Below are 57,671 nucleotides of genomic sequence, written 5' to 3' on the forward strand. Positions count from 1 at the left end.
TCGAAGGCAAGCTCGTCGGTGATGGGGCGCAGGATGCTGATGTCGAACTCCGTCGATCCGATCGGCGCCGGCGGCGGATAGCTACCCACTTGGTCCTTCAGTCCGTTGATGTAGTCGATTGTCGCCCGCTCGGTCGGATTGAGCGTCGGCAGGATGGCTTCGCGCACCGCCGGCGACATCGGGACACCACGTTCAACCCCGAGCAACTTGCCAGCCTCCACGTCATTGACGAAGAAATTGATGAATTTGACGGCTTCCTCGGCGCGCTCGGTCGTGGCGCCGATGCTCCAGATGAGAGCCGGGCGATAGTAGTGGCCGGACGGTCCGCCTTTCGTCTCGCGCGGCAGCATGCTGATGCCCAACTTGCCTTTCATCAGCAGTTGGTAGCCGACCATCTGGTTCGAATAGGCCATGCCCATGGCGGAGTTGCCAAGTGCCAGGCAGTTCGTGTCGATCGTGTTCTGGTCGATTGTCTGGATATCGGCGCCGACGGTGCCGCCACGCTTGCGCAGGTCTTCCCAGTAGGCGAACCATTCCTTGGCGTCCTCGACGCCGAAGCCGAGACCGTTTTCGTTGTAGAGGCTGCTACCGCGCTGTCTCAGCCAGGCATCGAACACATAGCTGTAGCGTGCGCCGTAAGGGCCGCCCCAAAAGGTCTTCTTGCCGGCCGCCTTGGTCATCTCGACGGCGATGTCGGCATATTCCTTCCAGGTCGTATCCTGTCCGGGCGGCGTGATGCCGGCCTTGGCAAATACGTCGGCGTCGTAGAACAGCGAGAACGAATTGAGGCCGAGACCGACACCCCAAAGCTTGCCGTCCACTGTCGTCAAATTCAGCATGTCCTTGCCGAAGGTGTCGACTTGCAGAGACGATGGAATGAAGGGATCGAGCGCGAGGCACGCGCCACGCTTCGAATAGTCGGAAATCGTCCGTGGTTCGAGCTGGAAGATGTCGGCGATCGAGCGCCCGGCCATCTGGGTGGAGACCTTGGTCCAGTAGGCGTCGCCATTCAGGGACTCGCCGACGATCGCTGTTCCCGGGTTCTTCTCCTGATAGAGCTTGGCGACCGCAATCGTGCGCTTGGCGCGATCGTTCGAGCCCCACCACATGGCACGCAGCTTCGCGTCGCCTGCCGCAAAGGCCAGCCGCCCGCCGCCCGCGCCGAACGCGAGACCAGTGGCTGCGCCCGCCGAGCCGAGTATGAATGAACGTCGGTTGATGAGCATAGACATTCCTCCCTGTTGTTACAGCCCCGCTCACGCTCCTCCTGCGCAAGTCGAGGCGGACCATGAAGCGAAGAATTATGCAAAATAAACAAAAATGCAAGAATTTATCTTTTTTATTGCAAATTTGCATAATTTGCATAATGTTTGCGGCATGATCGAAGAACCCTCCAGAAAATTTCGCCAAGCAGACATCGCCACGCGCGCAGGCGTTTCGGTTTCGACAGTCTCACGTGTGCTGGCCAACGAGCCTGGCATCAGCGACGACGTTCGGCGCCAGATTCTCAAGGTGGCATCGGAACTCGGCTATCCGCTCAAGACCGGAAACCAAGCGGGGCCGGGCGTACTGGCGTTGATTGCCAGTGACGGCGTCACAGGAGGCCTCAGTGTCTTCTACGAAGGCATCGTCGAAGGGCTGCGCTCGAACGCCGCGGAATGCGGCATCCCGTTCGACATCAGGCTGGTGCGCGAGGACCGGGCAACGACCGAGGCAGTTCGGGACCTGATGGCGGCGGCCGGAGCAAAAGGACTGTTCCTGGTCGGTATCGATCCCGCAGACACGCTGTGCGCCTGGCTGGAGGAAAGCCGCACGCCCGTCGTTCTCGTCAATGGCACCGATCCCTTCATGCGCTTTGACGGCGTCTCGCCTGCGAATTTCTTTGGTGCCTATGCGGCAACAAACCGTCTTCTGGCGTCCGGACATCGCTGCATCCTGCATCTGACCGGCTCCCATCGGCACACGCTGCGCGAACGAGCCCGCGGTTTCGAGGCGGCGATCGGCGCAACCAACGGCGCAACCGGCCGCGTCATCCGGCTCTCCTTCCATACGAGCGCGATTGCCGAAGCCCGGGCCGCGACAATCGCCGCACTCGCGGAAGACCCGGATGTCAGCGCCGCCTTCTGCATGAACGATTTCATCGCGGTCGGGGTGCTCGAAGCCGTGACTGAGAGCGGCCGCCGCGTGCCGGAGGATTTCGCAATCGTCGGATTCGACGATCTTCCGTGCGCCAGGATGACCGATCCGCCGCTTGCAACCATGCGTGTCGACCGCGTGGCCATCGGCCGCGAAGCCGTCGGACTAATGCTGGCGCGCTTTCGCGAACGGGACGCTCCCGCCCGCCATGTCTGCCACGCCGTCGTTCCGGTGCGGGGCGGATCACTTCCAGATGAACCTGAGACCATAGTGCCATGATCTTTGATCCCGCCAGTAGAAACCCGCTCGCCGGTAACCCTCTCGCAAGCCGCAGCGACATGCAGCGCGCCCTCACTGATCTGTTCGATCCGCTCCTGCCGTACTTTTCCACCGGTAACGCCCGCGTCCGCCTCGACGCATCTGCCGGACATTTCGACCGGGCGGCAGCCGATCTGGAGGGGTTTGCACGGCCTCTCTGGGGGCTCGCCCCCTTCGCGGCGGGCGGCGGCGACTTCCCATTCTGGCACCGTTATACTGAAGGCATCTCCAACGGCACCGATCCGAAACATCCGGAATACTGGGGCACAGTCAATGGCCGCGACCAGCGTATGGTCGAGCTCGCAGCCCTGGGTTTCGCGCTTGCTCTCGTCCCGGAGAAGCTCTGGGATCCGCTCTCCCCCAGCGCGAAGGACAATCTCGTCGCCTATCTGAAGCACGCACGCCGCTTCGATTATGCTGACAACAACTGGAAGTTCTTCCGTGTTCTCGTTGACATCGCCCTCGACCGACTCGGCATCGATTATGATCGCAGCCTGACGGAAACCTATCTTGACGAACTCGACGGGTTCTACATCGCCGATGGCTGGTACAGGGATGGCAACGTCCGGCGCATCGACCACTACGTGCCCTTCGCCATTCACTTCTACGGGCTGATCTATTCGCGGCTGGTCGATGACGATCGCGCGAAGAGCTATCGCGAGCGGGCGGCGCTCTTCGCCGGCGATTTCCGTCATTGGTTCGCCGAGGACGGGGCGACCATCGCGTTTGGCCGCAGCCTCACCTATCGCTTCGCCTGCGCCGGCTTCTGGTCGGCCCTCGCTTTTGCCGACGTCGAAGCCCTGCCCTGGGGGGAAATCAAGGGTCTCTGCCTCAGGCACCTGCGCTGGTGGGCCGACAAACCGATGGCCCACAGCGACGGGGTGCTGTCGATCGGCTACGGCTATCCCAACCTCCTGATGTCGGAAAGCTACAACTCCGCCGGCTCTCCCTATTGGGCCTTCAAGGCTTTCCTGGCGCTCGCTGTCGGCGAGACACACCTGTTCTGGACGAGTGAAGAGAAGCCGTTTTCGCCCGCCCGACAGCCAGTCTCCCTCCGTCACCCCGGCATGGTCGTCATCCACGGCAAAGGCGATGTCGTGGCGCTTTCCTCAGGCCAGGAAAACCTCCAGCAACGCTTCGGCACGGAGAAATACGCCAAGTTCGCCTATTCCGCACGCTATGGCTTCAGCGTCGAATGCGACGAGCGCGGTTTCCGGAGCGGCGCCTTCGATTCCACCCTCGCCTTCAGCGATGACGGCCTGCACTATCGGGTCCGCGAGACGAACGAGGAAGTAAAGCTGGCGGGTAACATGCTGTTCTCGCGATGGTCTCCCTCGCCGGACGTCACGGTCGAGACCTGGCTGATGCCGGCGGGTCCCTGGCACATCCGCGTTCATCGCATCGTAACCCCCCGGCCGCTCGAAACAGTCGAAGGCGGCTTTGCCATCGCCAGGCGTGACTTCGAGGTGGATACGCTGTCGTCTGCAGCGGGCGCCGCCCATGCGATCGGCGAGGAGGACTTCACCGGCATTCTCGACCTCGGTTCGACCATTGCCCGCGACGGCATCGCCTACAAGGCACCGCCGAACACCAATCTGATCGTCGCAAAGACCCTCGTGCCGCAATTGCGCGGTACTATCCCCGCAGGAGAGACCATACTTCGTACCGCCGTGCTGGCAGCCCGCGACACGACCACCATAACCGGTGACTGGCTGAAGCCGCCGTCCGCGCCTTTCCTCGACGAGCTTGTCGCGCTGACCGCAAACGCCGTTGTCGTCAGTGCCATGGATGCGCCGGGGCAGATCCCATGAAGCGCCCTGCAATCGCCCTTGCCATGTTGCCGGAGCGCACGCAGCACGTTCTTCCGCCGGAGCTATTAGCCCGGCTTGATCAACTCGGCGTTCTGCTTGATCCCACGCCTATGACAACATTCACGGGCGACAGGGCAAGGCGCCTGCTCGCCGAAACGGAAATTCTCGTCACCGGCTGGGGTGCTCCGCTTTTCGATGCCAACGCCCTTGCCTCCACCCCCAATCTGCGCCTCGTCGCCCATGCCGCAGGCACGGTCAAGGGCATTGTCGGTCCATGGGTCTTCGATGGCGGCGTGCGGGTCACGCACGCGGCGCAGGCGAATGCGCTCCCGGTTGCCGAATTCACCCTCGCTGCCATCATCTTCGCCGGCAAGAGTGTCTTTCGGTTCCGCGATCTCTATGTCGCCCACCGCGACCGAACGCTCACCCATCCGTTACAGGCCGAGCCGATCGGCAACTATCGCCGCGTCGTCGGCATTGTCGGTGCCTCTCGCATCGGTCGCCGCGTCATCGAGCTGTTGCGACCCTTCGACTACGAGATCCTCCTCTACGACCCGATGGTCACCGAAGGCGAGGCAGGCGATCTCCGGGTCGAGAAGGTCGATCTCGATACCCTCTTCAGACGAGCGGACATCGTTTCGCTGCACGCGCCCTCACTCCCGCAGACCCGCCACATGGTTGATGCGCGACGCCTCTCGCTGATGAAGGACGGCGGGACGCTGATCAATACGGCGCGCGGTGCGCTGATCGATGAAGATGCATTGCTCGCCGCGCTGAAGACAGGCGTGATCGACGCTGTCATTGACGTGACGGATCCTGAAATTCCCGGACGCTCCTCGCCTTTCTATGACCTGCCGAACGTCTTCCTGACGCCGCATATCGCCGGCGCTATCGGAATGGAGCGCGCCCGGCTCGGAGAGACGGTGATTGACGAGATCGCTCGCTTCATCGACGGCAGGCCGCTGCGCTACGAGGTACGCGCGCAGGATCTGGAGCGCATGGCATGAGCGGATTCGAGCCGGCACTCTGTACCGTTACCTTCCGCTCCCTTGCCCCGGTGCAGATCATCCGGCTGGCAGCCGAGGCAAATCTTGCCGCCATCGAATGGGCCGGCGACGTGCATGTCATGCCCGGAGACGATAAAACGGCACGAACCGTCGGCGGATTGAGCAGCGCGGCGGGCCTTGCCACCTCCTTCGGCTCCTATGTGTCGCCGCCATTGGACGACATTATTGCGTTCGCAAAGGCGCTCGAAACGACGGTCGCGCTGGGTGCCTCGAACATTCGAATCTGGCCCGGCACCCGCCAGCGCGATTCCGCGGACTATAGCCAAGCCGAGCGACGGGCAGCCGCAGAATCGATCCGTGAAATGGCTTCGGAAGCCGCACGCGCGGGCGTTGCGGTCTCGCTCGAATATCATCCTCAGTCGCTCACCGACACCACCGATTCCGCCGAGCGCCTGATCGATTCGATCGGCCATGACAACGTCTATCTCTATTGGCAGCCCCGCCCCGGCCTCCCGATCGAGGAAGCGTTGGCCGAGATCGCGCGGATTGGCCGGCATGTCTCTCACGTCCACGTTTTTGCCTGGGACCGCGAGCGCAACCGCTTGCCCCTGGAGACCGCCAGCGACTACTGGCGCTCGGTGATCGCTGCGCTGCCCGCATCACGGTGGAAGGGACGACGCTTCGCCATGCTGGAATTCGTCCCGGGGGACGAGCAGACCGCCTTTTTTAAGGACGCCACGACGCTGCATCGAATTCTCAGTGCGCGAGAAGACTAAATGCCGTAAGGCACCGCACCCTCACGCAACAAACGATCACACCGCCTTCAGCACGCGCCCGCTCTGCTCGCTGAAAAGTTCCGGCATCAGGTCGGCAAGCCGGACGCCCGAGCCGCTGCTTGCACTGGAGAGCGCGGCTATTCCGCAGAGTACCGACATGGCGCCGGCGCGCGATCCGGCCCGCTGGCCGAGCGGATCGGCGGCGCCGGGCTTGAAGATCATGTTACGCATCCGGTCGTCGCCGCCGTAATGGCCTCCGGAGGAATGCGGAACGGTGATCCGCTCGACCGCGCGGTTGCCCTCTTCAAAGCTGCGGACCAGCAAGATCTCGTCTGCTGCCGGCGTTTCCCAGGGCTGCGCCTCGAACTGGCGTAGCTCTATGCGTCCCCTCGTACCGTTGAAGGCGATGTGGTGACCTTCGATCGGCTGGAACGTATTCAGCGAATAGGAGACGTGGACGCCGCTGCGGTAGCGGATCGTCGCAACCATCGTGTCCGGAATGTCGATGTCTTCCCGGAAGACGCAACCATCACGAAAATAGCCGTCGATTGCCGATGGCTCCTCGTAGAGCGCGTCGAGGAAGGGATTGGCACCGAGGTCGAGATAGAAATCGCACTCGGCCTTGTGCGGACAGAGCTTGCAGCGCGGGCCGCGGAACGGCCCCTTGCGGCCATACATCTGCAGGTCGCCGAAGGCGCTGATCGCCTCGGGATCGCTGCCGAGATACCAATTGAGCAAATCGAAATGATGCGTTGCCTTGTGCACGAACAGGCTGCCGGAATGTTTCGTATAGGCATGCCAGCGGCGGAAATAGTCGGCACCGTGCGCGGTGTCGAGATACCAGTGAAAGTCGACCGATGTCACCCGTCCGATTTCACCGGCATCGAGCAGCGACTTGATCCGCGCAGCCGTCGGCGCGAAGCGATAATTGAAGGAAACATCGACCCGCCGGCCGGTCCGCTTTTCCGCCTCGGTGATGCGGCGGATCTTGTCTACGGTCGTTGTCATCGGTTTCTCGGTGATAACGTCGGCGCCGGACTCAAGCGCACGGACCACGATGTCGTCATGGGTATCGTCCGGCGTGCACACGATCACGAGGTCGGGCATTGTATCCCGTAACATGGCCTCGAGGTCGGTGTAGATCGGCGCGGCACTTCCGATGATTGCACGCGCCCGCTCGGCGCGAAGCGGATTGCGGTCGACGACCGCCACCAGTTCGACGTGATCCGACCAGCCGGCAAGGAGGTCCCGCCCCCACATCGTGGTACCGCGATTGCCCGTTCCGACCAATGCAAAGCGACGTCTCTGTTCCATGATAGCCTCGTGTTGACATGCTTTAGGAGATTGGTTGCCGCTCAGCGTCAAACGCCCAACATGTAAAGGTAACATACATGTTAGTGGTCAGAATCGAGGAATGTCAAGAACAGAACCGGATTTTACGAAAGCATCTTGTCATTTTTGTATCCGAGTTTCGGCTCATCAGCAGCGCAACCGGAACCGCTCGACGCAAGTCGCGACCACCTCGTCCGCGGGACACTTCCACCAGTTTCCGGCGGAAAATATCTCGACCTCCTGACGGCCGCTGAAACCCGCCTTCTCGATCAGGCGTCGGATGGCCGGTAGGTCAATGACCCCGTCACCCATCATGCCGCGATCGGTCAGCATGTCGGCGGTCGGCACCAGCCAATCGCAGATATGGTGTGCGAGGATCGCCTTCATCCGCCCCGCGCGGGCAATTTGGTTGGCGAGATCCGGATCCCACCAGACGTGATAGACGTCGATCGCGACGCCGACGCCATCGCCGAGCCTCTCGCAGATGTCGAGCGCGTGGCCAAGCGTGTTCACGCAGGCGCGGTCAGCCGCATACATCGGATGCAGTGGTTCGATGGCGAGCGGCATGTTCGCCTGGCGCGCATGCGGCAACACCGCCGCGATACCGTCCGCCACCATTCTGTGCGCCTCGCCGAGATCGCGCGATCCCTTCGGCAAACCGCCGACGACCAGCACCAGGCAATCAGCGCCGAGCGCGGCGGCCTCGTCGATGGCCCGGCGATTGTCGTCGAGCGCCTTGTCCTGCTCCGCCCCGGTCGCCGCCGGAAAGAAGCCGCCGCGGCAGAGGCCGGTCAGGTGGAGGCCGTTGGACTTGACGATCGAGACCGCCTCCTTCAGCCCCACCGTGGCCACCTGATCGCGCCATGGCGCAATCGACGTGACACCGTGCTTCAGGCAGACGTCCACGGCCTCAGCGAAGCCGCACTGCTCGCGAATGGTTGCAAGATTGATGGATAAACCCTCGACCGGCATGCTCGTTTTCCTCCCGAGATTTCCGTTATGATCGTGTCATCGCCGACCAGTCCGGTTCGACTGACGAACCGAGGCCCCTTGCGGCCAGCGCCGACGCGAACGCGACGCGCCCACCCCGGATGGCGAGCCGAGCGCGGCCGTTCGACATGTGATAGAGGTCGCCGTGATCGTTCAGATACGCTGCCTGCTCCTCCTGAGGCGCGCCCACCATCCCGTCGACATAATGATAGCCGTTGCGCTCGACATGCGTCGCGCCGATGAGTGCCGCAAGCACGAGATCCTGCTGCAGCGCCAGCCCTGCCTGGGTCGTCAGGTCCTCCGCCGACATGAAGTAGCGATCGGTTCTTTCCTCGCTGTTCCACCTGGCAATGCGGGCACTGTTGAGGAGCGAGCGATAGAAGCCCTTGCAGGACTTGGTCGAAATGCCCGCGTAGCCGAGCGCCTTCGCCTCGACGAAGGAACCGATATCGGCATCCGACTCGTCGATCTCCAGCGGGATGCGGCAGGAAATGTCCGCAACCGATCGCGACAGCGCCTCGGCGCGGGCGATCGGCTGCTCAAAGAACAGGATCGAGCTGCGTAGCCGGGCGAGGCGCGGTTCGGCCGCAATCCGGTCCAGCAGGTCCGCGACGGCCTCGCTGCCCTCGAATTGTTCGTTGCCATCGAGCGTCGCCACGCAGCTCTCGGTCGCCGCATCGAGCACTTCGGCAATCCGGATCAACCGTCCAGTATCCTCTGCCGGGCGGCCGGAGACCTTGATCTTGAAATGGCGATGGCCATAGACGGCGATGACGTCCTGAAGCGTCTGCGGCAGGCCGTCGCCGATACGCGCGCCCTCGGCGATATCGGCCGCGGTCAGCGCATCGGCGAGACCGATCGTGTGACGCACGGCCATCGTCGCGGCAGGGGCGAGACTTGCGAAGTAGCCGTTCAGATCGAAGCCTCGCAGGTCGGGTGCTGTCGCCGCGTCGATGCCCAGACGGTTGAACCGGACTGCCTCGGCGACACTCAGCCCATCGAGGCGGCAGACCGCATCGATGAGGGCACGATCGATGAGCGCCAGCCCGTAGGATGCAACGAGCCCCGGCAGCCCCTGCTCCGCCGCACGGCGGTGATGCTCCCCTTCGATTGCCGCATGCAGCGCGAAAGGCGTGCCACTTCCGGCGTCGCGATAGGCGCCAATAGCAAGTCGAAGGCTCGTGCGCAGTTGTTCGACATTGTCGTCCGGCGAAAGCACGGGGCTCTTGTCGAACCATTTCGGCATCATCATTTCCGCCGCCCTGCCGATGGCGCTGCGCCCCGACCTATCGCTGATACGCACGCGGACAAAGGCCTGCGGCGCCGCCTCGACGCGCGCAGCGCCGAAGCGGAAAGGGAAGCGGAAGCGGACCGAGCGTTCGAAGACCGCCGCTTCTTCGAGCCTGATCTCCATCATACCGGTCCCCTTCGCCTTCAAACGACGCCATGCACGGCGAGAACGTGGCGCATGCGCTCTGCCGCCTGCTCCGGATCGGCAAGGACGCGAGCCCGGTCGGCGAGACGGAACAATTCGGCGAGATGCACGAGCGACCGGGCACTCTCCTGGCCGCCGATCATGGTGAAATGGTGCTGAAGGCCGTTGAGATAGGCTAGGAAGACGACGCCCGTCTTGTAGAAGCGCGTTGGCGCCTTGAATATGTGCCGGGAGAGCGGAACGGTCGGCTCGAGCAGATCGAAGAACGAGCGCTGACGGTCCGCGCCAAGCGCCGCCATGGCCGCGGAAGCGGCGGGCGCGATGGCGTCGAAGATCCCGAGCAGCGCATCGGAATGCCCCTGCTCGTCGCCGGCGATCAATTCGGCATAGTTGAAGTCGTCGCCGGTATACATGCGCACGCCCTTCGGCAGGCGTCGGCGCATCGCGATTTCCTTTTCCTTCGACAGCAGCGAGACCTTTATACCGTCAACCTTGGCCGCATGCGCCACGATCACGTCGAGGCAGGTTTCCATCGCCGTCAGATGATCGCGATTGCCCCAGTAGCCTTCGAGCGCCGGATCGAACATCTCGCCAAGCCAATGGATGATCACCGGTTCGCGCACCTGCGACAGGATGCGGGCATAGACCTTGATGTAGTCGTCAGGGCCGCGCGCGGCAGCAGCAAGGGCCCGGCTCGCCATCAGGATGATCCGGCCCCCGGCAGCCTCCACTGTCTCGATCTGCGCCTCATAGGCCCTGATGATCGTATCGAGCGTCACGTCCGGTCCCGGTGCAAGATGGTCGGTCCCGGCACCGCAGGCAATCAGGGCGCCGCTGCGACCGCGCGCTTCGGCAAGCGCGCGCCGGATCAGCTCCTGCGCCTCCGCCCAGCCAAGCCCCATGCCGCGCTGGGCGGTATCCATCGCCTCGGCGACACCCAGCCCGAGGTCCCAGAGCCGATGACGAAAGGCAAGCGTGCGCTCCCAGTCGATCGCCGGTGTCAGCCAGGGGTCATTGTCGGCCAGCGGATCGGCGACCACATGGGCTGCGGCAAAGACGACACGCGGGAACGATTTCGCCTCCCGCCGCGCAAGCGGGATCGGCGTTCCGGTAAGCGTGTAGGGTGTAATGCGGCCGCCGAGCGGCAGGTTGATCGTCACCATCGCCTAGAACTCCAATGCCGGCACGTCGAGCCAGCGGCGCTCGGCCCAGGATTTCAGTCCCAGTTCGGCAAGCTGCACGCCCCTGGCGCCCGCTTCGAGCCCATAAGGCCATGGCGCATCTTCCGCGACATGGCGCAGGAACATTTCCCACTGCACCTTGAAGCCGTTGTCGAAGACTTGCGTGTCTGGAACCTCGTCCCAGGTCTTGTAGAAGTCGATCGTCTGCGGCTGGTCCGGGTTCCACACCGGCTTCGGTGTATTCACCCGGTGCTGCGTCCAGCATTTTGTCAGTCCTGCGACCGCCGAGCCATGGGTGCCGTCGACCTGGAACGTCACCAGATCGTCGCGCCGGACCCGCACCGCCCAGGAGGAGTTGATCTGCGCGATCACGCCACCGTCGAGCTCGAACGTCGCATAGGCAGCATCATCGGTGTCGCAATTGTACGGCTGCCCACCCTCGTCGACGCGTGCCGGAATGTGGGTGGCACCAAGGCAGGACACCGCCCGGACCTCGCCGAACAGGTTGTCGAGCACGTAGCGCCAGTGGCAGAGCATGTCGAGTATGATACCGCCGCCGTCACCCTTGCGGTAGTTCCAGGACGGCCGCTGCGCCGGCACGCCCCAATCACCCTCGAACACCCAGTAGCCGAATTCGCCGCGCACCGAGAGAATCTTGCCGAAAAAGCCCGAGTCACGCAGAAGTGCCAGCTTGCGCAGGCCGGGCAGAAACAATTTGTCCTGAACGACACCGTGTTTCAGGCCGGAGGCGCGCGCTTTGCGGGCGAGCTTGATCGCGACTGCAAGATCGTCCGAGATCGGCTTTTCGCAATAGACGTGCTTGCCGGCATCGATCGCCCGGCTCAAAAGCTGCGCCCGCATCAGCGTCGTGCCGGCGTCGAAGAAGATCGTATCGTTCGGATTGGCAAGTGCTGAAGCGATATCGCTCGACCAGCGGGCGATGCCGTGCTTGCGGGCAAGCTCCTCCATCTTGGCGGCGTTGCGACCGACGATGATCGGATCGATCTCAAGGCGCTCGCCCGACTTCAGTATCAGGCCGCCCTGATCCCTGATGGCGAGAATGGAGCGTACAAGGTGTTGATTGTATCCCATGCGTCCGGTGACGCCGTGAAGAATGATCCCGAGACGTGCCATTGATTCCTCCCCTGCCATCGTCGAGCTGAAGGGGCGACTATGGCCTTTGCTTCAGCCGGTAACTAAACAGTTACTTGATGACAGAGAGACCACGCACTTGTCAACAAAAAAAATAACATGTTTGGAATTATCGGCGGATTGAGGCGAGCGTCACATGCACGATATGATGTTCCCACCGGCCGACATTCGCAGGCTCGATTAGGTCGCGCCCGAAGATCGTCGACAGCGTGTACTGATTGGAAAGATAGAAATATCCGAGCGAGGCGATCGTCAGGTAGACGTGAAGAGGATCGGCATCCTCGATGAAGGTGCCCTCGGCTTTTCCACGCTGAAGCAGGTCGGCGAGTTCGCCGATCAGATGCGAATGCAGCTCGCGCAGGCGCTTCGACTGGCGAAGCCAACGCGCCCTGTGCAGGTTCTCCGTCCCCAGCAGGCTGAGGAACTCGGGATTGTCGAGAAAATAACGCCAGGTGAATAGGGAAAGCTCGCGAATCCCGTCTTCCGGGCTCCGATTTGCAAGATCCAGCGCCCGCTCCGCCGAGCGGATATTGATGTAGGCTTGCTCGAGCACGGCGAGATAAAGCTGCTCCTTGTCCCCGAAATAATGGTAGAGCATGCGCTTGTTGGTGCCTGCTCGTTCGGCGATCGCATCAACACGGGCGCCACCCATGCCGTTGCCCGCAAATTCCACCGTTGCAGCATCCAGAATTGCCGCTCGCGTGCGCTCGGGATCGCGCTGGTTCGCGCGCTCCGACACGCCACGGCGACCACGCCCAGTTCGACCAGCCTCGCCGCTTCCATCCATCCGAGCACCCTCTCCATCGACACATTTGCAATAGCCGCACCGATCATATTGTAAAATAAATTTACAAGATAATGATAGATCGCTAAACAGGTGCTTGACACCTTCCATACTTTCCAACATAACTTGTAACCAATTAGTTATTTGTTGCAAGGGAAATCAAGGGGACTGCTGGGAGGCGGCCCCAATGAGGAGGAGGAGCAGATGACGCCACGCGTAAGCAGACGGAATTTCGTTGCGGGGGGAGCAGCGCTTCTATCGCTCGGAGCACTTGGCGCGGGCAACGCCCTCGCCCAAGACTCTCGCCTTCGGGTTCTTTGGTGGGGCTCGCAGGCCCGTGCCGACCGCACCAACAAGGTCTCGCAACTCTATCAGACCAAGAATGCCGGCACGTCGATCAACGGCGAGTTCCTCGGATGGGGCGACTACTGGCCGCGTCTTGCCACCCAGGTCGCCGGGCGCAATGCGCCGGATGTCATCCAGATGGACTATCGCTACATCGTCGAATATGCCCGCCGCGGCGCTCTGGCTCCACTGGAGGCCTATGTCCCGGCGAAACTCAAGGTCGACGACTTCGACAAGTCGCAGATCGAAGGCGGCAGCGTCGACGGACATCTCTATGGCATCAGCCTCGGCGCGAACGCTGCCGCGACCGTACTCAATGCGTCGGCCTTCGAGGAATGCGGCGTCGATTTGCCGACGCAGGCAACGACCTGGGAAGAATTCGCCCGCATGGGCGCAGAAATCACCAAGGCGGGCAAGCGCAAGGGCATGTACGGCCTGGCCGACGGCAGCGTCAACGAGCCGCTGTTTGAAAACTGGCTGCGCCAGCGCGGCAAGGCGCTCTACACCGTCGAAGGCAAGATCGCCTTCGATCTTGACGACGCCACCGCATGGTTCGACATGTGGGCGAAGTTCCGCCAGGCCGGTGTCTGCGTTCCGCCGGATGTCCAGGCGCTCGACAAGAACGATATCGAGACGAACACGGTATCGATCGGTCGCTCCGCCGCATCCTTCGCCCATTCCAACCAGTTCGTTGGCTATCAGGCGATCAACAAGGACAAGCTCAGTCTCACCAACCACATGCGCATCGAAGCGGCCTCGAAGGGCGGTCACTACCGCAAGCCGTCAATGTTCTTCTCCATCTCGGCCCAGTCGAAGGCCGTCGATCAGGCCGTCGCCTACATCGACTTTTTCGTGAAGAACCCGCAAGCCATAGAAATCCTCGGCGTCGAACGGGGCATCCCGGAATCGGCTGCCATGCGCGAGGTTGTCGCGGCGAAGCTCGATCCGCAGGGCAAGATAGCGCTCGACTATGTCGCCGGTCTCGGCGATCTCGTCGGCAAGCTGCCGCCGCCACCGCCGGCAGGTGCCGGCGAGGCAGAACTCGCCCTGCGAAGCATCGGCGAGCAGGTCGGCTTCGAGCAACTTTCGCCCGCCGACGGCGGCAAGGCGCTCGTTGACGAAATCGCGCGCATCGTCGGACGAGGCTGATCGGCATGCACAGCGTGACGCGCACCGCCACGACGGCCATTGCCGTGCACGGGCCGCGGCCAGTGGTGAAGGCTAAGGGGCGCCTTGCGCGCCTCTGGGCCGCCAACGGTCCGGGCTACATGTTCCTCCTGCCGTGGCTAATCGGCTTCTTCGGCCTGACGCTGGGGCCAGCCCTTGTCTCGCTGTACCTTTCCTTCACGAACTTCGACCTCATTCAGTCTCCGGAATGGACAGGAATGGCGAACTATGTCCGGATCGCCACCGCCGATCCGAAATTTGCCGCAGCCATGAGCGTCACACTCACGTATGTGGTGCTTTCCGTTCCCTTCAAGCTGGCTTTTGCGCTGCTGGTCGCAATCGCGCTCAATCGCGGCATCAACGGACTGACCCTCTACCGGGCGATCTTCTACCTGCCGTCACTGCTCGGCGGCAGCGTTGCCATCGCGGTTCTCTGGCGGCAGCTCTTTGCCGGCGACGGGCTGGTCAATGCAGCACTCAGCCAGTTCGGCATCGAAGGGCCAAGCTGGATCTCGCATCCGAACTATTCGATCTACACGCTGGTTGCGCTGTCGGTCTGGCAGTTCGGCTCGCCGATGATCATCTTCCTCGCCGGTCTCCGGCAAATCCCGACCGACATGTATGAAGCCGCAAGCCTCGACGGGGCCTCGAAATTCCGCCAATTCTACAAGATCACCCTGCCCCTGTTGACGCCGGTCATCTTCTTCAACGCCGTGGTACAGACGATCGACGCGTTCAAGGCTTTCACCCCGGCCTTCATCATCTCGGGCGGCACCGGCGGACCGATCAATTCGACGCTGTTCTACACGCTCTACCTCTATCAGGAGGCGTTCGGAAACTTCCGGATGGGCTACGCCTCGGCGCTTGCCTGGATCCTCGTCGTGATCATCGCGATCTTCACCGCCTTTTCTTTCCTGACATCGCGCTATTGGGTGCACTACGATGACTGACATTCCGATGACTGCCGTCACTGCTCCGCCCCCGCCGTCAACCGGACGCAGCCCCGTCGCCAGCGCGCTGATCCACGCAGCCCTGATCGCCGCATCGATCGCCATGATCTACCCGCTCCTGTGGATGGTCTCGGCGTCCGTCCGGCCGGAGGACGAGATTTTCTCCTCGACCTCACTCCTGCCGTCGTCGATCGATCTCGGCTCCTATGTCCGCGGCTGGTTCGGCCTCGACATTTCCTTCGGGCGCTTCTTCTGGAACTCGCTCGTCGTCTCGGTGCTGACCGTGATCGGCAACGTCGTCGCCTGTTCGCTCGCGGCCTACGCCTTCGCGCGGCTTCGGTTCAAGGGCCGGAACTTCTGGTTCGCGATCATGCTCGGAACGCTAATGATCCCCTATCACGTGACGCTGATCCCGCAATATGTGCTGTTCCTCAACCTCGGCTGGGTCGATACCTACCTGCCTCTGATCGTCCCGAAATTCCTGGCCTCGGACGCCTTCTTCATCTTCCTCATGGTCCAGTTCTTCCGGGGCATCCCGCGTGAGCTTGACGAGGCGGCGATGATGGACGGCTGCAGCCCCTGGCGCATCTACTGGAAGATCATGGTGCCCTTGTCGCTTCCGGTTCTGGCAACGGCCGCGATCTTCTCCTTCATCTGGACCTGGGACGATTTCTTCGGTCCGCTGATCTACCTCAACGACATGAACAACTACACGATCCAGCTTGGGCTCAGGACTTTCGTCGACTCGAGCAGCACGTCCGACTGGGGCGGCCTGTTCGCCATGTCGACGCTGTCGCTGGTGCCGGTGTTCTTCTTCTTCCTGTTCTTCCAGCGGCTGCTCATCGAGGGCATCGCGACGACGGGCATGAAGCGGTGACACGATCAATCTGAACGCAATCAATGATCCCCCGGGGATTGACCGAAGCCATGCATGTAAGGTGTCTGTATCGATGGGTGACTTGCGTTTTGCAGCCGTTGGATTGAACCACAGCCACATCTATGGCCAGGTCAACTGCCTGCTGCGTGCCGGAGCAAAACTTGTCGGCTTCCACGACGAGGACGATCAGCTTGCTGCCGAGTTCTCCGGTGTGTACCAGGACGTACCGCGCAAGACGCTCGAAGCGATCCTCGAGGACAGGACGATCGGCCTCGTCACATCGGCGGCGATCTCCGCGCGCCGCGCCGAACTTGCGATCTCGGTCATGCGCCACGGCAAGGACGTGCTGGTTGACAAGCCCGGCATGACCTCGCTGGAGCAGCTTGCCGCAGTAAAACGCGTCCAGGCCGAAACGGGGCGGATCTTCTCGATCCTCTATTCCGAGCATTTCGAAAACAGTGCTACCGTCAAGGCTGGCGAACTCGTCGCTAAGGGCGCGATCGGCGAAGTAGTCCATACCGTCGGTCTCGGTCCGCACCGGCTGCGGCGCGATACACGGCCGGACTGGTTCTTCCGCCGCGCCGACTATGGCGGCATCCTGACAGACATCGCTTCGCACCAGTGCGAGCAGTTCCTGTTCTTCACCAATGCGAAGGACGCCCGGGTGCTGTCGGCCAGCGTTTCCAACCACGCCAACGTCGACCGGCCGGAGCTGCAGGATAGCGGCGACATCCACCTCTTGGCGGGCAAGACCACCGGCACGATCCATGTCGACTGGTTCACACCGGACGGCATGCCGAGCTGGGGCGACGGCCGTCTCTTCATCATCGGCACCGCCGGCACCATCGAGATCCGCAAGACCGTGGACCTCGCAGGCCGCGAAGGTGGCAACCACCTGTTCCTGACGGACAGGACCGGTGTGCGGCACTTCGATTGCTCGGCGCTGGAACTGCCCTTCGGCCGGCAACTCGTCGCCGATATCCGAGACCGGACGGAAACCGCAATGCCGCAGGCCCGCTGCTTCAAAGCCATGGAACTGGCGTTGACGGCGCAGGAGATGGCCGAGACCAATCAGGAAAGACAGTGAAATGAGCATCAGGACAGTCGCTGTCGTCGGTTGTGGCATTGGCAGATCGCACATCGTCGAAGGCTATCTTCCACACCCCGACAAGTTCCGCGTGGTCGCGATCTGCGACCTCGACGAAACGCGGCTGAAGCAGGTCGGCGACGAGTTCTCTATTGCCCGCCGCACGACCGCGTTCGACGAGCTGCTTGCCGACGTCACGATCGACATCATCGACATCTGCACGCCGCCGAGCATCCATCTCGGCCAGGTGGTCGCGGCCCTTCGCGCCGGAAAACATGTGATCTGCGAAAAGCCGCTCACCGGCTCGATCGCCGGCGTCGACGAGATCATCGAGGCGGAAAAGAACGCCAAGGGCGTGCTGATGCCGATCTTCCAGTATCGCTACGGAGACGGCATCGAGCAGGCAAGGCGCATCATCGACGCCGGCATCGCCGGCAAGCCCTATCTCGGCTCGGTCGAGACCTTCTGGCTGCGCATCCCGAAATACTACACCGTTCCCTGGCGCGGCAAATGGGCGACCGAGCTTGGCGGCGTCCTCGTCACCCACGCGCTGCACCAGCACGACATGCTGACCCATCTGATGGGGCCGGTCGCCAAGGTCTTCGGCCGCGTCGCAACCCGCGTTAACGACATCGAGGTCGAGGATTGCGCAACGGCGAGCCTGCTGATGCAAAGCGGCGCCCTTGTCTCGCTTTCCTGCACGCTTGGTTCGCAGGAGCAGATCAGTAGGCTGCGCCTGCATTTTGAAAACGTGACATTCGAAAGCAGCCATGATCCCTATGCGCCGGGCAAGAATCCGTGGAAGATTGTCGCAGCGAACGACACCGTGCAGGCAAGCATCGACGCGCTGCTTATCGACTGGAAGCCCGTCGCGCCGCGCTTCACAACGCAAATGAAACATTTCCACCGGTACCTCAGCGGCGAAGGTCCGCTGCCGGTGACTAGCCGTGACGCCCGGAAGGCGCTGGAGCTGGTGACGGCGATTTACCAGTCGTCCGACAGCGGTTCGGAAGTCACGTTGCCAATCACATCGGACAGTCCGAAATATGCCGACTGGCGCGCTAGAACACGCTAGCGACGCCCAGGCGATTGAACCAACTCCGCCCGAGCAATTCGGTGCGGCGTCAAAACACCGGGAACGGTCCAAGGGAGGATGTGGACGATGTCGACGAGTGTAGTCCTGGAGAAGGTTGAAAAGCGTTACGGAACGTTCGGCGTCATCCATGGCATCGACCTCAATATCGAGCCCGGAGAGTTCGTCGTTTTCGTCGGGCCATCCGGATGCGGAAAGTCGACGCTGCTGCGCATGATCGCCGGTCTCGAGGAGATCAGCGGCGGCGCCCTGCTGCTCGACCGCGAGCGCATGAACGAGGTGGCGCCAGCCAAGCGAGGGATTGCCATGGTGTTCCAGTCCTACGCGCTCTATCCGCATATGTCGGTCTACAAGAACCTGGCCTTCGGCCTTGAGACGGCGGGCTACAAGAGAGCCGAGATCGAGCCCCGCGTGCGTCGTGCCGCCGGAATTCTGCAGATCGAGAAGCTGCTTGAGCGCAAGCCGAAGCAGCTTTCGGGCGGCCAGCGTCAGCGCGTCGCCATCGGCCGGGCCATCGTGCGCGAACCGCGCATCTTTCTTTTCGACGAGCCGCTGTCCAACCTCGACGCGGAGTTGCGCGTGCAGATGCGTGTGGAAATCTCCCGCCTTCACCGCAGCCTCGGCAACACGATGATCTACGTGACCCATGACCAGGTCGAAGCCATGACCATGGCCGACAAGATCGTCGTGCTCAACGCCGGTCGCATAGAGCAGGTCGGCCCGCCTCTGGAGCTCTATAACCGCCCGGTCAACCGCTTCGTCGCCGGCTTTATCGGCAGCCCCAAGATGAATTTTCTCGATGCCCGGCTCGAGGCTTCCGATGGCGAAGGCACGATGATGAGCGTTGGCGGCAACGCCGTCCGCTTGCCGCGCCGCCTGAACGCCGGCGCCCCCGGCGACACGGTCACCTTCGGCATCCGGCCCGAGCACCTGGTGGCCGAACGCGAGGCAGGGATCGCGCTCGGCACCGTCAATGTTGATCTCGTCGAAAACCTCGGCGGTGCGACGATGCTCTATACGACGACGCCCGACGGACAGGCGCTGACGGTGGCTCTCGACGGCCAACAGGACGTGCAGCGCGGCGCCAATCTCAAGGTCTATTTCGATCCGGCCCGCTGTCACGTTTTCGCCGCCGACGGCACCGCGATCTAGTTCCAGGACTGTCGGGTGGTTGTCCGTCGGGCAGCCCCTCAGACAAGTGCACTGTCGTCGAAGCGATGAACGGCGGCGCCTGCGACAGGGCTTTGGGCAACGAAAATTCCGCTGGCGAGACTGCCGGCTGGCGCACCGGCAGGCCGCAGCGAGGTCACGATCATTGTCCTCAGCCCCGGACCTGCGAAACACGGCATCGTCGGCGCGCCAACCGGAAATGGATGGCGCTCGACGATCTCGCCGTCCGGTGAGAACCGGTTGAGTACTCCGGCCGAGACACCGGCGCTCCAGTAGAAGCCCTCGCTGTCGATGGCGGCACCATCCGGCCGGCCGGTGGCCTCGTCAGGGGTGGCAATGCGGCGGCGATCGAAGAGGAGGCCTGTCGCCGCGTCGAAACGCCACCGGTCGATCCATTGCGCGCGGGAGTCCGAATGGAAGAGAAGGCTACCCTCGGCAGTCCAGGCAAGCCCGTTGGAACATATGATACCGTCGACCTTGCGCTCCACGGCGCCCGTCGGTGTCACGCGATAGAGGGAGGCAACCGGCCGCCGGTCCGCGACCTCATGCATGGTTCCGACCCAGAAGGCGCCATCGGGACCGACCTTGCCGTCGTTGAGCCGCGTATCGATCCGTTCCGCCTCGATGCTGGCAACGATCCTGCAGGCTTTTCCGGCGTCCGGATCGAACAGGATCACAGTGTCGCGAAGTGCTGCTATCAGCAGGCCGGAGCGGGTAAGGCCGATGCTGCATACCTCGCTGTCGAAGGTCCACAAGATAGGACCGGACCCGTCGAGTCCCACCCGATAGAGAGCCTTTCCTGGAATGTCGACGAAGAAGAGGCAGTTGCGCCGATCGTCGTAGACCGGACTCTCCGCAACGCCGAACTCGTCGTCGAGAAGGCAGGTGAATGTCAATTTATCATACATGATTGATCAAAATCGCCCCAGATATCGTTTGCTCCACTCGATACGGATCACCTGCATCCAGCATATGAAAATAAAAGATATTTGTCTCCACGAAAAACGAAGGTCGGCTACTTGCAACAGATAATCTTGTAAACTAAAATTACAAATAGCTTGCAAGGGAGATTTCCATGAAAACCACGCCCGTCACCCCGGAAGACCTCGCCGCCTCGGTTCTTTCCGTGCCGCCTTTGTCGCGCGATCCGGCTGGGCTGCCGCTCGAAGGCGAAAACCGCAAGCTAGTCGACTGGCTTCATTCTGGCGGCGTCACGACCTACCTTTATGGCGGCAACGCCAATCTCTACAATTTCGGTGTCGCCGGCTTTGACGGCCTGCTCGACATGCTGGAGGCGATTGCGCCCGACGAGAGCTGGATGATCCCGTCGATCGGCGCCGATTTCGGCAAGGCGGCCGACCAGGCGGCCGTGCTTCGCGGGCGCGACTTCCCCACTGCCATGGTCCTGCCGCTCTCATTCCCGGCAACGCCGCAGGGCCTGGCCGCCGGCATCGGCAAGCTCGCCGACATCGCAGGACGGTCGCTGATCCTCTACATCAAGAACGAGGGCTACGTGTCCCCGGCCGACGTCGCCCGCCTGTTCAACGATGGCGCCATTTGCACCTTGAAATATGCGGTGGTTCGTCCAAACCCGACAGATGACTCCTATCTGCAATCGCTCCTCGATACCGTCGGGTCCGGCGCGCGCATCATCAGCGGCATCGGCGAACGTCCGGCAATCGACCATCTCGAGATGGGCCTCGGCGGCTTCACGTCAGGCTCGGTCTGCATCGCGCCGCACCTTTCGATGGCGATTCTGCGCGCCTGCAAGGCTGGCCAGACCGCCGAAGCGCGGCGCATCCGCGAAGCGTTCCTGCCGCTCGAAGATCTGCGCGACGCTCATTCGCCGATCCGCGTACTTCACGAAGCGGTTCGCCTCGCGGGCATCAGCGAAACCGGACCTATCGGCGATTTCCTGTCGAATCTCGACGGAGACGAGCGTCTTGCCGCGATATCGGCCGCGGCTTGCTTCTTGAAGACGGCCAGCGAGGCTTTCGCCGTGCCGGCATCGAAGGCCGCGGCGCGAGGTTAAGATGATCCGGTCAGAAGTCCCGGTGAGACCCAACGATACGGGCGCGCGATTCCGTGAGGTGGTAGCGCATGTAGAGGCGCGCGAGATCGCTATTCTGGCTGGAGATCGCCTGGAGGATCTTGCGGTGCTCCTCGATCACCCGCCGCCGCCGCTCGTCGGAACCTTGCCGCGTCAGGCTGAGCGCCATGCGCATCGAGCCGCTGAGAATGTCACGCAATTCCCGCAGCAGGCGGGGAAAAAGTTCGTTGCCGGCCGCGTCAGCGACAGCGAGGTGGAAGGCGAAGTCCTCCTCCCAGCCGGTATCGCCCTTGCTGAAGGCCGCCTCGAGCGCGCCAAGCGCATCGGCGATCTGGCCGAGCTGCCGCTTGTTGCGGCGCGCAGCGGCAAGCGCGGCGCATTCGGTCTCGAGCGCCAACCGCGGCTCGAAGGCCCTGAGATAGGATGCGATCTCGGCCGAGGCGGCGAAGTCCGTCAAATTCTCGGATGGCCGCGACTTGACGAAGGTGCCGATGCCCTGGCGCGAAACGACGAGGCCATCGGCCTGCAGCCGCATCAGCGCTTCGCGCACGACCGGTCGCGACACCTCGAAGTCGTGGCAGATATGAGCTTCCGACGGGAGCTTGTCACCCTCGCCCAGTCGGCCGCTGGTGATCTGCTCGAGGATCTGTCCGTAGAGCACATCGGCAAGGCGTTCGCGCCGCGCCGGCTTCAGCTTCAAAATCGCTTCGTTCAATCTGCACCCGCCTGTCTATTTTGTGGACAGGCAATTTAGACGAACCATTCGCGCATGCAAAGGAGGCATCCATGGCCGAACGCAAAAAGCCGGAAGATTTACGCAGCTTTCGCTGGTTCGGCGCCCATGATCTGCGCTCTTTCGGCCATCGTTCACGCGCCTATCAGATGGGTTACGAGCAGGCGGAATTCGCCGGAAAACCTGTCATCGCGATTATCAACACCTGGAGCGACATCAACCCCTGCCACACGCATCTGCGCACCCGGGCGGACGAGGTCAAGCGTGGCGTATGGCAGGCCGGCGGCTTCCCGATCGAGCTGCCCGCCATGTCGCTTGCGGAAACCTACGTCAAGCCGACGACCATGCTCTACCGCAATTTTCTGGCCATGGAAGTCGAGGAACTGATCCGGTCGCATCCGGTTGACGGCGTCGTGCTGCTTGCCGGTTGCGACAAGACCACGCCCGCGACGATTATGGGCGCGATCCAGGTCGACTTGCCGACAATCCTCGTTCCGGCTGGGCCAATGCTTCGCGGCAACTACCGCGGCCAGACGCTCGGTTCCGGATCCGACGTGTGGAAATACTGGGCGGAAAAAGAGGCGGGCCGCGTCAGCGAAGTGCAATGGGCAGAGATGGAACGCGGCATCGCCCGCTCCTTCGGCACCTGCATGACCATGGGTACGGCCTCGACCATGACGGCGCTCGCCGACACACTCGGCCTATGCCTGCCGGGCGCCTCCTCGATCCCGGCGCCTGACGCCGGTCATTCGCGCATGGCGGCGCTCTCGGGCCTCAGAATCGTCGATATGGTCTGGGAAGACCTGAAGCCATCCGATCTGCTCACCGAAAATGCCTTCGAAAATGCCCTCGTCGTCCACATGGCCATGGCCGGGTCGACCAATGCCATGATCCATCTGATCGCGATGGCGCGCCGGCGCGGCATCAATCTGACACTCGATGATTTCGACCGCGTGTCGGAACGGGTGCCGGTCCTCTGCAACATTCGTCCGACCGGCACCTTCCTGATGGAGGATTTCTACTATGCCGGTGGTCTGCCGGCCCTGTGGAAGCAGCTCGGGACACTGCTCAACACCGACGAGCGCACAGTATCGGGCACGCTCGGCGAGACGATCGCTCGCGCTGAGGTCCATCTCGCCGACGTCATCCGGCCACTCGATAAACCGGTCGCGGCACGCGGCGGAACGGCGATCCTCAAGGGTAACCTGTCGCCGTCAGGCTGCGTCATGAAACCCGCGGCCGCCGATCCCTCACTCCTGAAGCACCGAGGCCCTGCGCTTGTCTTCGACGACTATGATTCGATGACGAAGGCGGTCAACGACGAGGACCTCGATGTCACCCGCGACACGGTGCTGGTCCTGCGCAATGCCGGACCGGCAGGCGGCCCCGGCATGCCGGAATGGGGCATGCTGCCGATTCCGCGCAAGCTGCTGAAGCAGGGTGTGCGCGATATGGTACGCATCTCCGATGCCCGCATGAGCGGCACCAGCTACGGCGCGTGCATCCTGCACATCGCACCTGAAGCCTATGTCGGCGGGCCCTTGGCCGCCGTCCGGAATGGCGACATCATCGCGGTTGACGTCGCATCCCGGAGCCTGACGCTGGAGGTGCCCGACGAGGAGATCGCCCGCCGCCTTGCCGCCTGGACGCCGCCTGTGCGGGACTACAGCCGCGGCTACCTTAAAATGCACGCTGAAAACATCCAGCAGGCGCCCGACGGCTGCGACTTCACCTTTCTCCAGTCCGCATACAAACTGCCGGAACCGGAGATCCACTGAAGATGGCCGCATGAATTCTACGCGAGCCCGCTTCTCTGCCGCGCGGCGGTGGTCGTGCAATGGGATGGCGCTACCCAGTGCATCGCAGCGCCATCGTGATCAAGGAAATCGTGCTGCGGGCACGTTCCGCTTCGATGCCGAGTTCGAATGGGCTGCCAAGCTGATCGCCGAACGCCGCATCAACGTTCGCCCGATCCTGACCGCCCAGATACCGATGGAGCGGCCGTCGAGGCCTTCAACCTCGCAAGTGACCGCACGAAATCGATGAAGGTCCACGTGGTTTTCTGTCCCCCGACCCACAGCCGGCCCCCTACCCGGGGTGAATTAGCGGTGTCTTGCTCGCGTTGAAAGGAATCGAACTGCAGACCATGTCATTTGCCGTCAGTTGGTTCACCAAGAAGTTACTCCACGTCCGCGGCGGCATTCTGTCAATATACCGGAGACACCCTGCGCGTTCCGATAGCACCGGCCTCATTAATTCAGCCATCAAGCAGAGGTGCATCGCAGTTCATAGCACAAATCGGTCCTTCCCGGGGCAAGCCATCCACCCAACGCAGCGGACAGCTTGTTCCGAAGAAGTCCGTGCAACTCAGTTCTTGACGGTGTCTTCGAGGAAGAACCTGCCGAGCGGGTTCTGGTCGAAGTTCTCGATGTTCTTGCGCGAAACGTTGATGTAGGGGCTGTAGTAGAGATCGATCCAGTGGACGTCGTCCTTGGCCATCTTCTGGATATCGACATACATCGCCTCACGCTTGACCGGATCGAGTTCGAGGCGGGCGGCGGCCACCAGATCCTTGACCTTGTCGTTCTTGTAGCGCGTCATGTAGTTCAGGTTGGTGTCGTGACCGAGAACGAAGGTGGTCTTCTGGTCCGCGTCGAGAATGTCGTTGGTCCAGTACATAACCGAGATATCGTAATCGCCGGCCACCAGCATGTCCCAGCTCTGGCTCGGATCGACCTTCTGCAGGTTGACGGTGACACCAGCCTTCTGAAGCTGCTGCTGCAGGAGAACGGCGATCTGCTCGTCGACCTCGTTGCCGGCATTGACGATGTAGTTCAGCGACAAATCCGACGCTCCGGCCTCCGCCAGCATCGCCTTGGCCTTTTCCGGGTCATACGGGTACTGATGGTTGGCATCGTAGTGATAGAGCGAGCCCTTCGGGATATAGGAATTGGCGACTTCGCCAAGCCCGAAGGTCACGGTATCGACGATCGCCTTCTTGTCGATCGCCATGTCGAGCGCCTGGCGGACTTCCTTTTTTGCCAGCGCGCCATGCTCATGGTTGATCAGCAGATGATCTTCGCGGGTCGAGGTATCGATGTGGACCTCAAGGTTCGGATCCTTCTTCAGCTCCTCCACGCGCGAAAATGGTACAAAAATCGCTGTATCGAGCTCGCCAGCCTGAACGTTCAGCATGCGGGTGTTGTCGTCCGGCACAGAGATCCACTCGACACCGTCGAGCTTCACCCGATCGGCCTGCCAGAAATTCGGGTTCCTTTCGAGGATGACGCGGTCACCGCGACGCCATTCCTTGACGGTGAAGGCGCCGGACGATGCGGTCGGCTTTTCGGCGAAAGCTTCCTCGCCTTCGGCTTCCAGTGCCTTCTTCGACAGCACCGAAACGTTCGGCAGCGCCAATGTCGACAGGAACGGGGCGGATGGCGTCCTCAGCTTGACGACCAGCGTGCGGTCGTCGGCGGCTTCCGCCGTTTCGACGATCTTGTAGCTGTCGCTCCACAGCGAGCCTTCATTGTCGCGAATGCGCAGCAGGCTGAAGGCGGCGTCTCCGGCGGTGATCGGCGAACCGTCGGAGAATTTCGCGTCGCGGATCTTGAACGTATAGGTCAGGCCGTCATCGGACACCGTCCAGCTTTCGGCCAAGCCGGGCTCCAGCTTGGTACCGGTCTTGTCGACGCGGATCAGCACGTCGAAGACGTTGGAGAAAACCCAGTTATCGACGTTCTGCGCCGACTTGATCGGGTCGAACGTGGTCGAGTCCTCGCGGCGTCCGATGGTGAGTACCCCCGCGGCTTCGGCGATGCTTGCTCCGAATGTGACCACGGCAAGCACCGTGGCTATGCTTAAAGTCTTCCATTTGCTTTTCATGGTCACTGTTCCCTTTGTTGTTATTGCATGCTGATGAGTGATCGGCGTCGAAGGACCGGCGGCGCCTTCGGCTCGCTCCGCGGCGGCAAATCTCCTTGCGGCAATGGTTTGTCCGGGTCGATGTCGGGAATGGCGCTGATCAGCGCCGCCGTATAGGCGTGGCGCGGGCTGGCAAACACAGCGTCGCAGCGGCCTTCCTCGACGATTTCGCCGCGATACATAACGACGACCCGGTCGCAGAGATTGCGGACGATGGCGAGATCATGGGCGATGAAGAGCAGCGCCAGGTTCATCCGCGCCTTGAGATCGCGAAACAGCTCGATGATCTGCGCCTGGATGGTGACATCGAGGGCAGCCACGCATTCGTCGGCGATGATCAGCTTCGGATCAACGGCGAGCGCCCGCGCAATGCCGGCACGCTGGCACTGCCCGCCGCTCATGCTGCGTGGACGGCGGGTCGCGAATGCGCGGTCCAGTTCAACGAGATCGAGCAATTCGCCGATCCTATCCGGAATGCCCAGCGGCGGCGTGTTGCCCTGCACCGTCAGAACTTCGGCGAGCATGTCGCCGATGGTCAGGCGCGGGTTGAGGGCGTTGTAGGGATCCTGGAACACCATGGCCGCCTCGGTCCGCAGCTTTGCCAGTGTCTGACGTCTCTGTTGGGCAAGATCGGATCCCTCAAAGCTAATGTGGCCAGACGTTAGCGGCGTGAGCCCGAGAATGGCGCGGGCCAACGTACTCTTGCCGGAACCACTTTCGCCAACGATGCCGACAGTCTCGCCCGGCATGATCCGCAAGCTGACACCATTGACGGCGGCGATGTGTATTTTGCCTTTCTTGAAAAGACCCAGACCGGGCGTCGGAAAACGCACCACCAGATCGTCGATTTCCAGTAGGGGTCGTGCGGACATTTGCGGTGCGGCCTGCGTGACCGCCATCAAGCCGCCCTCCTCCGGCATCGACGGATGGCTTTTCAACAGGCTGACCGTATAGGCATGCTGCGGCTCGGCAAGAACGCGGCGTTTGGGACCGTGTTCCAGAAGCTTGCCGTTGCGCAGCACGGCGATGCTGTCGCAGGTCTGGGCGACGATGCCGAGGTCATGGGTGATCAGGATGATCGACAGACCGCGTTTGTCGCGCAAGTCCATCAGCAGACGCAGGATCTGCGCCTGGATGGTGACGTCGAGCGCCGTGGTCGGCTCGTCGGCTATCAGGATTTTCGGATTGCAGGACAGAGCCACCGCGATCATGGCACGCTGGCGCATGCCGCCGGAGAACTCGTGCGGATAACTGTCATATTGGCTCTCGGGATGAGGAAATCCGACCTGGCCGAGGATATCGACCGCAACAAGCCGTGCCTGATCGCGGCCAAAGCCCTGATGATAGCGGATACCTTCGGCGATCTGGTCGCCAATACGCATGACAGGATCGAGATGGCTGGTCGGGTTCTGGAAGATCATGCCGATCTCCACCCCGCGCACTGTACGCATCACATCTTCATCGAGCGCCGTCAGTTCCCTGCCCCCGAGCAGAATGGAGCCGCCGGTGATTGCGATCGCGGGGGACGGCAGAAGCTTGACGAGCGCGCGGCAGATCATGCTCTTGCCGGAGCCGCTTTCGCCGACCAATCCGAGGATTTCGCCCCTGGCGAGGTCGAACGAGACTGCATCGATGAGCGTGCGGGTTTCGCCGTCGATCGAAACTGTTATCGTCAGATCGCCGATGGAAAGAACCGGGCCGGTCATTCGTTCACTCCTAGCCATTCGCCGAGACCATCGCCCAGCAGGCTAAAGCCGAAGGCCAGTACGACGATGGACAGGCCGGGAAACAGCGTGATCCACCAGGCCGTGGTGATGAAGCTCTGGCCCTCGGCAACCATGACACCCCATTCGGCGACCGGCGGCTGAACGCCGAGGCCGAGATAGCTGATCGCCGCGCCATTGAGCAGCACCAGCACTGCATCAGACATGGAAAAGACAATGGAGCCGGCAACCGCATTCGGCAGGAGGTGGCGGAACATGATGCGAGCGCGGCTGAAACCAAGGCTGACGGCGGCCACCGCATAATCGCTGCTTTTCAACACCAGCATCTGCGCTCGGATCAACCGCGCATAGGAGACCCAGCCGACCAGGGCCATGGCGATATAGAAACTCGACAGTCCCGGGCCGAGGATGGCGATGATCGACAGCATCAGCACGAGAAAGGGAAAGGCGAGGACTATGTCGACCAGCCGCATGAAGACCGTATCGACGATGCCGCCGAAGAAGCCCGCGACCGTGCCGATGAAGGTACCGATGAGAAACGGAAAGATGACGCCGATGACGGCGATCTGCAGGTCGATGCGGGTGCCCCAGATGACGCGCGAGAGAATATCCCGGCCAAAATTGTCAGTGCCAAAGGGATGGGCAAGCGAGGGCATGGCGAGACGGACGGCAGCATCCTGATAGATCGGGTCATAGGGTGCGACCAACGGCGCGGCGAGAGCGACAGCCAGGAATAGTCCGAGGATTCCAGCGCCGATCGTCCATGTCATATGCCGGCCGAGAAAACGGCTCCAGGGCACGTTCATGCGGGTGGCCGTAGCAGCTGAGGTCATAGCCGGACCCTCGGATCGAGACTGACCGTGACGATGTCGGCGAGGAAATTGACCAGCACCGTGGCGCAGGCAAAGACCATGGCGACACCCTGCACCACCATGTAGTCGCGCGAGAAAATGGCCCGCACCAGCAGCTGCCCCATGCCCGGAATGGCAAAGACCGTTTCGACGACGACGGTGCCGCCGATCAGCCAGCCGATATTGACGGCGAGCAGATTGACTGTCGGCACCAGCGAATTTGGCAGGACATGCCGCCGGAAGACGATGTTTTCCGGCATGCCACGCGCTCTTGCCGCTGTCGCAAGATCGGATTTCAACGCGACGATCATCGCCGCCCTCAGGCTTCGCGTCAGCACCGCCGAGAGCGACAGCGCGATGGTCAGGCTTGGCAGGACGAGATGCGCCAGCTTGTCGCCGATCGTTTCGCCATAGCCGGACACCGGAAAGATGCCGAGCCGGACCGAAAACAGGATGATTAGCATCAGCGCCAGCCAGAAGGGCGGAAAACCGATGCCAAGTGTCGAGACGATCCGCACCGCATGGTCCGCAAGATGGCCGCTGTTGCGCGCGGCGATCGCCGACATCGGCACCGCGATCAAGATAGACAGGAGAACGCTCGTGAGGACCAGGGTCAGTGTCGGCTCGATGCGGGTGGCGATCAGCTTCAACACGTCGATCTTGTACAGGATCGACTTGCCCATCTCGCCCTTGCCGAGATTTTCGAGAAAATAGAAATATTGCAGCCACAGCGGCTCGTCGAGGCCGTATTGCGCCCGGATGCGGGCAATTGCCGTCGGTGTAGAGCGGGCGCCCAGCAGTACGCGGGCCGGATCGCCGGGAATGAGCCGTACCAGAATGAAGGTGATGATGCTGATCCCGAAAAGCACCGGCAGGAACTGCAGTGGCCGGAACAGAACGAACCTATAGCGGTGCATGCGCGTGCACCCCTTTCTGCCACCGGATCTCAGCCGCCATCGACTTTTGTGTCGTCATCACGCCGTCCCGCGTCGTGACAGGAAATCAAGCACGGCCGGATAATACGACTGCGGATTCTCGTAGAACGGCATGTGGCTCGCGTTGGCAAACACCTTTAACTCCGCATCCGGTAGACCGAGCTTCATGCGAAGCGCGCAGGCCGGCGTCAGTTCGTCGTGTTCGCCGCAGGTGATCAGAACCGGGACCGTAATTTTCGGCAGGTCCGCGACGCGATTCCAGTCCTTCAGGTTGCCGGTGTAGAGAAACTCGTTCGGACCCTGCATGGTACCGTAAGGACCCATGTTCCAGTCGTCCAGCGACCGCTTGACCGGGGCCGGCCAGACAGAGAGGCGGCAGACGTGCCGGTAGTTGAGGATGGTGATCGCCGCCAGATATTCCGGATGATCGATCGTCCCCTGCGCCTCGTGCTTCTGCATCATGGCAACCGTTTCGGAACCCAGGGCCGCGCGCAGGCGTTCAAGTTCCTGAACCAGATGCGGCATGTCGGCGACCGTATCTTCGAGGATCAGCGTTTTCAGGTTTTCCGGATAGGTCAGCGCATAGTCGATGGCAAGCCAGCCACCCCAGGAATGGCCGAGCATATGCACCTTGCCGAGGTTCAGTGCCTTGCGCACCGTCTCGGTCTCCTCGACATAACGGCCGATCGTCCAGAGGCCGGCATCCGCCGGACGGTCCGACGCGCCGGTGCCGAGTTGATCGAAGGCGACGATGCGGTACCCCTCGTCGATGAGGCAGGAATGCGCCTCGCGCAGGTAGTCGCATGGCAGCCCCGGTCCGCCGTTCAGGCAGTACACCACCTCGTCGCCGGTTCCGAAGGAATATGCGACGACCTTGAAGCCATCAACCTCGACCTCATAGCGCTCGTTAGGCTCGATCTCCCGCCACATCCCAGTCTCCGAAAAAATCGCTTGCCCATCTTTTGAGCATGGCTAATTTTTAGCGGAATATCGGTTCTGCGCCAGCTATAAGAAGTGATAGGATCGCTCCCGACAGGTTCAATCGCATATATGACTTGGAGTTCAGCTATGCTTGACGACATCGGTGAGATCAGACAGCGTTTCTCGGCGGAGGCGACGCTTGAAGGCCGCATCGATCAGGTGTTTGAAGCGATGAAACGGCTGGGTTTCGACGCACTGATCTACGACTATACGCCGGTGCCTTATGATCTTGCCGGTGACCTGATGATCCCGTCGCTGTTGAAGCTTCGCAACATTTCCAACGACATGCACGAATACTGGTGCGAACGCGGCTATTTCCGCATCGACCCCGTCCAGCAACTTGCGTTGCGCACGACGACACCCTTCTTCTGGAACTACGACAGGAATGCCGGCACGCTGATCAATCGTTTCATGAACGAGGAGACGGCGCCGGTGGCGCATTATCTGCGCGAACGCGACATGTCCTGCGGCGTGACGGTACCAGTGCACATGCCGCGCGGCGACTATGCCACCGTGACGGGCCTACGTATCGGCGACAAGCGCGATTTCGAACGGGATGCCGGCCATGCGCTTGCCGATTTTGGCCTGCTCGCCCATGTTTTCCATGAAACCGCCTATCCGGTTTTTGACCGGGACGCGCGCGCATCGACGACGATGCGGCTGACCGAACGCGAGCGGGAATGCCTGCGCTACTCCGCCGAAGGCCTCTCCGCCAAAGAGATTTCGCGGATCATCGATCGTTCGGTACCAACCGTCGTCATGCACCTCAATGCGGCGGCGAAGAAACTCGGCGCCAAGAACCGGACCCAGGCCGTGGTGCGCGCCACCCACTATCGCCTGCTCGACGACACACCCTATTACTTATGATAGCTGCCGATCCTGACGCACCCGCATTATGGTTTCCCCATCTTGAGCGAACGGATGGAGAAGAACGTGGCGACGGTGGTTGTTGAGGAAGATTTCATGCCATTTCGCGAATTCCGGACATGGTATCGCGTCAGCGGATCGCTCGATTCTCCCCTGCTGCCGCTGGTGGTCGCCCATGGTGGCCCCGGCTGCACACACGACTATGTCGATTCCTTCAAGGATATCGCAGCCCTCGATGGCCGCGCCGTCATCCATTACGACCAACTCGGCAATGGCAACTCCACGCGGCTTCCGGAGAAAGGCCCGGACTTCTGGACGGTGTCGCTGTTTCTGGAGGAACTCGACGCGCTTTTGAGCCACCTCGGCATTGCCAGCCGCTATGCCTTCCTCGGCCAGTCCTGGGGCGGCATGCTCGGCGCTGAACACGCCGTGCGCCAGCCGGAAGGGCTGAAGGCACTGGTGATCGCCAATTCGCCGGCCAATATGCACACCTGGGTGGCCGAGGCCAACCGCCTGCGCCGCGACCTGCCGCAGGCCGCGCAGGATACGCTGCTGAAGCACGAGGAAGCCGGTACCCTGACCGACCCGGACTATATCGCCGCCTCGCGGGTGTTCTACGACCGCCATGTCTGCCGTGTCGTGCCCTGGCCGCCCGAAGTGGCCCGCACCTTTGCGATTATGGATGTGGACAACACCGTCTACCGCAACATGAACGGCCCGACCGAATTCCATGTCATCGGCACGATGAAGGACTGGACCATCGAGGATCGCCTGTCACAGATCTCCGCTCCGACCCTGTTGATCTCCGGGCGTCATGACGAGGCAACCCCGGAGGTCGTTCGCCCATACGTGGAAAATGTTCCCGATTGCCGCTGGGTGGTGTTCGAAGACTCCAGCCATATGCCGCATGTCGAGGAGAAAGCCCTTTGCCTTGCGACTGTCTCGGACTTCCTCAAGCTGCATGACGAAAGTTGAATAAGTTGATAATTTCGTTTCCGGCGTACGTACAACTATCAATCAGCTCCGCGCGCGGCGACCCACGCATTGCGTCCGAACCAGATCTGCATTGGCGCGTTAATTAGGGCACCGATTTGCGGAGAACTAAAGTGAATCGCTTTCTTTTTCGAATGGCTGATTTTCTTTCTCGCCCTCCCGGCTTTTATTTCGTTATCGTGGCGATGGTTGGCAGCACCGCCCTGGTGCCTTTTGGCTTCACAAACGTCATCACCTATGCTCTGTCGGTCGCGGCAATCGTGATCACCAGCGCCGTTTTGGTCCAAGGCTATCGCGACACCGCGGCAATCCACGCCAAGCTCGACGAAATCATCGTGCCAAATGCGTGAGACCCGGAATGAAGTGGTCGGCCTCGAGCACGAACAGCCCGAGCATATCGCGGCGGCAGTCGAGCGGCTCGCACAGGAAGCTGACAAGCAAGACCCAGCCAATCGGGAGACCCCTTTATAGTGGAATTGCATATACTCGACGGCAGTATCTCTTCGGTGCGCCAGCCTATCCGCGCGGGTACCGACGTGAAGGTGCTCGGCTTCCACAAGGCGAGCGCCGATACCGCAGACAAGTTCGCGCTCCACGACAAGGACGCGCGGTAGGCAGCCAGCCCCTCGTTGGGTTGACCAACCTTCTATTGTCCGGTGACCCGGCAACAGCGCATGGTCCTCGTGGATCAAGCGAGCGTTCCGTTAATAGTGTCAGGTTTTTCAAGAACTGTGACCGCAGTTCTCATGATCGGGAAGGTCCGCCGGCCACGACCCGAACCCATCGGAAGCCTTAGGCCGCAACGGCGACGCGTTGTGTCACATGGGCTCTAACGGCTTCGCGCGCTTCGGAAGCCGACGAAAAGCTCCTGCCATCAAGCTCCATGACATCGTATTTCACTGCCATGAAGGCAAGGCATCCGTCACGCGGTATAAGAACACCAACCGGGACACCCTGGTATTCGACAACCTGCTTCATCACTGAATTCTCCGTTCAGGGCGCAATACTGATTGGCACGGATACGAGCGGACGCGGTTTGCGTCACATTCGATCTCGACAACCATGCACCTTCTGGATGGAAATGAGAGACAAGGTTCTTGTGAAAATATTCAAGATACTCTCCTCCTCATCCCGGGTCTGACCTATCGGCTAACAGGGTTTGAAAGTACATTACATGTCGGGTTTGTCAATTCGATATCAGAAGATAGTAGAATGAAATTTCAATAGTATGACATTTGGTGAGTTTTCTAGGAACTGCGTTCCTTAATGCCCTTTTGCAACGCAACATAATTCCGTGCGGCGCAATAGACCCTGCAGATGGATCAGTCTGCTGTCTGCAGTCAACGAAGCCGCAATTGGCGATCATGTGCGCCGCTTCAGGATGAGCAACGTCCTATAAGCGGAGTGGCTAATCTCGTTGCATTCGCGCTGCCGATGGTCACACATCAGGGGCCCGATGAAAGAGCGGTTGCACCCGCACGGGCGACCCGCAGCGGAGCGCCGAGACCGGGACAATTTTGTTGCGCGAGAAGATCCCAAAGGGACCGGGGAAAACCGTTCCGGACAAAGGTTGCGGCCGATCCGGACGGCCCTAATGAATCCTACGCCGGGTGCTGCAGAGAGATGGTCGCGTGAAATCAGCCACTTTAATGCGGACTGGGAATGAATTTGTTCCCAAAGGTAACGTCGGGGACATTTCTGCCGCCGAACTGTGATTCCAAAGGTCCTGTCGCAAACCGATTAAGCATCTCCGGGCCGAACGAGCCCGATTTCGTACGGCCAGGAGAGTTCTTGAAGATGGCGAGGCTTTAAGATTCAGGCGAATATTCCGCGCAAGCGGCCCCAAATGCCTTGCCCCCGGTCAATATGCTTCGCCCGGATATAGCGCCCGACCTTTGCAGCGCTTACTATCGCACCAAAATGACAGGAGCAGACAATTCTGTGCAACTGCCTGTCGGACAGCTCGAAAAACCGCTTCGCCTCCCCGTAAGTGTCGTTCTCCAGCCCAGCTGCCCGAAGGAGCGGGTCACTTAAGGCAACGGAGATCGCCGAATTGTTGCAACGGATAGCCGCTCGCACCGTCGCTGGCTGATATTCGGTCTCTTGCAATGTCGAAAGTACCCGGGAGGGATCCCCTTCGAGAAGCTCCACCCATCGTTGGAGACGTTTGTCCCGCGGCATGAGCTGAGGGTAATCCTGGCCGATCCTGGCGAGGGTCTGCAGTTGATCGAGTCCATGGTGCTTCATATCGTCCTCCCGACGAGTGATGCTGACCTCCATGCCGATCAAAGGCAGGTTGTATTCTGATCGGCGGTTATAATTTTAGAGCTATGGCAAATACCTGCAATATCAAGAGCTATCGTCATGCTGGCTGAGGACAATTTGTGCTAAACTCGCCGGATGAGCGCCTACTACATCTTTCAAGAGAATTTGCACGACCCGGCAAAATTCGAAGCCTATCGAAAGGTGGTCATGTCGACGCTGGCGCCGTTCGAGGGAAGGATCATCGCCCGAGGCGGCGAACTCACCGTGGTCGAAGGCGAGTGGCCATTCGATCGGACAGTGATCCTGGAATTCCCCTCCCGGACTGCCGCTGAGGCCTGGTACAACTCTCCCGCATATCAGGTGATCCTACCACTCCGTCTGCAAAGTATGATGTGTAATGCGATCTTGATTGACGGAGTGGGATAAAGCCCTGAAATGGATAAAAATGCCGCCGATGCCGGACCAGCGCATCCGCTACGTCGATGCGCTAGCCATCGAGGCTACATAATCCACCAGCGGTCACCGTGCGCGGTGCAGTGCTGATTGACAGGCTCGCACACGCGTCAAGCCACCCCAATGTGAATGATGTTGCCCATGACTCGTGTCGGCTATGCCCGCGTCAGCACGACTGATCAGGATCTCGATATCCAGATCGCCCGGCTCAATGCTGCCGGTTGCGACATCGTCCGATAGGTGACTGGATCAGGCGGCGCTGAAGTTTCGTTAATCTTGATGCGATTGAAGCCAGGACAAAAGCCATTAAGGAAGGCCTGAAATCTAAGGCCACGCAACTCAAGGAAGCTGTCGACGAGAAGGTGGAGAAGCTTGGCGACAAGTCTCCGACCAAACGCCGCAACTTTCTGGAGATCTTCGACACGACGGTGCCTGACCCAGTGGAAGTTGGCATGACAGCCGAATGACTATGAGGCGAGCGAGGCATTTAAATGGATCGCCTTGGTTAGGCCGAACGCTCGTTAACGTGCCCAAAGCAGCTCGCGGATCGTCCTGAAATATTCACCTCTGCGGTTCATTTCAGCCTGCAACGCTGCTATAGGTTGAAGGGAGTGGCGACCCGAAGCGGCCGTTTGATATGGTCTTCGTGTGGCTCAGCACCAAAGGTTGATCCCGATGAGATCCGGGACAACGATCTGGAGTTACTGCAGAAACAGAAAAAACAGCGGGGTTACGATCAGTGCCGGTCGCGGGTTCTTCTCCGCGTCGAACTTCGTTTGAGAATCAGCAGGTTGCGCTTCGCCAGCGAGGGGCCAACCTTCGGTGCTGATTCACACCACATCTGCCTTGGTGCACTTTTTTACATGCTGGTTCGAAAACGCACGGCTCAATACGTCACAGCTTCCCCATAGCGGTCGCCGCCCAGCGGCGACCGGATTTTAAAGCCGGATATCCCAAAGGGAAAGTCTGGCTTCCAGGAGCACGTCCTCAATCTCCGGAAGGCCAATATCGCGACGCATGCGATTTGACAGGTGCGAGACCTGGTTCGTTTGACGACGCCTCAGGGCGGCCCGAAGCAACGCAACCACGGTCTTCCAGACGCCGAATTTCAGGTACAGCTCATCCACAGCTGCCGTCAGGGTATCAACAACTAAAAATTGGGTTTCGCTCATGATTTTCTATCCCGGCGCTATCACGCAACCAGGTCCTCTCGAAGGTCAAAAAAGACGTGCGAATGCAGATGCTGAAACGAGAACAGTCGTTTCGTCAGCCGGTCACGTCAGGTCAGTTGGGGAAATGCCAAGTGGCAAACGGGCTTAAAAGCCTCGGGAGCAAGATCGGCTTGGGGTAGATGCGCGACGCATCGAAACCATGAGAGCCGGTCCGTCAGAGAGGCGCACAAACACTCGAATAGATATCATCTCATGCCCTCCTCTGCTTTAAATTGCGAGCAAGACCAAGATACATGAGGTTGCTTGATCGGCAAGTACAGAATTTCTGCTTGTAGAAACCTCACAGGATCCGTTGCAGCAATGCAACACTAACCCCGATGATGCTCGCTCCCCCTTAAGCCGCCACTCTGTTTCAGCGCGCTGCGCCGTAGCTCGGCTTGTTGCCGTCGGCTGTCGAACACTTGAGCTTGTTCGGCTCACTCCGTTGCTTGTTGCATAGCGCTCTGGCCAAATGTGGCGGACACATCGCTGACGCTCGGCGATGTCGGTGGCCGCGGTGATCCTTGTTGTCGAAACCATCGTGACCGGCGGGCATGTGATCCTTGCCGGCCGAGCCGCAAACTCTTGCGCACCCCTCCGCTGGCGTCATCCATGTCACAGCCGCCTCGAGGCTTCCGTGGTGCCCTGATCCTGGCTCTGCATCCCATGCGAAATTCGTGAACAGAAAACCAGCGTTCCCAGGGGGGAACGCTGGTTCTGATGCCGACGCATTGAAGAACAAAGCGTCGATTGGTGAGGCTTTGTTGGGGGAAGAAAGGCCTCAACCTTCCTAAAAGACACCGAGACCAATTTGGTTCCACCATGTCCTAGCCGGCATCGTTGTACCGGGCATTGAAAATCCGGGAGGAAATCATGAAGAAACTGATCAGACCTCCCGTATCCCTGTTCTTGTCGCTCGGCGGGGTGGCGACCACGCAGACAGCGACGGTCGTCGTTCCGGCGAGGTCAGGACCTATGCAGTTCAGGAGGACGGAAGATGACAGTGGCTCGGCATGCAAACTGCCGGGAGCTTTCGACATCGACTGGCGGCGCCATGCCGGAGCCGGTACGATCTTCCTCAATCTCATCCACGACGTCGACAACTGCGCGTGACCGATGGATATGCGCGGCGACACAATCGCCAAGGACGGCACGAGATGCTCCCGCTACCAAAGGGGCCTTTGCCGTTGCCGTGCACTTCGTGGCTGCGGAGAAGGGTTAGACTGCTAGATAAGCCGAAATGACTGCCGCAATCTGATCCGAATTCAGAGCCGCCATCTGGGAGTCTATCAAAGCGTCCAGTTGTTTGCTGGACAGGCTCGCGATGTCTCCCGTTGACAGCCCCGCTACACCAGTTGAGCTAAGAGACGCAACATCGTCCGTTGAGAAGGTTGCCAGATCGTCCGTGGTCAGTGCCGCTATTTGCGCTGAAGTCAGGGCACTGACTTGGGCTGATGTCAGAGCCTCAGCCTGCTCCGTCGTCAAGGCGGCAACGACCCTGGTGCTCAATCCCGAGACCGCACTCGAGCTCAAGGCGACGATATGATCGGTGGAAAACTGGGCGATGTCGTCTGTGCCGAGCGCTGCCGCCTGCATTGCGTTCAGAGCGCTGACCTGCGACGTGGACAACGCCGCAATTTGGCCAGTGCTCATCGCCGCCACCTGGTTGTATCCCAGCGAACCAATCTGACTTTTGCTCAAACCGGCAATCTCGTCAGGGGAAAGGGCCGCTATAACATCCGTGGATAGTCCCTTAATGGCATCCAAGCCGATCAACGCGAGTTCGTCGGTTGAGAACGTTTCCAGATCCCCCGTGGTCAGGCCCGCGAGCCCATCCGCACTCAAAGCGGCAATCTGGCCGGTGGAAAGCGCTTCGATCTGCTCGGTACTCAAGGCGCTAACCTGATCGCTGCTTAGGCCCGCAATGCCCTTCGTGCTCAAGGCGGCAATCTCGGCAGTGGAGAACGCAGCGACAAAGTCCGTGGACAATCCGGAAATGCCATCCGAGCTGATTGCCGCAAGTTCCTCGGTCGAGAATGTTTCCAGATCTTCCGTGGTTAGGCCAGCGAATGCATCCGCACTCAAAGCGGTAATCTGGCCGGTGGACAGCGCTTCGATCTGCTCGGGACTCAAGGCACTGACCTGATCGCTGCTCAGGCCCGCAATGCCGGCCGGGCTCACGGCGGCGATCTGGTCGATCGAGAGAGCCGCTACCTCGTCAGTACCCAGGGCTGTAACCTGTTTGGAGCTGAGAGCGCTGACCTGCTTGGTAGACAAGGCTTCAATCTGGTCGGTGCTCAACGCATGGATCTGGCCAGTGGAAAGGCCTGCAATGCCTGCCGTGCTCAAGGCGGCAATCTGGTCCGTCGAAAAGGCAGCTATCGTGTCTGTGGACAACCCCGAGACGGCACTCGAGCTGATCGCCGCGATATGGGCGGTCGAGAAGGCTTGCAGATCGTCGGTACCGAGCACAGCAATCTGCTTCCAACTCAGCGCAGCAACCTGCTCGGTCGACAAGGCCTCAATCTGGTCGGTGCTCAACGTATTGATCTGGCCGGTGGAAAGGCCCGCGATGCCAGCCGTGCTCAACGCGGCAATCTGGTCCGCCGAAAAGGCGGCTATCGTGTCCGTGGACAATCCCGAGACGGCACTGGAGCTGATCGCCGCGATATGGGCGGTCGAGAAGGTTTCCAGATCGTCCGTACTGAGCGCCGCAATCTGCGTCGAGCTCAGCGCAGCAACCTGATCGGTGGACAAGGCCTCAACCTGGTCGTTGCTCAACGCATTGATCTGGCCGGTGGAAAGGCCCGCGATGCCAGCCGTGCTCAAGGCGGCAATCTGGTCCATCGAGAGAGTCGGTATGTTGTCAGTGCCCAGGGTTGCAATCTGTTTGGAGCTGAGAGCACTGAACTGCCAGGTCGACAAGGCCTCAATCTGGTCGGTGCTCAACGTATTGATCTGGTCGGTGGAAAGGCCCGCGATGCCAGCCGTGCTCAAGGCGGCAATCTGATCCGCCGAAAACGCCGCTATCGCGCCCGTGGACAATCCCGATACGGCACTCGAACCGATCGCAGCGATATCGGCGGTTGAGAAAGTCTCCAGATCGTCCGTGCCCAGGGCTGCAATCTGCGTCGAACTCAGCATTGCAATCTGGGCAGCGGTCAAGGCCTCAACCTGGTCAGTGCTCAAAGCAACGATATTTGTGGTGCTCAGGCCCTTGATGCCAGCCGTGCCCAAGGCAGCAATCTGGTCGGTCGAGAGGGCCGCCATGTCTTCGGTATCCAAGGCTGCAACTTGTTTGGAGCTGAGAGCGCTGACCTGGGCAGCGGTCAAGGCCTCAATCTGGTCAGTGCTCAACGTATCGATCTGGTCGCTGGAAAGGTCCGCAATGCCGGCTGTGCTCAACGCGGCAATCTGGTCAGCGGAAAGGGCGGCGATGAGGTCTGTCGACAATCCCGATATAGCGCTCGCGCTGATCGCCGCGATGTCGTTGGTAGAGAGGGCCTCGAAGTCGTCCGTTCCCAGGACCGCGACCTGTGTCGAGCTGAGAGCGCCGACCTGGGCAGTTGTCAAGGCCTCAAGCTGGTCGCTGTTCAAAGTAACGATCTGTGTAGTGCTCAGTCCCGCAATGCCAACCGTGCTCAGGGCCGCGATCTGGTCGATCGAGAGAACCGCTATGCCGTCAGTACCCAGGGCTGCAATCTGTTTGGAGGTGAGAGCGCTGACCTGCCTGGTAGACAAGGCCTCAATCTGGTCGGTGCTCAACGCGTTGATCTGGCCAGTGGAAAGGCCTGCAATGCCTGCCGTGCTCAAGGCAGGGATCTGGTCCGTCGAAAAGGCGGCTAGGGTGTCTGTGGACAATCCCGAGACGGCACTCGAGCTGATCGCCGCGATATCGGCGGTTGAGAAAGTTGCTATGTCATCCGTGTTCAAGGCAGCGACTTGCTTTGAACTGAGGGCGCCGATCTGAGCAGTGGTCAAGGCCTCAACCTGCACAGAGCTCAACGTGACGATATCTGTGGTGCTCAGCCCCGCAATGCCAGCCGTGCTCAAGGCGGCAATCCGATCGGTCGAGAGTACCGCTACATCGTTCGTGCTCAAGGCAGCGACTTGTTTGGAGCTGAGAGCGCCGATCTGGTCAGCGGTCAAGGCCGCAACCTGGTCGGTGCTCAACGCATCGATCTGCTTGGTGCTTAGTCCCGCAATGCCAGCCGTGCTCAGGGCGGCAATCTGGTCGGTCGAGAGAGCTGCTATTACATCTGTGGACAGTCCATATATGACATCCGCGCTGATCGCCGCAATGTCCTTGGTCGAAAAGGCCTCTATATCGTCTGTATCAAGCACTTTAATTTGTTGGGAGCTGAGAACGCTGATCTGCTTGGTTGATAGGGCCTCAATCTGCTCGGTGCTTAGGACGTCGATCTGCTTCGTGCTCAGTCCGGCAATGCCAGCCGCGCTCAAGGCGGCAAGCTGGTCGGTCGAGAGAGCTGCTACAACAGCTGTGGACAGGCCCGACATGGCGCTCGAGCTGATCGCCGCCATGTCCTTGGTCGAGAAGGTTGCTATGTCATCCACTTCCAGGGCAGCGATCTGTGTCGAGCCGAGAGCGCCGACCTGGACGGTTGTCAGGGCCTCAACCTGGTCGGTGCTTAGAGCAACGATCTGTTTGGTGTTCAGTCCCGCAATGCCAGCCGCGCCCAAGGCGGCAATCTGATTGGTCGAGAAGGCCGCTAAATCGCTCGTGCCCAAAGCTGCGACCTGCGCCGAACTCAACACTGCAACCTGCTTGGTGCTCAAAACGGCGATCTGGCTGGTGCTGAGGGCGTCGATCTGGTCGGTGCTTAGTCCGGCAATGCCAGCCGTGCTCAGGGCGGCAATCTGGTCGGTCGAGAGGGCTGCTACAACAGCTGTGGACAGGCCCGACATGGCACTCAAGCTGATCGCCGCGATGTCCTTGGTCGAGAAAATTGCTATGTCGTCCGCTCCCAGGGCAGCGACCTGTGTCGAGCCGAGAGCGCCGACCTGGGCAGTGGTCAAGGCCTCAATCTGGGCGGTGCTTAGAGCAACAATCTGTTTGGTGCTCAGTCCCGCAATGCCAGCCGCGCTCAGGGCGGCGATCTGCTCGGTCGAGAAGGCCCCTAAATCGTTTGTCTCCAAGGCTGCGACTTGCGCCGAACTTAGCACTGCAACCTGCTTGGTGCTCAAAACGGCGATCTGGCTAGTGCTCAGGGCGTCGATCTGGTCGGTGCTCAGTCCGGCAATGCCAGCCGTGCTCAAGACGGCGATCGTGTCGGAGGACAATGCAGCAACATTGTCTGTGCTCAAGGCAGCAACTTGCGTCGAACTCAGTACTGCAATCTGTTTGGTGCTCACAACGACGATCTGCTCAGTGCTCAGGGCGTCGATCTGGTCGGTGCTCAGACCCGCAATGCCAGTCGTGCTCAGGGCGGCAATCTGATCCGTCGAAAGCGCGGCTATCGTGTCTATCGACAATCCCGATATGGCACGCAAGCTGATCGCCGCGATATCATCGGTCGAGAAAGTTGCTATATCGTCCGCATCCAGGGCCGCAAGCTGTGTAGAGCTGAGAACACCAATCTGTGCAGAGGACAAGGTTTTAACCTGGTCGGTGGACAAGGCTTCAATCTGATCGGTGCTCAGGCTCTTAGCGGCCTTCGTGCTCAGGGCGGCAACCTGGTCGGTGGAAAGGGCCGCGATGACGTCTATCGACAATCCCGATATGGCACTGGAGCTGATCGCCGCGATATCATCGGTCGAGAAAATTGCTATATCGTCCGCATCCAGGGCCGCAAGCTGTGTAGAACCGAGAACAGCAACCTGTGCAGAGGACAAGGCTTCGACCTGGTCGGTGGATAACGATTCAATTTGATCGGTGCTCAGGCTCGTAACGGCCTTCGCGCTCAGGGCGGCAACCTGATCGGTGGACAAGACGGCGACATTGTCCGGGCTCAAGGCAGTGATTTGCGTCGAGCCCAACATCTTGATCTGTGCAACGGAAAATGCCGCAGTCTGGTCGGTGGACAAGGCGCTGATCTGCGTGGTCGTCAGGCTCGCGACCGCGCTGATGCTAAATGCAGCAATCTGGTCAGTGGAAAGGGACGTGATAACATCCGTGGTCAAGCCTGCTATGGCTTTATTACTGATCGCTGCAATATCGGCGGTCGAAAATGTCGCTATGGCGTCCGCCCCCAGGGCCACAAGCTGCGTCGAGCTCAGCGACTTCACCTGTAAGGTGGATAGCGCCGCAGCCTGGCCGGTCGACAAGGCAGCGATCTGTGCGGTCGTCAAACTCACGACCGCACTCGTGCTCAAGGCAGTAATGTGATCGGAGGAAAGCGCGGCGATAACGCCCGTGGTCAAGCCCGCTATGGCTTTACTACTGATCGCTGAGATATCGGCGGTCGAAAATGTCGCTATGTCGTCCGTCCCCAGGGCCGCAAGCTGTCGCGCGCTCAGCGATTTCACCTGTGAGACGGATAGTGCCTCGGCCTGGTCGGTCGACAAGGCACCGATCTGACTAGAAGTCAGGCCTGCGACGCCATTCGTACTCAGGGCGGCAACCTGATCGGTGGACAAGGCCGCAATCTTGTCCGTGCTCAATGTAGCGACTTGCGTCGAACTCAACGTCTTGACCTTTGCCACCGAAAATGCCGCGATGTGGTCGGTGGACAACGCGCCGATCTGTGCGGTCGTCAGGCTCGCGACCGCACTCGTGCTCAAGGCAGTGATCTGTTCAGTCGAAAGCGCCGCCATAACGCCCGTGGTCAAGCCCGCTATGGCTTTATTACTGATCGCTGCGATATCGGCGGTCGAAAATGTCGCTATGGCGTCTGTCCCCAGGGCCGCAAGCTGTCGCGCGCTCAGCGACTTCACCTGTGAGACGGATAGTGCCTCGGCCTGGTCGGTCGACAAGGCACCGATCTGACTAGAAGTCAGGCCTGCGACGCCCTTCGTGCTCAGGGCGGCAATCTGATCGGTGGACAATACCGCAATCTTGTCCGTGCTCAAGGCAGCGACTTGCGTCGAACCCAACATCCTGACCTGTGTAACGGAAAATGCCGCGATCTGGTCGGTGGACAAGGCGCCGATCTGTACGGTCGTCAGGCTCGCGACAGCACTTGTGCCAAAGGCGGTGATCTGTTCAGTGGAAAGCGCCGCCATAACGCCCGTGGTCAGGCCCGATACGGCTTTATTGCTGATCGCTGCAATATCGGCGGTCGAAAATGTCGCTATGTCGTCCGTCCCCAGGGCCGCAAGCTGTCGCGAGCCCAGCGACTTCACCTGTAAGATGGATAGTGCCTCAGCCTGGTCGGTGGACAAGGCGCCGATCTGTGCGGTCGTCAGGTTCGCGACCGCACTCGTGCTAAAGGCGGCAATCTGGTCAGTGGAAAGGGACGCGATAACATCGGTGGTCAGGCCCGATACGCCTCTCCCGCTGATAGCCGCGATATCAGCGGTTGAGAAGGTTGCCAGGTCATCCGTGCTTAGGGCCGCAAGTTGCGACGCGCTAAGGGCGCTTACTTGCGAGGAGATCAAGGCTTCCGCCTGATCTGTCGTCAAAGCTCCAATCTGCGTCGTGGTGAGTGCTGCAACCTGACTCGAGCCCAAACTTTCGACGTCATATTTATCCAGAATAGCCAATTGATCCAGAGTCAAACCAACGATGGCGCTTTGCGAAATGGCGCTTAGCTGCCGGGTGCTGAGGGCTTCAACATCCTCCGTGTCCAAAGCGGCGACTTGAGCTGAAGAAAGCGCTTTGATCTGATTTGTAGAAAGGGACGCCACCTCGTCCGTAGTCCAGGTAGCGACTGCCGCAGTTGAAAGAGACCTGATCTGATTGGCGCTTAGGGAAGAGATGATCGAGGTCATGAGTGAAAGCCCTTGATGTAAGCCGATTGTCTAATCAATTTAATTTACCGACAGTCGCCCTGTAGAAGATGGAACCTTCCATGCAAGAACCTGCAGCGCATCCACGGTCGGTGGCGGGCGTTGCCTGTCTGACCAGACGCTGACATTGCTACCGGTCATTCGAGCCCACCACCTCACTGGAAAGTGATTATAGGCGAATTGGCTTGCCTGAACCTGAAGTTGTGACGTGCTCACCCTCATTTGGAACTGGAATTTTCCACTCATGATCTTGCGGGGGAACAAGGAGCTCGATCAGGCACTGGCGTTTTTCGAGGCGCAAATTGCCTTTGAAGTGGACGGAGGATGCCGCACCGATCGCGGAGGTCTGCCGCAAGGTGAGATGAATCAGAGCGGACGGTTGCCCCCTCAAGGTCCCTCAATTTCGACACGCACAGTGTAGGGTTTGCTTTCACCCAGATGGAAAAATCGCGGTTCACCAAAAGTCATTGTCCAAGCCCCGTATATCGCGGAAAGCCTGTGAGTACCGAGAGCGGTGCAATGCGCTGCCCCAGGGCGCCGGCAGCTTTGACAGCCACAGGCGTGATCAGGGACATCAGCCAACCGCGTGAACGCCTTTTCACGCGACAGGCCTTAGATAGGCATGGCGAGCAGGATCGTCGCCGGATCATTGGTGCAGTTCACCAGGGCCCGCGCCTCGCCGGGCGCAAGCCGACAGCTATCGAGGTAGCATAGCGTCGCCGTTTCCGTGGGCGTCTCCACGGTTACCTCCCCGGCGACAACGATGTAGATCTTTTCGACGGCAGCGTCCTTGAGCGAGGTTCGCCCGCCAGGCAGAAGATGCGACAGACCGATCCAGATCGTATCGGTTTCCGTCGCCTCCTTGCCCTGCAGGCGCAGGCAGCGCATGTCGTAATGCTCCGCCGCTTCGTAACGTTTTGCTTCTGCGTAGCGGGTTACCTGCATCGTCGGCGCCTCACGGCTTCAGCAGGACGCGATCCGGTGTGCTGCGTAGCACCGAGGCATAGGCCTTGGCCGCATCGGCAAGGCTGTAGCATGTCGCCGGATTGATCGGGAAAGGCTTCAGAAGACCTTCGTCGAATTTCGGCTTCAGCCGATCGAAGATGCGCGCGCCGTCGACGGAAGACAGCGCCAGCGTGTCGATGCCGATATATTTGTGGCGGCCGCGGAAAAAGTTGAAGATATCAAAAGGCACGGCCCGGTCGAAGGTCGAGATGAAGATCTGCCGCGCCTGTTTCGCCATCGCCTTGTTGGCGATCTCGAAATAGGGACTGCCAACGGTGTTGAAGACGATGTCGGCGCCGTGGCCGCCGGTCTGGTCGCGAACGATCTGCGCCACGTCATCCGTGCTGCTGTTGAGCATCGTCACCGGCGCGTTGGTGTGCCCTTGCAGCGGCTGGTCGTTGTATTCGACGGCGAAGACCTTGGCACCGGCCATGGTCGCGAGCTGGATCGCGGCCTGGCCGACTTTGCCATTACCGCCGCAGACGAGAACGACATCGGTCGGCTGGACGCCGCCTGCTTCCCGCAGACCTTCGTAAGCGGTGATGAAGGGCACGCCGATCGATCCCGCCTCCTCCATGGTGAAGTTGGCCGGCTTCTCACGCACCGCCTTCTGGTCGAGCACCATCCACTTGGCATGGCTGCCGTCCTGGCTGATGCCGAGCTCGCCGCCGCCGCCCCAGACTTCCATCCCGATCATCTGCTTCGGCCCTTCACGGACGATCCCGCCGAAATCGCGACCGGGAGTGCGCGGCCAGACGGCATGCGGCATATGGCCGAGGGAGGCCTTGACGTCGCTGGGATTGACGCCCGCGGCGACAATTTCGACCAGCACCTGCCCGGGGCCGGGACGCGGGACGCTGACATCGACGAGATCGATCAGCAGATTGTCGAGATCGGTGGACGCCTGCGAAACACGCAGTGCCTTGCCGGCCTTTGTCTCTGTCTGGATGTTCATTGGCTTTGTCCTTTCATAGGTGCTTCGGGCCGCTCAGGCCTTCAATTGCAGGATGTCTCTGGCTTCCGACGGGCCCGCGATCTGCCCGCCCAGTTTTTCGACGATGTCGCGGGCGCGCTCGACGAGTTCGCCATTGCCTTTCGCAAGCACGCCCTTGGCGATGTAGGAATTGTCCTCCAGCCCGACCCGCACATGACCGCCGAGCAGATAGGACTGCGCTGCCATCGGAAACGACATGCGGCCGACGCCGAAACCGGTCCAGACCGCATCGCGCGGCAGCATCCGCGCGGCGAGCGCCATCGCGTCCGGTGTGGCCGGAAGGCCGTATTTGACGCCGGTGACGATGGTGAACATGGCGGGCGACTTAAGCACCCCGGCCCTAAGCAGATCGTTGGCGAGCTGAATATCACCAGTGTCGAAGACCTCCAGTTCCGGCTTGACGCCGGCGCCGTTGATGAGTTCGGCCATGATCTTCACATTGCCGGGCGTGTTGATCACCACCTCGGCGCCGAACGTCATGGTGTTGAGGTCGAGCGTCGCGATATCAGGCTTCAGCGCGACGATGTGCTCCACCCGCCGCTCCGGCCGCATCAATGTCGTGCGTGGCCCCGCGACAGCCGGGTTTTCGTCACTCGGATGATAACGCCCGCCCGGCCCCGTCGTGACGTTGAGGATCACCGCGCTGTCCTTCGCCCTGATGCGCTCGATGACCTCGCGGTAATATTTGAGTTCCATCGACGGCCTTGCCGTTTCGGGGTCGCGCACATGGATGTGCACGACCGCAGCGCCAGCGTCGGCCGCCTCGAGGCAGGAGTTGGCGATCTCCTCGGGCGTTACAGGTAGGCCGGGATGGTTTTCCCGAGTGGTGAGGTTGCCGGTGACGGCACAGGTGATGATGACTTTCGGTTGCATCAGAGGTGCCTCCCCCCATCGACCACGATCCGCGTGCCGGTCGAGAATTTGAGATGCGTCGCGCAGGCGAGGATCGCTTCGGCGACATCGGTTGTTGTCGTCAGCCTCTTCAGTGGCGTCGCGGCGGCGGCCTTGTCCTTGAAATCCTGTCCCCGACCAGGGACGAAATCGGTATCCACCATGCCCGGCGAGATCGCCATGACACGGATTTGCGGCGCCAGAGCCCGGGCCAGCGAATTGCTCATGATGTCTAGCCCGGCCTTGGCGCCGCAATAGGCGATGTTGGAGCCGATGCCGGTGAAGGCTGCGATTGAGGAGACGTTGACGATCAGCCCGTCGCCGCTTGCTTTCAGCGCCGGCGCGAAGGCCCTGACCGTCGAAAACACGCCGCGCCAGTTGTTGACGAAGATCTGGTCGATCAGATCGTCGGTCAGCGCATCGAGATCGGCATGCGGGACCGGCTGGGTGACGCCCGCCGTATTCACCAGAATATCCGCTTTGCCGAGTCTGGAAAGCACGGCATCGCGAAACGCCTCGATGCTTGGCGTGTCTTCGATCGACACCGGCAGGGCCGCGTGGCCGTTACCCGGCAGGGCCGCGACGAGCGCTTGGGCCTTCTCCTTGGCCGACCGATAGCCAACCGCGACACGGGCGCCAGCCTCCGCCAGCAGCCGGCAGGTTTCCTGGCCGATCCCCCCGGAGCCGCCGACCACCACTGCGACCTTGCCTGTCAAAGCATACGACATGTTCATCATCTGCTCCGTCACGACTTCTTGCCCGAGATCGGCGGCACCGGATAGCTCGGCTCGCCCTCGACCAGCTTGAACTGATATTCGCAGGTGTAGAAAGGCAGTGGCGCATCCGGATAGTCGCCATGCGGCTCGGTATGCTCGACGAAATCGCCGATGATCTGCGTCTTGGCGCCGAAGACGACGTCGGTCGCCAGCGCATCATGCGTGTCCGAGAAGATCTGGGTGACCAGCGTCTTGTGACCGGGCGCCGAGACGATGAAATGGATGTGCGCCGGCCGCATCGGATGGCGTTGCTGGGCCTGTAGGAGATCGCCGACGGGTCCATCGACCGGCACGGGATAGCCGGCCGGCTTTACCGATGTGAAGTGGAAGCTGCCATTCGCATCGGTGCGGAAAACACCGCGCAGGTTGAAATCGTCCTGGCCCGTATCCTGGTTTTCATAGAGACCGACAGGGGACGCCTGCCAGACATCGAGCTTGGCGTCTTCGATAGGCTTGCCATCGACACCGGTCACCCTGCCCTTGAAATAGAGCGCCAGACCGGGCGTTTTCGATCGGGCGATGCAGTCGCCGCGGGCGCAGTCCGGGGCCTGTCCGCGATAGAACGGCCCGAGCAGTGCCGACATGGTTTCGCCCTGCATGCCGTCATTGTTGATGAGGTCGATCAGCGTCGAGGCGCCGACGACATCGGCGGCGAGCACCACCTCGTTGTTGCTCTCGTTGGTGTGATGGCCAAGGGCTGCGATCCAGCGCAGGCCCTGCTCGAATTCTTCCTCGGTCGGCTGCGTCTCAATGATGAACGCGTGCAGGTGCCGAACCATGGAATCCATGATCTGCTTCAGGCGCGGATCGGAGGTGCGCGACATCGCCGCCAGCACCGTCGGCGTCACGTCGGCAACGGTGCTGATGAGCTTCGGTTCGATTGTTACGTGCTGCATGATGCTTCTCCTGTCGTTGCCCGCGCTTCAGGCGGCTACGGTCTTCAAAGCCTGCAGATGCGGATATTTTTCCGTCAGCAGGGCACCGTGGTAATAGGTCTTGGCAAAAGCGTCGGTCGTGCGAATGCGGTCGAGCCACTCGCTGATTTCCGGCGCATCCGCCCAGAGGTGGCCGAGATTGATGTCGTCCATGCGCACGATGACGGGCATGATGGCGATGTCGGCGAGCGTCAGGTCCTTGCCCATCAGCCAGGGGCCGCCGCTCTCCCGGAGCCAGCTTGTCATGCGCTCTATCCCGCGCCGCAGGCGGCCGAGCGCTTCGTCCATTTCCGACTGCGGAAAGCCGGTGCGGCCCATCTTCAGCAGGAACTCGCGGCGAAGCGGCTTGCTCTCACAGACGGCAAGGAATTCCTCTTCCGTCATCGCCTGATAGTGCGGCAGGAAGGCCAGGTTATAGGACGGCACGCGGACGGCGGGCGTCGGCACTTCATCGACATAGCGCATCATCGCCCGCATACGGGCAACCTTCAGCGGATCCTCCGGTCGCAGTGGCGAGATGGTGCCCAGGATATCTTCGAGATATTCCATGATAACGGCTGAATCGATGACGGCGTTGCCGTTGTGCACCAGCGCCGGCACCAGCCCGTTCGGATTGATCTTCAGATATTCCGGCTTCAGCTGGTCGCCCTTGAAGAGGTCGAGCTTGTGCTCCTTGAACTCGCGGCCCTTGGCATGCAGCACATAGCGCACGCGCTGGCTGCAGGTGGATTGCGGCGCATTGTAAACAACATATTCCGGCATGACTTTCCTCCTCCTGCCGTGCGGCAAGGTTCAAACCAAAGCATTGTGACAGTGCCCCGCGGGGCGGTCCGCGCGATCAATCCCAGTTGAGAACGCGCGGCAGTTTGCCTTTCCTCGCCAGCGTTCCGACGAGGCCGAGCGGGAAGAACATCAGGCCCGCCGCCATCACCATGCCGGTGCCGAGGATGTTGATTTCCGAGGCGCCCATGGTGGCGACGAACAGTTCGTTGAGCGCCACGATCAGGATCGCGCCGATCACCGGCCCGGCCACCGTTCCCTTACCGCCAAGGATCGACATCAGCACGAGGTTGGCCGACACCAGGATCACCAGGAAGATATTGGGCCGCAGATAGGTGAGGTATTCGCCCCAGACAGCACCCGCCATGCCGACGAAAAAGGCAGAAAGCGCAAAGGCCGTGACCTTATAGAAGCGCGTGTCAATGCCGGCACTTTCCGCCTTGATCTCATCCTTGGAGATTGCCCGGAGGCCAAGACCGAACTTCGAATGCTTGATCCTGTAGCTCGCCCAGACGGTGAAGGCGGCAATTGCCAGCATGGCGTAATAGTAGGGAACTTTGGCCCATTGTACGGGAAGGTCGTTGACAGGCAGCGTCACGCCGTTGGCACCGCCGATGAGTTCCCAATTATCAAACAGGATACGGGCGATCATCAGGAGCGCGATCGACGAGATGATGAAGCTCGGGCCGCGGACCTTGAGTGTCACCATACCGACCAGGTAGCCGACCACCGCGGCGAGCAGGCCGGCGAGCGGCGCGGTGATGATTGTCGAGATGCCGTAGCGCGCCAGGATCATGCCGGAAAAATATCCGCCGATCGCGAAGAACACGCTGTGGCCGAGCGATATATAGCCGGCAAAGCCCCCGAGGATGTTCCAGCCCGATGCCATCGCCACATAGGACGCCGTGAACAGCACCATATGCAGCAGGTAGTTGTAGTTGCCCGTGAACTGCAGAAGCGGCAGGGCGGCAAGTGCAGCCAGGATGACCAGCGGAAACCACGTGGCCCTCATCTGGTCGGCCTTGCGGGCGAGCTTTTCGTTGTGGGCACGGCGCGCTTCGACAACGGCGCTGGCGCTGGATTGCTGAAGAGTAACGGCCATCATGCCATCTCCGGTTTTTCGCCGAACAGGCCCTGGGGCCGCACCAGCAGGATGAGGAAAAGAGCGAGGAAGAAGGTGAGCGTCGACCATGTCGCACCGACCCAGGTGCCGACAAAGGCGGCGATGACCGAGAGCATAAGCGCTGCGACCACCGTGCCGAGAATGCTGCCCATGCCGCCGAGCACGACGACCGACATCAGCATGGCAATCCATTCCCAGTGTTTTGCCGGGAAGAAGCTGAAGACGAAGCTGACGAGCGAACCGGCGGCACCCGCAAGACCGATGCCGATGGCAAAGGCGAGAATGCAGATGAAGTTGACGTTGACGCCCAGAAGTTCGGCCGCCTCGCGGTTCTGCGTCGTCGCCCGGATGGCATAGCCGAGACGGGAATATTTGAGAAACAGGGTGAGCGCGGTAATGATCGTCAGCGAGACGATGCCGGCATAGAGCTGCCCTTTCGGGATGAAAAGGTCACCGACGAAGAAGGCATCGGTCGCATAGTCCGGCGAGACGACGCGCTGCGTGTTGGTGAAGAGGCCGCCGAGCAGGCCTTCGACCATCATTGCTAAGGCAAAGGTCAGAAGCACCGTCATTTCGGAATATTTGGCGCTCTTGGTCTCCCTCTCGAACATCAGCCGGTAGAGCAACACGCCGACGGCAGCCATGATGACGGAGGCCACCGGCAGCATGACGATCGGATCGACACCTGTCACCTTGAAGGCCCAGTAGGTGACATAGGCGCCACCGATGATCAGCGAGGGGTGCGCGAGATTGACGATGCGCATCACGCCGAAGACCAGCGACAGGCCGGACCCCATCAGCGCGATGACGCCGCCGAGAGCGAGGCCGAGAATGAGAATTTGCAGGATATCTGCCATCATGTCCTCCGTCAGGCGGCCTTCTTGCCGCCGAGGTAGAGTTCCTGGATGCGGGGATCACCAAGCACGTCGGCGGCAGGCCCCTCGAACAGCGTGCGCCCGAGATCGAGCACCACGCCCCAGTCGGAATTCCTCAGGCCCATCAGCGCGTTCTGCTCAACAAGCAGAACGGTCACGCCTTCGGCCGACATCATCTTCATGATGTCGAACATCTCCTGGATGATCTTCGGCGCCAGCCCCAGCGAAGGTTCGTCGAGCATGACGATCGCCGGCTTGATGATCAGCGTGCGCGCCATCGCTAGCGTCTGTTGCTGGCCGCCGGACATGGTGCCGGCATGCTGGTCGGCCCGCTCGCGCAGGATCGGGAAGCGTTCGAGGATGCCTTCGATACGGCGTTCCAGTTCCTTCTTGTCGTCAAGAATGAAGCCACCCATGCGCAGGTTTTCGCGCACCGTCATCTTTGGAAACAGCGCCCGCTCCTGCGGCACGAAACAGATGCCTTCGCGCAGAATCTGGTCCGGGCGCATGCCGTTCAAGCGTTTTCCCTTGAAGACGACATCGCCTTTGCGGATCGTCAGCATGCCGCAGATGGCTTTCATCAGCGTCGATTTGCCGGCACCGTTCGGGCCGATGATGCAATGGACCTTGCCGGGCTCGACGGTCAGATGGGCGCCGTCGAGGATTGCCGGGCCATCGCCGTAACCGGCGGTGATATTGGTGACCTGAAGCAGCTCCGTCATCACGCCGCCTCCTGATCGAGCACGCCGCCGAGATAGGCATCGAGCACTTGGCGGTCCTTGCGCACCACGTCCGGCGTGCCGTCGCAGATCACCCGTCCCTGCGCCATTACGACGACGCGATGCGAGAGCCGCATGATCAGGTCCATGTTATGCTCGACGATCAGCACCGTCAGCCCGCGCGCGTTCAAAGCCTGGATATGACCGATGATCTCTTCGAGCAGCGACGGGTTGACGCCACCGGCCGGCTCGTCGAGCAGGATGATTTTCGGGTCGGACATCAGCAGTGCCGCCAAATCCATCAGCTTCTTCTGCCCGTAGGAGAGGTTGTTGCCGTCCTCATAGGCGATGCGGGTGATGCCGAGGAAATCGAGGATGGACATCGCCTTGTCCTTTTCCTCCCGGCTCATCGCCGGCTTGAACAGGCCGGCGATGCCATCGACGCGCGACTGGACGATGACGTTCTCGATGACCGTCATGTCGGAGAGGTTACGGGAAATCTGGAAGGTGCGGCTCAGGCCCCTGGCGGTCACCTTGTGCGGCCGCAGATGGTCGATCCGCTGGCCGTCCAGCCAGACCTCGCCCGATGTCGGCGCAACGGTGCGGCTGATACAGTTGAAGGCGGTCGTCTTGCCGGCGCCGTTCGGGCCGATCAGGGCTGTGATCGAGCCCTCCTCGACGGTGAAGGTCGCGCCGTCGACGGCCCGGATGCCTCCATAATGCTTGCTGAGATTCTTCACTTCGAGCATGCGTCTTACCTTCCATCACGTCTGCATTCGGCAGCCAGGATGTGAGGCCGCGATGCGGCCCCACAATAGAAAAGATCAGAACCCGGCCTTCGGGTAACTGAACGGCACGACGCCTTCGAACTCGCCTTTCGGGTAGACGAACTTCAGCTGGCCGTCCTGCCACTGGGTCATGATGTGCTCCTTGTCCTTGGCAAGGCCGCGGTCGTCCCAGGTGAAGCGGCCAAGAACGGTGCGCACCGGATCGTCCTTGGTGCGCGCGTGCAGCCATTCGCCCATCTTGGCATTGTCGGTCGAATTGGCTCCGGTGATCGCCTGCTCGATGCCCTGGCAGACGGCGAATGGAATAGCGCTGTCCTCATCCGGCTCGACGCCATAGGCCGTTTCGAAGGCCTTGACGAAATCCGCATTGTTGAACGGCTTGCCGGCCAGCGTTCCCTCAAATGGCACGTCCTTGTGCCAGGTCGTATGGATCAGCACGCCATCGGCGGCTTCCTTGCCCACTCCTTCGATGAATTCGTTCTGGGCGCCCTGGCTGAGATAGACCAGCTTCGGCGCTGCACCGACGGTCTTCAGCGCACGGGTCAACTGAACGGCCTCTTCAGCAGATGCCGTCAGGCCGACGATCATCTCGGCACCGGAGCGTTTGATGGAATTGGCAAGGTTCAGCCAATCGTTGAAACCTTCTTCCGGCCACTTCTCCTGCATCACCACCTCGATGCCGGCGTCCGCCAGGTAGCCGGGCGCGAGATCGGCGATCTCCTTGTCGGTTGCCGGGTCTTTGACCTTTTGGCCCAGAAGACCGGCTGAAATGGCGTTGGCGAAGAAGTCGTCGGCGGAAACGACCGCAACCGTCTTCGGGGCCTGGCCGGAGGCGACAATGTCCTTCATCACGGCGATCACGTCCTTGCCGGTATATTCGGCGGCGCTCACCTGGAAATAGAACAGGTTCTTGTAGCCCTGTTCATAGATGCGCAGCGCGCCGCCCGAGGGGACCGGATGCACCATGTTGTACTTGGAAAGGATGCTAGCGACGGGGAAGGTCAGCCGACTGGAGAAGGTGCCATAGACGGCATCGACCTTGTCAACGTTGATGAAGCGTTCGTACTGGTTGATCGCGGTTGCCGGGTCGGAGCGATTGTCGCTGACGACCAGCTCCACCTGCCTTCCGAGAATCCCGCCGGACTCATTGATCAGCTTGGTACACAGCTCGTAGCCGCGCTTGTGTTTTTCACCGCTGACCGAAAGGCCGCCGGTGATCGGCAGCGATGCGCCGATCTTGATGTTCGCCGCCTGCACAGCGCTTGCAAGCAAGGCCACTGCCGCTGTCGTCGCTAGAAATCTCGCCAGTTTCATCGATGTTCCTCCTCCGGGTGCAATCGATTGCACGACTTGTCAAAAAAATCGACGGACAATCGAATTGTCCGCTCCGCGCACCTCATCCACCCTTAAGGCTCCTCCTCAGGCAATGATTGCGCGAATTATCGACAGACAGCGTCTCGCCGTGCAAGATCGTGCAATCGATTGCAGAAATTACTACCACCTCATATTCGAATGGTCAAGGAACATTATGCAATCGATTGCTTAATTCGATGCACGCTGTAGAATGTGGCACGGCACGAGGCGATGGACATGCAGAAAAAACGAATTACCTTGAAGGACATAGCGCGAGAGACCGGCGTTCACGTGTCGACCGTGTCGCGGGCATTGGACCCTGTCGAACGCAAGACGATCACGGAAGAAGTCGCAAAAAGAATCCAGGCTGCGGCGGAAAACCTCGGCTACCGCCCGAACCGGATCGCGGCGGGGCTCAGGACCAACCGGACCATGACCGTTGGCGTGATGATCCCCGACATCACCAACCTCATCTTCCCGCCGATCCTGCGCGGCATCGAAAGCGTACTCGAACCGCTCGGCTATGCCTCGATCATCGTCAACACCGACAGCGAGAGGGACCGCGAAATCCGTCTGCTCGATGTTCTGCGCGATCGCGGCGTCGACGGCATCATTCATGCCGCCGTGCTGCGCAATGACCCGTCGATAGCCAAAGCGGCGCACGACGGATTGCCGGTCGTGACGCTCAACCGAAAGGTCGAGGCTTCCGACATCCCCTATGTCATCAACGACGAAGACGCCGGCATCTGCCTGATGCTGCGGCATCTTCGTGAGCTCGGTCATACCAGTATCGGGCATATCGCCGGTCCGCAGGATCTCTCCACCGGGCAGTTGCGGCTCGCCGCGTTTCGTCGGGCTGCACACGACCTTGATGCCGAGATCGATGATGACCTTATCGTCGTAGCCACCCGTTTCGACGAGCAGGAGGGTGCCCGTTGCTTGGGCGAACTGCTCGCCTCCGGCAAGACCTTCACCGCCGTGCTGTGCGCCAACGACCGCCTGGCGCTGGGCGCCATTGAGGCCCTGCGCGAACGCGGCATCGACTGCCCGCGCCAGGTTTCCGTCACCGGCTTCAACGACATGCCCTTCCTCGACCTGATCCGGCCGAAGCTGACGACGGTCCGGATCCAACAGCATTGCGCCGGACGCGCCGCCGCCGAAATCCTGCTGCGGCTCCTGAACGGCGAGACGGCGGATGACATCGACATCGAGACGATCCTGCCGGTCGAGCTGGTGATCCGCGAAAGCACGGCGCCCTGCCCCTGACACCCTGCCGCTAGCCTCGCCTTTCGCCGATGCGCGCCAAAAACGAATATCATGCTCGACCTCCCAGGGTGCCAACTGGATCGACAATGCCGCGAGCGTCGGCTTCCGGCCGGCAGATGCTACCCGAAGCTGACGTCGAGCGTGATCGGAACAGCCGCCAGCGCCTTTGACACAGGGCAGCCGGCCTTGGCCTTGTTGGCGAGATCGGTAAATGTCGCCTTATCGGTTCCGGGGACTTTAGCTGCCAGCTTGAGATTTATCGCCGTAATCGCGAAGCCGCCTTCCACGCTTTCAAGTGTCACGGTCGCTGTCGTGTCCAGGCTTTCCGCCGTAAGACCCGCCTCGCCAAGAATAAGCGAAAGGGCCATGGTGAAGCATCCTGAATGTGCAGCGCCGATGAGTTCTTCAGGATTGGTTCCTGAGACACCCTCGAAGCGGCTCGCGAATCCATAGGGGTAGGAGGTGAGCGCGCCGCTCTTGGTTGAGATTGCGCCCTTTCCGTCCTTCAGGCCGCCGGTCCAATGTGCCGATGCTGTGCGTTCGATTTTCATGTCCGTTCTCCTGTTGCATTCGGTTGGGACTGCAGTTCGGCATGTGAAATCGGTGCGGCGTCAATAGCCGGAGCATTTTCGTCGAGCAGCTTGCGGATTGCCATCACGCCTTTCGCAGTGTCCGACCAACTCTGCCTCCAGACAAGGAGCCCGACACTGCAAAACGTGGCGACGATGAAGGCAACCGGCCCCAGGAACCAGAGCGCTGCCGCGATGGTAAAATAGTAGGATCGGACGCCGACGCTGAACGAGCGGAGTGCTGGATTGACAACCAGGGTCAGAGCATCCGTCCAGGCTTCGATGTCGCGTTGTTCCTCTCTGGATGGGCTTGCTCCGATGGAGGCGAGACAATAATTGATCTGCCTGACTGCCCAGATGAAATCCGACAATCCGCGCAGCAACGTTGCCATCACGAGCACTACCTTGCACTGAAACAGCCAGATCGGCCCGACAGCGGTGAACCGGGCAATAATACCCTCTTCCGCACCAACGTTGGGCTCCATGAACAGGGCGCTGCTCATGCCGACGATGACGATGAGGTTGGCAGATCCGAAGAAGGACGCGGAGTTGATGGTGTGGCCAAGGATGGCGGCGTCGCCAATGAAATTGTTGTCGCGCGTCAGGACTTCGCGCATCCAGGCTTTGCGAACACGCGCCATATCCAGAAGCAAGCTGTTTGTCCGGCGCGGCCAACCGATCGCCATCATCGGTTCCAAGCCAATCCAGGTGACCAAGAACAAGGCGATCGCAATCCAATCCAGATGTTGCACTGACGCCCTCCTCTGCTCCGATATCTAATAGATGGTCGGATGGCGGCTGCGTCAACGACGAACTTCGCCCGTCAGAAGAACGCCGAATGTTGTTACTTGGCGGATATCGTTGAAAACTCGGCCAATTAACTATTCATCGGGCTGTTTCAGCGGTGCTCCGGTGAGGCGGATCGGTTATCTGCCCCGCACTTTCGCGCAGGGTATCCTTTATAGCCGCTTTTATGCGGCAATTGCGCCGTGTGGTGACCTTGGCGGTCTGAGTTTCTCCAGTCTCCTCAGGTTCTGGGCGGTTGCTTCAAGCAGGAATTCATCGCGTGCGCCACATGGGCCGCGTAGTCA

The 57,671-nt window shown here is 60.8% G+C and carries 50 protein-coding genes and 3 pseudogenes (2 of these 53 cut by a window edge); 21 read left to right on the forward strand and 32 right to left on the reverse strand.

The window, feature by feature from the left end:
• Positions 1–1,226 carry the 5' portion of an ABC transporter substrate-binding protein gene (locus tag WI754_RS28435; RefSeq protein ID WP_341487305.1) on the reverse strand. Its footprint begins 70 nt before the window's first position, so only the first 1,226 of its 1,296 coding nucleotides appear in the window; it begins with the start codon at positions 1,224–1,226; the stop codon falls past the left edge of the window.
• Between the two features lie 151 nt (positions 1,227–1,377).
• Here WI754_RS28435 and WI754_RS28440 point away from each other — a divergent pair, with 151 nt between their 5' ends.
• The 4 genes from WI754_RS28440 to WI754_RS28455 are packed head-to-tail and all read left to right on the forward strand — an operon-like array spanning position 1,378 to position 6,048.
• A complete protein-coding gene (locus tag WI754_RS28440; protein WP_341487306.1) occupies positions 1,378–2,415 on the forward strand; it encodes a LacI family DNA-binding transcriptional regulator in 1,038 nt (345 codons plus the stop codon).
• Entirely contained in the window at positions 2,412–4,265 is a 1,854-nt protein-coding gene (locus tag WI754_RS28445) for a DUF2264 domain-containing protein (protein WP_341487307.1), read from the forward strand. The genes WI754_RS28440 and WI754_RS28445 overlap by 4 nt, the downstream gene beginning before the upstream one ends.
• On the forward strand, positions 4,262–5,272 hold the full coding sequence (locus tag WI754_RS28450) for a hydroxyacid dehydrogenase (RefSeq protein WP_341487308.1): 1,011 nt from the start codon (positions 4,262–4,264) through the stop codon (positions 5,270–5,272). Before WI754_RS28445 ends, WI754_RS28450 begins: the two co-directional genes overlap by 4 nt.
• The gene (locus WI754_RS28455) at positions 5,269–6,048 is read left to right on the forward strand and encodes a TIM barrel protein (protein WP_341487309.1); all 780 of its coding nucleotides are present in this window, start codon (positions 5,269–5,271) and stop codon (positions 6,046–6,048) included. Before WI754_RS28450 ends, WI754_RS28455 begins: the two co-directional genes overlap by 4 nt.
• Before the next feature lie 36 nt (positions 6,049–6,084).
• On the opposite strand, the gene WI754_RS28460 is transcribed toward WI754_RS28455, so the two are convergent.
• The 6 genes from WI754_RS28460 to WI754_RS28485 form a co-directional block, all read right to left on the reverse strand.
• A complete protein-coding gene (locus WI754_RS28460; RefSeq protein WP_341487310.1) occupies positions 6,085–7,362 on the reverse strand; it encodes a Gfo/Idh/MocA family oxidoreductase in 1,278 nt (425 codons plus the stop codon).
• A gap of 165 nt (positions 7,363–7,527) precedes the next feature.
• Positions 7,528–8,352, reverse strand: a complete 825-nt coding sequence (locus tag WI754_RS28465; RefSeq protein WP_341487311.1) for a sugar phosphate isomerase/epimerase family protein — start codon at positions 8,350–8,352, stop codon at positions 7,528–7,530.
• 25 nt (positions 8,353–8,377) lie between these two features.
• Positions 8,378–9,787 (reverse strand): mandelate racemase, encoded by a 1,410-nt coding sequence (locus WI754_RS28470; RefSeq protein WP_341487312.1) that lies wholly within the window; start codon positions 9,785–9,787, stop codon positions 8,378–8,380.
• A gap of 17 nt (positions 9,788–9,804) precedes the next feature.
• The gene (locus WI754_RS28475; RefSeq protein ID WP_341487313.1) at positions 9,805–10,968 is read right to left on the reverse strand and encodes a dihydrodipicolinate synthase family protein; all 1,164 of its coding nucleotides are present in this window, start codon (positions 10,966–10,968) and stop codon (positions 9,805–9,807) included.
• A 3-nt stretch (positions 10,969–10,971) separates the two neighbouring features.
• Entirely contained in the window at positions 10,972–12,120 is a 1,149-nt protein-coding gene (locus tag WI754_RS28480) for a Gfo/Idh/MocA family oxidoreductase (protein ID WP_341487314.1), read from the reverse strand.
• 127 nt (positions 12,121–12,247) lie between these two features.
• Entirely contained in the window at positions 12,248–12,925 is a 678-nt protein-coding gene (locus tag WI754_RS28485) for a TetR/AcrR family transcriptional regulator (RefSeq protein WP_341487315.1), read from the reverse strand.
• 201 nt (positions 12,926–13,126) lie between these two features.
• Between WI754_RS28485 and WI754_RS28490 the strand changes: the two genes are divergently transcribed.
• From WI754_RS28490 to ugpC, 6 genes are all read left to right on the forward strand, one after another.
• On the forward strand, positions 13,127–14,416 hold the full coding sequence (locus WI754_RS28490) for an ABC transporter substrate-binding protein (RefSeq protein ID WP_341487316.1): 1,290 nt from the start codon (positions 13,127–13,129) through the stop codon (positions 14,414–14,416).
• Between the two features lie 119 nt (positions 14,417–14,535).
• A complete protein-coding gene (locus WI754_RS28495) occupies positions 14,536–15,384 on the forward strand; it encodes a sugar ABC transporter permease (protein ID WP_341488035.1) in 849 nt (282 codons plus the stop codon).
• Positions 15,377–16,261 carry a carbohydrate ABC transporter permease gene (locus WI754_RS28500; RefSeq protein WP_341487317.1) on the forward strand — a complete coding sequence of 295 codons (885 nt, stop codon included), beginning with the start codon at positions 15,377–15,379 and terminating at the stop codon, positions 16,259–16,261. Before WI754_RS28495 ends, WI754_RS28500 begins: the two co-directional genes overlap by 8 nt.
• Before the next feature lie 73 nt (positions 16,262–16,334).
• Entirely contained in the window at positions 16,335–17,348 is a 1,014-nt protein-coding gene (locus tag WI754_RS28505; RefSeq protein WP_341487318.1) for a Gfo/Idh/MocA family oxidoreductase, read from the forward strand.
• 1 nt (position 17,349) lies between these two features.
• Complete coding sequence (locus WI754_RS28510) at positions 17,350–18,423, forward strand: Gfo/Idh/MocA family oxidoreductase (protein ID WP_341487319.1); 1,074 nt, start codon at positions 17,350–17,352, stop codon at positions 18,421–18,423.
• A gap of 87 nt (positions 18,424–18,510) precedes the next feature.
• A complete protein-coding gene (gene ugpC / locus WI754_RS28515; protein ID WP_341487320.1) occupies positions 18,511–19,593 on the forward strand; it encodes a sn-glycerol-3-phosphate ABC transporter ATP-binding protein UgpC in 1,083 nt (360 codons plus the stop codon).
• 38 nt (positions 19,594–19,631) lie between these two features.
• Here ugpC and WI754_RS28520 read toward each other — a convergent pair whose 3' ends face one another.
• A complete protein-coding gene (locus tag WI754_RS28520; protein ID WP_341487321.1) occupies positions 19,632–20,519 on the reverse strand; it encodes an SMP-30/gluconolactonase/LRE family protein in 888 nt (295 codons plus the stop codon).
• Positions 20,520–20,686: 167 nt separating this feature from the next.
• Between WI754_RS28520 and WI754_RS28525 the strand changes: the two genes are divergently transcribed.
• Positions 20,687–21,643 carry a dihydrodipicolinate synthase family protein gene (locus WI754_RS28525; RefSeq protein WP_341487322.1) on the forward strand — a complete coding sequence of 319 codons (957 nt, stop codon included), beginning with the start codon at positions 20,687–20,689 and terminating at the stop codon, positions 21,641–21,643.
• Positions 21,644–21,653: 10 nt separating this feature from the next.
• Here WI754_RS28525 and WI754_RS28530 read toward each other — a convergent pair whose 3' ends face one another.
• Complete coding sequence (locus tag WI754_RS28530; protein ID WP_341487323.1) at positions 21,654–22,376, reverse strand: FadR/GntR family transcriptional regulator; 723 nt, start codon at positions 22,374–22,376, stop codon at positions 21,654–21,656.
• A gap of 71 nt (positions 22,377–22,447) precedes the next feature.
• On the opposite strand from WI754_RS28530, the gene araD reads away from it, so the two are divergent.
• Positions 22,448–24,172, forward strand: a complete 1,725-nt coding sequence (gene araD / locus WI754_RS28535) for an L-arabinonate dehydratase (RefSeq protein WP_341487324.1) — start codon at positions 22,448–22,450, stop codon at positions 24,170–24,172.
• Positions 24,173–24,182: 10 nt separating this feature from the next.
• Complete coding sequence (locus WI754_RS28540; RefSeq protein WP_341487325.1) at positions 24,183–24,440, forward strand: hypothetical protein; 258 nt, start codon at positions 24,183–24,185, stop codon at positions 24,438–24,440.
• A gap of 321 nt (positions 24,441–24,761) precedes the next feature.
• Here WI754_RS28540 and WI754_RS28545 read toward each other — a convergent pair whose 3' ends face one another.
• From WI754_RS28545 to WI754_RS28565, 5 genes are read right to left on the reverse strand one after another with little or no spacing between them, the layout of a single operon-like run.
• Positions 24,762–26,279 (reverse strand): ABC transporter substrate-binding protein, encoded by a 1,518-nt coding sequence (locus tag WI754_RS28545; protein ID WP_341487326.1) that lies wholly within the window; start codon positions 26,277–26,279, stop codon positions 24,762–24,764.
• Between the two features lie 20 nt (positions 26,280–26,299).
• Entirely contained in the window at positions 26,300–28,024 is a 1,725-nt protein-coding gene (locus WI754_RS28550; RefSeq protein WP_341487327.1) for an ABC transporter ATP-binding protein, read from the reverse strand.
• Positions 28,021–28,848 (reverse strand): ABC transporter permease, encoded by an 828-nt coding sequence (locus WI754_RS28555; protein WP_341488036.1) that lies wholly within the window; start codon positions 28,846–28,848, stop codon positions 28,021–28,023. Before WI754_RS28555 ends, WI754_RS28550 begins: the two co-directional genes overlap by 4 nt.
• A 23-nt stretch (positions 28,849–28,871) precedes the next feature.
• Complete coding sequence (locus tag WI754_RS28560) at positions 28,872–29,810, reverse strand: ABC transporter permease (RefSeq protein ID WP_341487328.1); 939 nt, start codon at positions 29,808–29,810, stop codon at positions 28,872–28,874.
• Positions 29,811–29,867: 57 nt separating this feature from the next.
• Positions 29,868–30,758 carry a proline iminopeptidase-family hydrolase gene (locus WI754_RS28565; RefSeq protein WP_341487329.1) on the reverse strand — a complete coding sequence of 297 codons (891 nt, stop codon included), beginning with the start codon at positions 30,756–30,758 and terminating at the stop codon, positions 29,868–29,870.
• 138 nt (positions 30,759–30,896) lie between these two features.
• Here WI754_RS28565 and WI754_RS28570 point away from each other — a divergent pair, with 138 nt between their 5' ends.
• From WI754_RS28570 to WI754_RS28585, 4 genes and pseudogenes are all read left to right on the forward strand, one after another.
• On the forward strand, positions 30,897–31,676 hold the full coding sequence (locus tag WI754_RS28570; RefSeq protein WP_341487330.1) for a LuxR family transcriptional regulator: 780 nt from the start codon (positions 30,897–30,899) through the stop codon (positions 31,674–31,676).
• Between the two features lie 54 nt (positions 31,677–31,730).
• Positions 31,731–32,651 carry a proline iminopeptidase-family hydrolase gene (locus WI754_RS28575; RefSeq protein ID WP_341487331.1) on the forward strand — a complete coding sequence of 307 codons (921 nt, stop codon included), beginning with the start codon at positions 31,731–31,733 and terminating at the stop codon, positions 32,649–32,651.
• Between the two features lie 131 nt (positions 32,652–32,782).
• Positions 32,783–33,140 (forward strand): annotated as a pseudogene (locus WI754_RS28580) (low affinity iron permease family protein).
• Entirely contained in the window at positions 33,140–33,283 is a 144-nt protein-coding gene (locus WI754_RS28585; protein WP_341488066.1) for a hypothetical protein, read from the forward strand. Before WI754_RS28580 ends, WI754_RS28585 begins: the two are co-directional and overlap by 1 nt.
• 178 nt (positions 33,284–33,461) lie before the next feature.
• Here WI754_RS28585 and WI754_RS28590 read toward each other — a convergent pair whose 3' ends face one another.
• Complete coding sequence (locus tag WI754_RS28590) at positions 33,462–33,647, reverse strand: hypothetical protein (protein ID WP_341487332.1); 186 nt, start codon at positions 33,645–33,647, stop codon at positions 33,462–33,464.
• An 837-nt stretch (positions 33,648–34,484) separates the two neighbouring features.
• On the reverse strand, positions 34,485–34,916 hold the full coding sequence (locus WI754_RS28595; protein ID WP_341487333.1) for a hypothetical protein: 432 nt from the start codon (positions 34,914–34,916) through the stop codon (positions 34,485–34,487).
• Between the two features lie 153 nt (positions 34,917–35,069).
• On the opposite strand from WI754_RS28595, the gene WI754_RS28600 reads away from it, so the two are divergent.
• Complete coding sequence (locus WI754_RS28600; protein ID WP_341487334.1) at positions 35,070–35,360, forward strand: DUF1330 domain-containing protein; 291 nt, start codon at positions 35,070–35,072, stop codon at positions 35,358–35,360.
• A gap of 168 nt (positions 35,361–35,528) precedes the next feature.
• A complete protein-coding gene (locus WI754_RS28605; protein ID WP_341487335.1) occupies positions 35,529–35,627 on the forward strand; it encodes a recombinase family protein in 99 nt (32 codons plus the stop codon).
• 698 nt (positions 35,628–36,325) lie between these two features.
• Here the strand turns inward: WI754_RS28605 and WI754_RS28610 are convergent.
• Positions 36,326–36,559: a DUF1127 domain-containing protein gene (locus WI754_RS28610; protein ID WP_341487336.1), complete on the reverse strand. Its 234-nt coding sequence runs from the start codon at positions 36,557–36,559 to the stop codon at positions 36,326–36,328.
• A 912-nt stretch (positions 36,560–37,471) separates the two neighbouring features.
• On the opposite strand from WI754_RS28610, the gene WI754_RS28615 reads away from it, so the two are divergent.
• Entirely contained in the window at positions 37,472–37,711 is a 240-nt protein-coding gene (locus tag WI754_RS28615) for a hypothetical protein (RefSeq protein ID WP_341487337.1), read from the forward strand.
• A 105-nt stretch (positions 37,712–37,816) separates the two neighbouring features.
• Here the strand turns inward: WI754_RS28615 and WI754_RS28620 are convergent, their stop codons facing one another.
• The 12 genes from WI754_RS28620 to WI754_RS28675 form a co-directional block, all read right to left on the reverse strand.
• Complete coding sequence (locus WI754_RS28620; protein ID WP_341487338.1) at positions 37,817–44,488, reverse strand: hypothetical protein; 6,672 nt, start codon at positions 44,486–44,488, stop codon at positions 37,817–37,819.
• Between the two features lie 630 nt (positions 44,489–45,118).
• Positions 45,119–45,451 (reverse strand): cupin domain-containing protein, encoded by a 333-nt coding sequence (locus WI754_RS28625; protein ID WP_341487339.1) that lies wholly within the window; start codon positions 45,449–45,451, stop codon positions 45,119–45,121.
• A gap of 10 nt (positions 45,452–45,461) precedes the next feature.
• Positions 45,462–46,466: a zinc-binding alcohol dehydrogenase family protein gene (locus tag WI754_RS28630; protein WP_341487340.1), complete on the reverse strand. Its 1,005-nt coding sequence runs from the start codon at positions 46,464–46,466 to the stop codon at positions 45,462–45,464.
• Positions 46,467–46,499: 33 nt separating this feature from the next.
• On the reverse strand, positions 46,500–47,378 hold the full coding sequence (locus tag WI754_RS28635) for a 3-keto-5-aminohexanoate cleavage protein (protein WP_341487341.1): 879 nt from the start codon (positions 47,376–47,378) through the stop codon (positions 46,500–46,502).
• Positions 47,378–48,130: an SDR family oxidoreductase gene (locus tag WI754_RS28640; protein ID WP_341487342.1), complete on the reverse strand. Its 753-nt coding sequence runs from the start codon at positions 48,128–48,130 to the stop codon at positions 47,378–47,380. The genes WI754_RS28635 and WI754_RS28640 overlap by 1 nt, the downstream gene beginning before the upstream one ends.
• Positions 48,131–48,141: 11 nt before the next feature.
• Positions 48,142–49,068, reverse strand: a complete 927-nt coding sequence (locus WI754_RS28645; protein WP_341487343.1) for a dioxygenase — start codon at positions 49,066–49,068, stop codon at positions 48,142–48,144.
• Positions 49,069–49,095: 27 nt separating this feature from the next.
• Positions 49,096–49,869, reverse strand: coding sequence for a glutathione S-transferase family protein (locus tag WI754_RS28650; protein ID WP_341487344.1), 774 nt, complete (start codon positions 49,867–49,869; stop codon positions 49,096–49,098).
• Positions 49,870–49,945: 76 nt separating this feature from the next.
• On the reverse strand, positions 49,946–50,989 hold the full coding sequence (locus tag WI754_RS28655) for a branched-chain amino acid ABC transporter permease (protein WP_341487345.1): 1,044 nt from the start codon (positions 50,987–50,989) through the stop codon (positions 49,946–49,948).
• Complete coding sequence (locus WI754_RS28660; protein WP_341487346.1) at positions 50,989–51,867, reverse strand: branched-chain amino acid ABC transporter permease; 879 nt, start codon at positions 51,865–51,867, stop codon at positions 50,989–50,991. Before WI754_RS28660 ends, WI754_RS28655 begins: the two co-directional genes overlap by 1 nt.
• Before the next feature lie 11 nt (positions 51,868–51,878).
• On the reverse strand, positions 51,879–52,607 hold the full coding sequence (locus tag WI754_RS28665) for an ABC transporter ATP-binding protein (RefSeq protein WP_341487347.1): 729 nt from the start codon (positions 52,605–52,607) through the stop codon (positions 51,879–51,881).
• A complete protein-coding gene (locus WI754_RS28670) occupies positions 52,607–53,353 on the reverse strand; it encodes an ABC transporter ATP-binding protein (RefSeq protein ID WP_341487348.1) in 747 nt (248 codons plus the stop codon). Before WI754_RS28670 ends, WI754_RS28665 begins: the two co-directional genes overlap by 1 nt.
• A gap of 75 nt (positions 53,354–53,428) precedes the next feature.
• On the reverse strand, positions 53,429–54,706 hold the full coding sequence (locus WI754_RS28675) for an amino acid ABC transporter substrate-binding protein (protein ID WP_341487349.1): 1,278 nt from the start codon (positions 54,704–54,706) through the stop codon (positions 53,429–53,431).
• A 276-nt stretch (positions 54,707–54,982) separates the two neighbouring features.
• Here WI754_RS28675 and WI754_RS28680 point away from each other — a divergent pair, with 276 nt between their 5' ends.
• On the forward strand, positions 54,983–56,011 hold the full coding sequence (locus WI754_RS28680; RefSeq protein ID WP_341487350.1) for a LacI family DNA-binding transcriptional regulator: 1,029 nt from the start codon (positions 54,983–54,985) through the stop codon (positions 56,009–56,011).
• 119 nt (positions 56,012–56,130) lie between these two features.
• Here the strand turns inward: WI754_RS28680 and WI754_RS28685 are convergent, their stop codons facing one another.
• The 3 genes and pseudogenes from WI754_RS28685 to WI754_RS28695 form a co-directional block, all read right to left on the reverse strand.
• Entirely contained in the window at positions 56,131–56,562 is a 432-nt protein-coding gene (locus tag WI754_RS28685) for an OsmC family protein (protein WP_341487351.1), read from the reverse strand.
• Positions 56,563–56,642: 80 nt separating this feature from the next.
• Positions 56,643–57,332, reverse strand: a pseudogene (locus WI754_RS28690) (DUF599 family protein); the annotation flags it as partial.
• 219 nt (positions 57,333–57,551) lie between these two features.
• Positions 57,552–57,671: pseudogene (locus tag WI754_RS28695) on the reverse strand (IS5/IS1182 family transposase); its annotated part runs 49 nt beyond the window's last position; the annotation flags it as partial.

The organism is Pararhizobium sp. A13 (assembly GCF_040126305.1).
Lineage (GTDB): Bacteria > Pseudomonadota > Alphaproteobacteria > Rhizobiales > Rhizobiaceae > Pararhizobium.

Excerpts from the sequence above, each read along its gene's own strand:
- WI754_RS28615 (WP_341487337.1), top strand. The coding sequence starts at position 37,472 with ATGAAGAAACTGATCAGACCTCCCGTATCCCTGTTCTTGTCGCTCGGC.
- WI754_RS28660 (WP_341487346.1), bottom strand. The coding sequence starts at position 51,867 with ATGGCAGATATCCTGCAAATTCTCATTCTCGGCCTCGCTCTCGGCGGC.
- WI754_RS28560 (WP_341487328.1), bottom strand. The coding sequence starts at position 29,810 with ATGCACCGCTATAGGTTCGTTCTGTTCCGGCCACTGCAGTTCCTGCCG.
- WI754_RS28480 (WP_341487314.1), bottom strand. The coding sequence starts at position 12,120 with ATGGCACGTCTCGGGATCATTCTTCACGGCGTCACCGGACGCATGGGA.
- WI754_RS28680 (WP_341487350.1), top strand. The coding sequence starts at position 54,983 with ATGCAGAAAAAACGAATTACCTTGAAGGACATAGCGCGAGAGACCGGC.
- WI754_RS28570 (WP_341487330.1), top strand. The coding sequence starts at position 30,897 with ATGCTTGACGACATCGGTGAGATCAGACAGCGTTTCTCGGCGGAGGCG.
- WI754_RS28645 (WP_341487343.1), bottom strand. The coding sequence starts at position 49,068 with ATGCAGCACGTAACAATCGAACCGAAGCTCATCAGCACCGTTGCCGAC.
- WI754_RS28620 (WP_341487338.1), bottom strand. The coding sequence starts at position 44,488 with ATGACCTCGATCATCTCTTCCCTAAGCGCCAATCAGATCAGGTCTCTT.
- WI754_RS28440 (WP_341487306.1), top strand. The coding sequence starts at position 1,378 with ATGATCGAAGAACCCTCCAGAAAATTTCGCCAAGCAGACATCGCCACG.
- WI754_RS28605 (WP_341487335.1), top strand. The coding sequence starts at position 35,529 with ATGACTCGTGTCGGCTATGCCCGCGTCAGCACGACTGATCAGGATCTC.
- WI754_RS28550 (WP_341487327.1), bottom strand. The coding sequence starts at position 28,024 with ATGACCGGCCCGGTTCTTTCCATCGGCGATCTGACGATAACAGTTTCG.
- WI754_RS28675 (WP_341487349.1), bottom strand. The coding sequence starts at position 54,706 with ATGAAACTGGCGAGATTTCTAGCGACGACAGCGGCAGTGGCCTTGCTT.
- WI754_RS28575 (WP_341487331.1), top strand. The coding sequence starts at position 31,731 with ATGGAGAAGAACGTGGCGACGGTGGTTGTTGAGGAAGATTTCATGCCA.
- WI754_RS28650 (WP_341487344.1), bottom strand. The coding sequence starts at position 49,869 with ATGCCGGAATATGTTGTTTACAATGCGCCGCAATCCACCTGCAGCCAG.
- WI754_RS28635 (WP_341487341.1), bottom strand. The coding sequence starts at position 47,378 with ATGCAACCGAAAGTCATCATCACCTGTGCCGTCACCGGCAACCTCACC.
- WI754_RS28565 (WP_341487329.1), bottom strand. The coding sequence starts at position 30,758 with ATGTGGCGGGAGATCGAGCCTAACGAGCGCTATGAGGTCGAGGTTGAT.
- WI754_RS28450 (WP_341487308.1), top strand. The coding sequence starts at position 4,262 with ATGAAGCGCCCTGCAATCGCCCTTGCCATGTTGCCGGAGCGCACGCAG.
- WI754_RS28670 (WP_341487348.1), bottom strand. The coding sequence starts at position 53,353 with ATGCTCGAAGTGAAGAATCTCAGCAAGCATTATGGAGGCATCCGGGCC.
- WI754_RS28600 (WP_341487334.1), top strand. The coding sequence starts at position 35,070 with ATGAGCGCCTACTACATCTTTCAAGAGAATTTGCACGACCCGGCAAAA.
- WI754_RS28595 (WP_341487333.1), bottom strand. The coding sequence starts at position 34,916 with ATGAAGCACCATGGACTCGATCAACTGCAGACCCTCGCCAGGATCGGC.
- WI754_RS28540 (WP_341487325.1), top strand. The coding sequence starts at position 24,183 with ATGAATTCTACGCGAGCCCGCTTCTCTGCCGCGCGGCGGTGGTCGTGC.
- araD (WP_341487324.1), top strand. The coding sequence starts at position 22,448 with ATGGCCGAACGCAAAAAGCCGGAAGATTTACGCAGCTTTCGCTGGTTC.
- WI754_RS28545 (WP_341487326.1), bottom strand. The coding sequence starts at position 26,279 with ATGAAAAGCAAATGGAAGACTTTAAGCATAGCCACGGTGCTTGCCGTG.
- WI754_RS28510 (WP_341487319.1), top strand. The coding sequence starts at position 17,350 with ATGAGCATCAGGACAGTCGCTGTCGTCGGTTGTGGCATTGGCAGATCG.
- WI754_RS28460 (WP_341487310.1), bottom strand. The coding sequence starts at position 7,362 with ATGGAACAGAGACGTCGCTTTGCATTGGTCGGAACGGGCAATCGCGGT.
- WI754_RS28465 (WP_341487311.1), bottom strand. The coding sequence starts at position 8,352 with ATGCCGGTCGAGGGTTTATCCATCAATCTTGCAACCATTCGCGAGCAG.
- WI754_RS28470 (WP_341487312.1), bottom strand. The coding sequence starts at position 9,787 with ATGATGGAGATCAGGCTCGAAGAAGCGGCGGTCTTCGAACGCTCGGTC.
- WI754_RS28665 (WP_341487347.1), bottom strand. The coding sequence starts at position 52,607 with ATGACGGAGCTGCTTCAGGTCACCAATATCACCGCCGGTTACGGCGAT.
- WI754_RS28655 (WP_341487345.1), bottom strand. The coding sequence starts at position 50,989 with ATGGCCGTTACTCTTCAGCAATCCAGCGCCAGCGCCGTTGTCGAAGCG.
- WI754_RS28490 (WP_341487316.1), top strand. The coding sequence starts at position 13,127 with ATGACGCCACGCGTAAGCAGACGGAATTTCGTTGCGGGGGGAGCAGCG.
- WI754_RS28525 (WP_341487322.1), top strand. The coding sequence starts at position 20,687 with ATGAAAACCACGCCCGTCACCCCGGAAGACCTCGCCGCCTCGGTTCTT.
- WI754_RS28495 (WP_341488035.1), top strand. The coding sequence starts at position 14,536 with ATGTTCCTCCTGCCGTGGCTAATCGGCTTCTTCGGCCTGACGCTGGGG.
- WI754_RS28640 (WP_341487342.1), bottom strand. The coding sequence starts at position 48,130 with ATGAACATGTCGTATGCTTTGACAGGCAAGGTCGCAGTGGTGGTCGGC.
- WI754_RS28500 (WP_341487317.1), top strand. The coding sequence starts at position 15,377 with ATGACTGACATTCCGATGACTGCCGTCACTGCTCCGCCCCCGCCGTCA.
- WI754_RS28555 (WP_341488036.1), bottom strand. The coding sequence starts at position 28,848 with ATGAACGTGCCCTGGAGCCGTTTTCTCGGCCGGCATATGACATGGACG.
- ugpC (WP_341487320.1), top strand. The coding sequence starts at position 18,511 with ATGTCGACGAGTGTAGTCCTGGAGAAGGTTGAAAAGCGTTACGGAACG.
- WI754_RS28625 (WP_341487339.1), bottom strand. The coding sequence starts at position 45,451 with ATGCAGGTAACCCGCTACGCAGAAGCAAAACGTTACGAAGCGGCGGAG.
- WI754_RS28520 (WP_341487321.1), bottom strand. The coding sequence starts at position 20,519 with ATGTATGATAAATTGACATTCACCTGCCTTCTCGACGACGAGTTCGGC.
- WI754_RS28505 (WP_341487318.1), top strand. The coding sequence starts at position 16,335 with ATGGGTGACTTGCGTTTTGCAGCCGTTGGATTGAACCACAGCCACATC.
- WI754_RS28610 (WP_341487336.1), bottom strand. The coding sequence starts at position 36,559 with ATGAGCGAAACCCAATTTTTAGTTGTTGATACCCTGACGGCAGCTGTG.
- WI754_RS28475 (WP_341487313.1), bottom strand. The coding sequence starts at position 10,968 with ATGGTGACGATCAACCTGCCGCTCGGCGGCCGCATTACACCCTACACG.
- WI754_RS28445 (WP_341487307.1), top strand. The coding sequence starts at position 2,412 with ATGATCTTTGATCCCGCCAGTAGAAACCCGCTCGCCGGTAACCCTCTC.
- WI754_RS28485 (WP_341487315.1), bottom strand. The coding sequence starts at position 12,925 with ATGGATGGAAGCGGCGAGGCTGGTCGAACTGGGCGTGGTCGCCGTGGC.
- WI754_RS28685 (WP_341487351.1), bottom strand. The coding sequence starts at position 56,562 with ATGAAAATCGAACGCACAGCATCGGCACATTGGACCGGCGGCCTGAAG.
- WI754_RS28630 (WP_341487340.1), bottom strand. The coding sequence starts at position 46,466 with ATGAACATCCAGACAGAGACAAAGGCCGGCAAGGCACTGCGTGTTTCG.
- WI754_RS28455 (WP_341487309.1), top strand. The coding sequence starts at position 5,269 with ATGAGCGGATTCGAGCCGGCACTCTGTACCGTTACCTTCCGCTCCCTT.
- WI754_RS28590 (WP_341487332.1), bottom strand. The coding sequence starts at position 33,647 with ATGAAGCAGGTTGTCGAATACCAGGGTGTCCCGGTTGGTGTTCTTATA.